We start from the raw sequence: 57,228 nt of genomic DNA, 5'->3' as shown, positions 1-57,228 counted from the left end.
GTCGGCGACCAGGTCATGTTCCCCAACGCGGCTTATCGCTGCCACCAAGCCGATTGGGATCATTTCACGAACGGTGGCGCGATGGGGGCGCCCGAGAAGCTCGCGGTAATGGCGCCGGTGATGGAGTGCTGGGACCGCTCAACGACCTTGGCGCCGGGCTTTGACGTGGTCGACGCGCCGGGGCATACGCCCGGGTCGTCGATCGTGGTCCTCTCCGACGGCGATGAACGCGGTGTGCTGCTCGGCGATGTTGTGCACTGTCCAGCCGAACTCATCGAAGACGAGTGGGAGACAATCGGCGATGTGGACCCGGTGCTCGCGCGCCGCACCGCGACGGCACTAGCGAAGGAGTACGAGGGCAGCGATATCCCGATCGGTGCTGCGCATTTCAGCGATCTGCGATTCGGACGACTACTTACGGGCGAGCGGCGAAGAAGGTGGGTCTACACATGACGGGAACAACCTCGCGGGCGGACCTCGAGCGCGTGGTCAGCGCGTACGGCGCTGAGGCGCAACGCTATCGAGCCGCCGGCGAGTGGGGGGACCAGACCATCGTCGGGGTGTTGCGTAGTCACGCGGCGCGCCGCCCGACGGCGCTCGCGGTCGCGACCATCGAGGGCGCGCTGACGTATGCCGAACTCGACCGGCGTTCGGACGCAGTCGCGCTGGGTCTGATCGACGCCGGACTACAGCCCGGTGACCCGGTCATCTTTCAAATGGGTAATGAGCTGGAAACCGTGATCGCGTTGTACGGTGCGCTCAAGGCGGGGCTCATTCCGGTCTGCAGCATTCCGAATCACCGGCTGCACGAGGTCACCCAGATCGCGATGGCGACCGGTGCACGCGCCCATATATTCCAGGCCGACTACCGCACTTACGATCTGGCGAGCTTGAGCTCGGAGCTGGTGGAGCGCTGCCCGGATATCACCGTCCGTGTGGTGACACGGGGCGAGTCGGCTCCGGGGATTTGGTCGCTTGATGAGCTCACTGGTGGCGTGGATCCTGACCGCGCTCGAGCGGTGGTGGATGAGATCCAGCGGCAGCTCTCGCCGGATGGTGTTGCGCTGTTCCAGCTTTCGGGTGGGACCACTGGCGTGCCGAAGGTGATCCCGCACACGCATGCCGGGTATTTGTCGATCGCTGCCCGATGGTCGCGCAACTTCGGGTGGGATGAGCAGACCGTGACTCTGCATTTTTTGCCGGTGATGCATCATGCGGGGCTCGGAACCGTGTTGGTACCAACGCATTTCGTGGGCGGCACTGTGGTGCTGGGTCGTTCGGTCGACGCCGAGTTGTTGGTGGGCCTGATTGAGCGCTACAAGGTGACATGGATGCACTTCAACATGGCGGCGTTTGAGCCCTTGATGGATTACAGCGCCCGGGTTGACTGCGACTTCAGCTCGATCGAACACTTCATGTGGGTGTTCGTGCGCCCGGAAATGTCAGCGCAGGCCGAAAAGATGTTGGGGGCGACCGCGATCGGCAGCTTCGGTGCGGGTGAGGGTGTGCACCTGTCTGCCCGGCCGGATGATCCCCCGGAGATCCGCCGCTATACCGCGGGTTCGACGATTGGTGCCCACGACGAGGTCGTGGTGCGGCAGCCGGATAGTGGAGAGCCCGTGCCCGACGGTGAGGTCGGGGAGCTGACCTTCCGCGGCCCCAGCGTGATCCGCTCGTATCTGTCCTCGGAGCACTCCGCGAAGGCCTTCACTTCAGACGGCTTCTATCGCAGCGGCGACCTCGGCCACGTGGAGATGATCGCCGGTCGGCGCTGCTATGTGGTGGACGGCCGGCTCAAGGACCAGATCAGCCGAGGTGGTGAGAAGGTGATGGCTGCGGAATTGGAGTTGCTGTTGCACGATCACCCCGAGGTACGGGAGGTGGCCGCGATCGGTGTGCCGGATCCGGCGTTGGGTGAGCGGATCTGCGTTGTTGTGGTGCCCGAGATCGCGGTCGCGGATCCCGAGGCACTGCGCAAGCGGCTGGTCGAGCATCTCGACAAACGCCACGTGGCCAAATTCAAGTGGCCCGAACTTGTGGTGCTGGTCGATGAGCTGCCCAAGACGGGAGTGAACAAAGTCCGTAAGGATGTCTTGCGCAGCTGGGTCGAATCCGGCGGCGCGCCAGAGAAAGTGAGGAACTGAGTATGACGGTGAAACTCGCGGGAGGGATGCGCGGCGTCGATCACGTCGCCTACCCGACCTGGAAACTGCCGGAGACCGTTCATTTCTATCGCGACGTGCTGGGGTTCCCGCTCAAGCACTGCATCCTCGCACCGGGCTGGGGCAATGACCCGCATCCTGACTTCGCGCATTTCTTCTTCGACATCGGTGCTAACGGAACCATTGCCTTCTTCTACTATTTCAACACTCCGGAGTATCGCGACCCGAACGTCCCGGACCGCATCAATCGGGCACGGCATCTGGCGCTGCAGGTCGACACCCTTGAGGAGCTAGACGGCTATCAGAAGCGCATCGAAGACGCCGGCTATGAGCTGCGGTTCCGCATCGCGCACGAGATCATCGAGTCGATCTATGTGTGGGATCCCAACGGGTATTCCATCGAGATCTCCCGGCATCTGCGACCCTTGCAGGAAGCCGACACCGTCGACACTGAGCTCTCCATTCAGGCTTTGGTCGATGTGACCCAAGGCCCAGAGCCGTCGCTGGCCAAGGTGTGGGAGCGCAAGGCCGAGCTCATCGCCGAGAAGCTGGGGGTTCCTAATGTCTAGTGTGTTTTTCGCCGACATCCCCGAGACCGAGCCGATCTGGAAGCGCGCCGTGGGAGACAGCGGGCAGGTCGAAACCCGCCACGTGGGTACCTATGTCGAGTTGCGATTTCCCGACGGAATCACGATCGACCGGCGCAGCACCGGTGCGCGGCATGCGGTGTGGTACAGCTGCATCGGCGCCCTCGACCACGCCCGCGTTGTGCAGTTCGACAAGGACGCGCTGCGCATCGTGACCGACAGCGCATCGTGACTGCGCCGACCAAGCGACTGGGCTACCGGCCGCGGATGGAGCCGGGCCCGATGCCCGACGGCGTGACGACGACCGTCACCGCGGTCAAGACCGCCGACGACGCCTCGGCCCCGGGCATCCTCTATACCGTGGCGGGCGCGACCACGGCGGTCACGTTGATGCACCCGCGTCAGGATCTGGCTCGGCACCACCTGATCCCGGCTTTGCTGGAGGCGGGCTTTGCGGTGTGGGCACAGGGTTCGCGAACCGTGAACAACGACCTGACCCTCATTCATGAGGAGGCCGTCCTGGATGCCGCCGCAGGCTTTGCGCAGCTGCGCGACCGCGGTTTCGAGCACATCGTGGCCTGCGGGCCGTCGGGCGGCGCGGCGCTGTACGCCTTTTACGTCCAGCAGGCCAGCCGGGCACCCGAAGGCCGCATCACGGTGACCCCCGGCGGCAAGCCGATCCCGCTCGACAAGGCGACCATCCCGGCCCCCGACGCCGTGGTTTTCCTTGCTGCGCACCCGGGGCAGGGCCAGTTGCTGCTCAGTTGCATCGACGGTGCGGTTGCCGATGAGGCCGATCCGCTGTCGACGGTGCCGGAGTTAGATATCTTCGACGAGGCCAACGGTTTTCGCGAGCCGCCGACCAGCTCGCAGTACGCGCAGGAGTTTCTGGACCGGTACCGCGAGGCGCAGCGGGCAAGGGTGGCACGCATCGATGCGCACGCACGCTATCTGATCGCCGAGCGCCTAGATGCCAAGGCGCGGTTCAAGACAAGTAATCGGACCGTCGACCGTCGCGCCAGCGTCATGTCGAAGGTCATCACGGTGTATCGCACCGATGCCGACCCGCGCACGCTGGACCTGTCCCTTGACCCGTCGGATCGGCCCTACGGGTCGATCCACGGCCGTCGCCCGGACCTGATCAACTTCGGGATCACCGGCTTCGGACGGCTGACCACCGCCGACGCCTGGCTGTCCACCTGGTCGGGACTGTCCTCGAACGCCGGATTCGTCACCTGTGCGCCCGAGGTGACCATCCCGAGCCTATTCATCGAGTACACGGGCGACCAGGCCACTTTCCCCTCGGTGGCCCGCGGGATGTTCGACGCGATCGGGGCCGCCGACAAGACCCACGAGCGGATCGTCGGCACCCACTTCGGCGGATCACCGACGGCCGACGGCCCGCCCGGCGGCGCGCTATCGGCCAAAACCATCATCGACTGGGTGCGCCAGCGCTTTCCAAGCGCCTGAGCCGCTGGAGCCTGATCTTGACCTCAATCGTTGATGCTCTCAACCGGATTCCGGCAGGGGGGCGCATCGTCGCCGGCGCCTACTGCGGCGGGCCGACATCGCTGCTACGGGGTGTCGCCGAGCGCAGCTCGGGCCGCGGGTGGCAGCTATGCGCCGGTCTGTTGCTCGACGACGGGGGCGTGTATGAGGCGGCGGGCTCCGGCAAGCTGCGACTCGCGACCTGGCATGTGGCCGGGGCGGGTCGCGACCTGGTCGAGCGCGGCCTCATCGACTACCTTCCCGTGAGAGCGTCCCAACTCGAAAAGCGTATTGCGACATGGGATCTGGATGCCGCCCTGGTCCGCGTCACACCACCGGACTCCGACGGCTGGTGCAGCCTTGGACCGTCGACCGGCTATGCGCTCACCGCGATCAAGACGGCCAAGCTGTGCATCGCCGAAGTCGACGACGCGCTGCCCCGCACCTTCGGTCAATCCCGCGTGCACGCCACGGAGCTGGACATTCTGGTGCCGTCGACGACCCAAACACCGACGTATCGCTCGCCGGAACCCGATGACGTCAGCCGGGCAATCGCACGGCATGTGCTCACCTTGTTGCCGGACCGCCCGGTGCTACAGGTCGGCATCGGCGCCGCAACCGAGGCGATCGTCACGGCGCTGGCCGAAGCGGGTGTCGGCCGGTTGCGGTTCGTGGGCATGGGTACCGACGCCATGGTCGACCTCTTCGAGCGCGGTCTCCTCGATGACGGGCGGCCGGCGATCCAGTCACCCGATCTCTTTGGGACACAACGGCTGATGCGATTCGCCCACGAGAACCCAGTGGTTGGCGTCTTCCCATCCAGCGTTGCGCACTCGCCACAGTGGCTCGCCGAGCACCAGCGGTTGGTGGCGGTGAACAGCGCGGTGGAGATCGATCTATCCGGGCAAGTCAACAGCGAGGTCGTCGCCGGAAGGCAGATTGCCGGGATCGGTGGGTCGATCGACTTCGTTGAGGCCGCGACACACTCGACTGGAGGACTGCGGGTCATTGCCCTTCCGTCGACCACCCGCGACGGGCGCCGCTCGCGGATCGCGCCGCGCCTCGACGCGACCGCTACCGTCACCATTCCGCGGGGAATGGTCGATTTCGTGGTCACCGAGCACGGCATCGCACGGCTCGAGGGCAAGACGCTGCGGCAGCGGGCCGAGGCGCTCATCGACATCGCGGCGCCGCAGCACAGACAAGCCCTCGCCGACGCCCTACGGCAGCCGGTGGCGATATGAGATTGCAAGGAGCAGAAGGCATGCACAAGGTCGATGAGTTGGCCTACATCGGGATCGCTGCGAATGATCTCGACGCGTGGTCGACGTACGCCCAACAGGTGCTCGGACACGAGGTCGCCGCCGACAGCGACAGCCACAACCTCTACCTGCGCATGGACGAGCGCCACCACAGGTTCATCGTCCATCCGGCCGACAACGAGCCCGAGGACGTCTCGTATGTCGGGTGGCAGGTACGCGATGCCGCAGAAATGGATGCCGTCGCTGCACAACTCGTGACCTCCGGGGTCAACGTCGTCGACGGCAAGCCTGAGGAAGCAGCGGCCAGGCGAGTCCTTGGCTTCGTGCATTTCACCGATCCGCACTCGGGCGTACGAATGGAGTTGGCGTACGGGCCGGAAGTGACCTTCCAGCCCGCGTATCGACCGTCGCGACCTATCTCGGGATACGTCACCGGCGCTCAGGGCCTCGGCCACTTCGTTACCTATGTTCCAGACGTCGAAGCCGCCGAGGCGTTCTACAGCCAGACCTTGGGCTTTGCCACCTCCGACTCGCCGAACTTCCCCGGCGTAGGCAAAATCGCATCGTTCATGTACTGCAATTCGAGGCATCATTCGCTGGCATTCTTTGGCAACCCTCAGCCACGCCGCCGCACCTATCACGTGATGCTCGAGCACTCCAGCATCGACGATGTCGGCTCGGCCTTCGATATCTGCCAAGCACAAGGCAATGTGAAAGTCCAACTCGGCCGGCACAACAACGACCGGATGTTTTCCTTCTATGCCCAGAATCCGTCGGGCTGGCTATTCGAATTCGGCTGGGGTGCAAGGACTATCGACCCGCAAACCTTCGCCGTCGAGCACTACAGCGTCGGCGGTGGCAGCGGCATGGGTGAGTGGGGTCACGCCGGCCTCGCGGAATCGGTCTTCTGAGGTGGTGGGGTCAGTGGTGGGTATTCAGGGTGTGGGTGCGGCGGCGCCGTCGCTGCGACTGCGTGCCGGCGACGTCGCCGCCGCGTGGGGCTCGCGGGGCGGCAAAGGCCAGGCCGCGGTGTGCGCGGCCGACGAGGATGCGCTGACGTTGTCATGGCTGGCGGTTGTGCGAGCGCTGGTCAACGCGGGCCGATCGCCCGAGGAGATCGACGGTCTGTGGTGGGGTACCAGCCGGCCTCCATTCGCAGAGGGGCCGAGCCTGGCGATGCTCGGGGCGGCGCTGCGGCTGCGCACCGACCTCGCGGGCGCGCTGATGAGTGGATCTGCGCACGCGGGCATGGAAGCCCTTGTCGCTGCGTGGGATTCCGTCGCGGCCGGGCACGTTCGCACCGCGGTAGTGGTCGCCGGTGATGCGGTGGTTCCGGGCCCCGGTACGCCGTGGGAGTCGCGTGTTGGGGCGGGCGCGGTGGCCCTGGTGCTCACCGCCGGCGCTGGTCCCGCCGCGCTGGCCGCGCGAACACAGCGCAGTTGGCCCGTGCTGGATCGCTACCGCGGCGATGGTGAAGCATCGACCCGAGATTTCTACGACCCGCGCCTGTTTCGGGAGGAGGTGTTTCTCCCCCTGCTCACCGAGGTCGCGGGCAAGACGGGCGGCGCCGACGCCTGGTCGCTGCCCGACCCGGACGGCAGGCTCGGCGCCGTGCTTGCCCGTCGGCTCGGAGCGGACGCCTCGGCGTCGGCGTCGATCTATGCGCAGCTTGGTGACACCGGCGCAGCCGCACCGCTGTTGGGCCTGCGCGGCGCGCTTGGTGCACCCGGGCGGGCCGCGGTGCTTGGTTACGGCGGTGGACGCGCTACCGCCGTGGTCATCGAGGTCAACGAGGCGCTTCCCGGTTCGGCTGACGACCTAGGCGCCGGGGTGTTCGTCAGCTACCCCGAGGCGCTACGCGCTCGAGGCCAGTTGCTGCCCACCGGTGAGCCGGTCCCGATGGGGGTGCCGCCGGGCAGTGCCGCATTCGTGCGCGGCGGCCTGGAAATGCTCGCGTTGCAAGGCGGTCGGTGTGTTGAATGCGGCACTCTCAACGTGCCGCCATCAGTGCACCCCGCCTGCATCGGGTGCGGCGGCGAGAAGTTTGAGGTGCGTGACCTCGAGCGTGCGGGCACGGTCCACACCTTCAGCGTGAACCACTCGATGCCGGCGCCATTTGTGGCGCCACTTCCGCTACTGATTGTGGATCTGGACGACGGAGCCCGGGTGCAGTTCCAAGGCTTGCCCGAAGACGCGCCGAACCTCGCGGTCGGCGACCGGGTCGAATTGGTGTTGCGTCGCTACGCCATCGAGCGCGGCGTCCCGGTGTATGGATACAAAGCACGGAGGGTCACGTCATGAGCTGGAATCGCGTCGCCGTGGTCGGCGCCGGCCTCATCAAGTTCGGCGAGTTGCACCAGCAGAGCTTCGAGCAGATGGGAGCGGGCGCACTGGAGGCGGCGCTGGCTTCGGTCGATAAGGGGATGGCACGTAACGTAATTGACTTCGCGGTGGTAGCAACCCAGCGGACGACGTTGTGGGGACACGAGAGCATCTCGGGCAACACCCTGCCTTCCGTACTGGGACTGAACGGCATCGCCTGCACCCGTGTCGAAAACGCGTGTCCCACAGGCAGTGACGCGTTTAGGATCGGCGCGATGGCGGTCGCCAGTGGTGTCTACGACTGCGTCCTCGTCATCGGCGTGGAGAAGATGCGCGACAAGTCTCCCGATGAGGGACTGCTGTCCCGAGCCGCGACCGGCCATCCGATCTACCAGCGGGGTGAGTCCGCTCCAGCGTTGTTCGCACCGTTTGCCACGCGGCACATGCACGAGTTCGGCACTACCCGCGAGATGCTGGCCAGTGTCGCGGTCAAAAACCACCACAACGGCGTGCTGGACCCGTATGCACACTTTCAGAACGAGGTGACCGTCGAGCAGGTGCTAAGCGGTCCGCCCGTGTGCCATCCGCTGCATCTGCTGGACTGTTGCCCGCAGACCGATGGCGCGGCGGCGATGATCCTGGTCCCGGCCGAGCGCGCCCGCGAATTCACCGACAAGCCGGTGTATATCGCCGGGTTCGCGATGGCCTCCGACCACCCGTGGATGCACGAGAAGTCCTCCTACCTCGGGTTCAAGGCCACCACCTTGGCCGCCGAGCGCGCCTACCGGATGGCCGGGCTGGGCCCGGCCGACATCGACATGGCCGAGGTACACGACTGTTTCACGATCACGGAGATCCTCGACATCGAGGATCTGGGCTTCGTCGAAAAGGGCAAGGGCGGCATCGCCTCGATCGAGCGCGAAACTGCCATTGGTGGCCGGATTCCGATCAACACCAGCGGCGGGCTGCTCGCCAAGGGACACCCCATCGGGGCCACCGGAGTCGCCCAGCTCACCGAGTGCTGGTGGCAGCTGCGCGGCGAGGCCGACCAGCGCCAAGTCGATATCCGCCACGGTAACGTCCTGCAGCACAACGTCGGCGGGCGCGGATCCGGTGTCGCTGTCGTCAACATCCTCACTACCAACACCGCATGATGCGTTTCTGCTGAAGCCGAACTGGAGGAGAAGTGAACCCCGAGGAAGTCGTACGCGCGGAACTGAACGCGTGGGGCCATCGTGACGTCGACGAGATCGTAAGCCATTTCAGTGACGACGCGGTGTGGGAAAACGTTCCACTTGGTGCTGCGAACGGGCACAGCGAGATCCGTTACCTGGCCAAGCAGTACGTCGATCGCATTTCCCATTTCGAGTGCGAGATCCTGAATCTGGCCACCGCGGGCAACGTTGTACTCACCGAACGCGTCGACCGGTTCGTCTTCGACGACACGCCGATGGATGCCCGGTGCATGGGAGCGTTCGAGGTTACCGGGGGCAAGATCAGCGCCTGGCGCGACTACTTCGACCATCCCTAGGCGTTCTTGCTATCCGCCACCAGACGACCAGGAGTTCATCCATGCCAGAAGCTGTCATCGTATCGGCGTTGCGCACGCCCGTCGGCACCGCGTTCAAGGGAACGTTGCGTGACACCACCGCCTACGAGTTGGCACATCATGTCGTCAGCAATGCCGCGGCGGAACTGGATTCGGTTCCTATCGACGATGTGATCCTCGCCGAGGGTATGCACGGTGGGGGCGTGATCGCCCGTCACGCCGCGCTCACAGCGGGGTTGACCGCGGTGCCGGGGCTGGCCGTCAACCGGCACTGCGCGGCCGGCCTGGCGGCGGTGCAGGGCGCGGCCGCCAGCGTGCGCGCGGGTATGGATCAGCTAATCCTCGCCGGGGGCGTCAATTCGACCTCAACGGCACCCAAGTCGCAGATGCGGAATGGACAGGAGTGGGTCGACTGGTTCCCGCCGACCCACCCTGACCGGCCTGACGCACCCAACATGGACATGTCGATCACGGTGGGGTGGAACGCGGCGGTCAAGGCCGGCGTAAGCCGCGAGGAAATGGATGCCTGGGCGTTGCGTTCGCACCGCAACGCCATAGCCGCCATCGACGAGGGAAGGTTCAAGGAGGAGATCGTCCCGATCGAGACCCCGCACGGGCTGTTCTCGGTCGACGAGCATCCGCGCCGCGACACCAGCATGGAGAAGCTGGCCGCGCTCAAACCGGTGCACCCCGAGGTCGAGGGTTTCTCGATCACCGCGGGCAACGCCAGCGGCGGCAACGACGCAGCGGCCGTGCTGGGGATCGCCAGTGATGGGCTTGGCCTGCCGGTTCTGGCCACCGTTCGCGCGTGGGCGTCGGTCGGGGTCGACCCTGCCGACACGGGTTTGGCGCCGGTCGAGGCGATCCCGAAGGCCCTTGCCCGAGCCGGCATTTCACTTGATGATGTCGATCTGTTCGAGATCAACGAGGCGTTTGCGTCCATGTGTGTGGCCACCATCAAGCTGCTCGACATCGACCCCGACTTGGTCAATGTCAACGGCAGCGGCTGCTCGCTGGGCCATCCGATCGCGGCCACCGGTGCGCGCATGCTGGTCACGCTGGTCCACGAACTGCGCCATCGAGGTGGCGGCATCGGGGTCGCGGCCATGTGCGTGGGAGGCGGCATGGGGTCGGCCACCGTCATCGAGGTCCCCGCACCCTGACTGGCAGTCGCTTGCCCGGCGTTACCGCATGGCGGCTCAATCTTTGGCGGTGGCGCGTTGGATCAGCTCGGTGCCCTCGCGGATCAGTTCGAGTCCACGTTCCACCGGGGTGCCCCGCCGTCGGCTCGGGTCCACGACGCCATGCAGGATCACGTCGACGGCCAGCCGTGTCGCCTCCTCGGGAGAGGTGTCTGCGGTCGCCGCATAGTGGCCCTGCAGCCCGCTGAGCGCGGAGACGATCGTCAACCCGGTGGCGCGCTCGTCGTGTGCGCGCAGGTAACCCTGTTCTGCCCCCTCCCTGAGGGTTCGGACCAGCAACTCCAAAAACGCCAGCCGAGATTCATGGTCCCGGACGCGGGCGTCCTCGGGTAGCGCGGCCTCGTCGCGTAGCAAGATCCGCACCCACACGGGGTGGGCGCTGATGAGAGTGGCGAGGCCGAGCATGAGCGCGGTGAGGCGCTGCACCGGATCGCCGTCCAGCTCACGCAGTTCCTCGATGATGACGTCACGCTGCTTGGTCAACATGTCGACGCCGGCCGCAAGGATCTGCTCCCGGTTGTTGAAGTAGTGGTACAGCGACGGCCGTGCCATCCCGATCGCGTCGGCGATGTCCTGCAGAGTGGTCTGGTTGAAGCCCTTGCGGTCGAACAAGTCGCCGGCCGCTTCCAGGATCGCCTGTTCCATTTTTCCAAAGCTCACACCGCGCGGCTTCGTCATCGCCCTATCCATGACACTCCTTGGAACGTTAGGAAATCCATGCAACCTGGATTCCGCGGTGGACACCCCATCTTGACACTCGACACTAGTGTAGTAATCTCGTCGCTAGCGTTGATACCGGCGAGTCGGCCGGTCTGGCGAAGGGGTGTGGGCGCGCAGTGTGACGGCCCAGGGAAGGACCGGCAGTGCACGACCACACATGTGATGTCGCCGTGATCGGCGGAGGTTTGGCCGGATCCGCGGCGGCCCTCGCGTTCGCCCGGCGGGGGTGCGCCGTGCGGCTGTTCGAACGCCGCGACCTCGCGCGGGACCCCAACCGGGGGGACATCCTGCACGCACCCACGGTCGAGGTGCTGCGGCAGTTGGACATTCTGGACTTCCTCGAGGCGCGCGGCGCGGCCAGGTGGCACGGTCTCGAGTTCGTGGACTCTTCCGGAGCCTTCTCGGTTGGCTCGGAAATCCGCGAGTCCTGGTTGCTCAATCATGCCGAGATGGAAGCGGTGTTCCTGGAGGCGGCGGAGTCGGCCGGCGCCGTCGTCCAACCGGACCGGGTGCGCACGCTCGAGAGTGATGGCGACGCAGGCGGCTGGTTGCTGGCCACCGACAACGGAACAACGAACGCCCGCTTGGTAGTTGGCGCCGACGGCGCCGAGTCCCTGACCCGCACCGCCCTGGGTATCCCGCTTGAGGATGTGCACGAGTACGAGAACTGGATCGTGGTGTTGCACAGCCCGACTCCGTCGTGGCTGAAGCCCGACTATGGTTGGACGCTGCTGCATCCCGAGGGGACGGTGTGGCTTCTTCCAACCACCCCGGTCGGCCGCCACCGTGTGGTCCTTGTGGTACGCCGCGGCGAAGCCAGAGAGTGGATGGCCTTGAGCGAAGCTGAAATTCGCGACCGGCTGGCGCAACGCCATCCGGGGCTCGGCGAACTCGAACTGAACAAGCGCGGCGGATCGCACATCTATCGCATCAAGCGCCAGCATGCGGCCAGCTACTCGGGGCCACGGGCGGCGCTCACCGGTGATGCCGCGCACACGATCCACCCGGTCGGCGGCCAGGGCCTGAACATCGCTATCCAAGACTCGGCCAAGCTCGCCGAGCTGCTGAGCACCGTGCTGCTCGACGACCAGGTATCTGAGCAGGCGTTCACCGATGCGCTGGCCGAATATGAGGCGATCCGCCGTCCGATCAACACCGCCACGATCCAGGTCGCCCACACGGGCTCGTTGATCGCCGGTCCGGGCCAGGAGCCTTATGAGAAGGCGGTCGAGTTCTACAGCAAGGCGGCCTCGGACCCGGGCTGGGTGCGGCAGTACCACGGCGGCTTCGGTGGTCGGGTGAGCTGAGATGCAACATAAGCGGATCGAGGAGCGCTGATGCTAAGCGCACAGGACTTCAAGGGTGTGTACGGGATCTTGCCGACACCGGCTAGGGAGGGGGCGGACCGCTGGGACGCCACCGACACGGTCGATCTCGACGAAACCGCCCGGTTGACCGAGAAACTCATCGCCGACGGCTGCAGCGGTCTGCTCGCCCTCGGGACAACGGGGGAGTGCGCCACGCTCACCGGGGATGAGTTCGAGGCGTTCGCTGACTGCTTGCTGTCCACCGTCGACAAGCGGGTACCCGTCTTGGTCGGCGCCACAGCTTTGGGCACTCATGAAACGGTGCGACGGATGAGGTTTCTGCGGGACCGCGGGGCCGACGGCACCATGCTGGGGCTTCCGATGTGGCAGCCGTGCAGTGAGGCGCAGGCGGTCAAGTTCTACGCCTCGATTTCGGAGGCCTTTCCCGACATGGCGATCATGGTGTACGCCAACCAGCACGCCTTCCGCTTTTCGTTCCCTGTCTCGTTCTGGGGTGCGGTTGCGGCGGCGGCGCCCACGGTCACCAGCGCGAAGTTCGCCAACCCCGCTACCTACCTGGAATGCCTGGCGGCGTCGAAGCGCAAGGTCAACTTCCTGCCGATCGACTCGATGGCGCTTATGTTCGCTCAGCAGGCATCGGACGCCATGACCGCGTTGTGGGCCACCGCCGCATCCATGGGGCCGCAGCCTTGCGTCGCGTTGATGGATGCGATCGACGCCAAGGACCTCGACCGGGCTGGCGAGATCACCAAGGACATCGCCTGGGCGAACGAAACCTTCATTCCGGGCGGCAATCTCGAGGAGTTCGGCAAGTTCAATCTGCAGCTCGAGAAGATCCGGTTCAACGAGGCCGGGTACTGCGATGCCGGTCCGATCCGGCCGCCCTACGATCTCGTCCCGGAGGACTACGTCGAGGGTGCGCGCGAATGCGGCCGTCGCTGGGCCAAGTTGGTGCAGAAATACACATCGACAGGAGTGAGGCAGTGACCACCACGCCCGAGGTTCCGAAGATTCCCGATGACGAGAAGCTCGTCACCGACTTGGTCGGCACGATTGACCCGAATAACCTGTCGAGCCTGGTGTTTCCGCTCTCCAAGCTCCAGCAGTTCGACGAGAAGCTGCCGACCGTGGTGCTCGGCTATACCACCGGCCAGATCGGTGTGTGCGTCTGGAACCTGGAACCGGGTCAGCAGAACGACTATCACGTGCACCCGACCACCGAGCACCTGCACATCTTTATCGAGGGCGAATGCGAGTACACGCTCGGGGATCTGCCTCCCGTTATCACCCGCGTCGGTGACGCCGTTATGGTCCCGGCCGGGATCGCGCACGGCATCCGCAACATCAGCGACAAACGGGCATCCTACGTCGCCGTAGCCAGCCCAGGCCCCTACGAAAAGCACCGCGTCGAACGACCGGCAGAGAGGACTCAGGCATGACACAAACTGTGGAGTCAGGGCAGCGGTTCCCGCTGATCACGCAGGAGGCGCTAGACGCGCTGCGGTCACGAATCGGCCAGCCGTTCGATAGACCGACCCCGCATGTCACCGAGGCGACGGCCGACTCGATCCGGCACTGGGTCCACGGAATCGGTGACACCAACCCGCTATGGCTCGACCCGGAATACGCGCGCAACACGCGGTGGGGTGGAATCACGGCCCCGGGAACGTTTCTCTACGCCTTCGATCGGGTGGTCAGCGGCTATGTCAGCGGCCTGCCCGGCATACATGCGATGTTCGCCGGCACGGACTGGCAGTGGCACGCGCCGATCCGCCTCGGTGACCGGATCGAGGCCAAGCCGGTCCTCAAAGACCTTCTCGAGCTGAAGAGCGCCTTCTCCGGCCGCTCGGTGAAGCAGACCTACCGGGTTAGCTTCGTCAACCAAAACGACGAGCTGGTCTGCGAGGCGGACTCCTGGTGCATCCGGACCCAACGTGACGTGGCGAGGGAGCGCGCCACCCGGGAGGCCGTCAAGCCCAAGGTCTGGTCCCGGGATGAAATCGCCGAAATCGACGGCCACTACGCGAACTACCAGCGGCGGGGTGCCACCACGCGGTACTGGGAGGACGTGCGTGAGGGCGAGAAATTGCCGACGATGCTCAAGGGGCCGAGCACGGTGACCAGCTTCGTGTGTTTCACGCAGGGGTGGGGGAGCCTGTATGTGAAGGCGCACGCGCCGGCATTCGAGATGTTCCGCGAACACCCGGCATTGGGCATACCCAACGATCTGGGGATTCCCGAGCCACCCGAGCGGGTGCACTGGGACTCCGAGCTTGCCCGCGCGGTCGGCGTGCCCGCGGCCTATGACTATGGGCCGGAACGCATTTCGTGGCTCGGTCACCTGATGACCGACTGGATCGGCGACGACGGATTCCTCAATCGGCTCAATGTTCAGGTCCGGAAGCACAACATCATCGGCGATCTGACCGTGTGCAACGGAACAGTCACCCGCAAGTGGGTCGACGAGGGCAAGCACTTAGTCGAGGTTCGGGTGATAGCCGAGAACCAGCGCGGCGAGCACACGGCGATCGGCACGGCGGTCGCCACCCTGCCGTCGAAAGGACAGTAGGTCGATAGGCCATGCCTTCTGGCCGATGGAGCGATCGCGTCGTGACGGGCGAGGTCAACGGGCACCCCTGCCTGCTGTATGCCGATCGGGTTCGGTCAGTGGGCGAGGTGCTGGCGGAGTCGCGGCGGTGGGTCGACCGGGAGTACCTGATCCAGGGCGATCGTCGGGTCACATTCGGTGAGCACGAGCGCGCCGTGCAACGGGCGGCGCGTGGGCTGTGGCGCGCCGGGCTCCGCCCGGGTGACCGAGTTGGGTTGTTCGCCGCCAACAGCCCCGACTGGGTGGCGGTGTTCCACGGCGCTCTGAAGATGGGCGTCATCGTCGCACCCTTCAACGGCTGGTGGTCATCCGACGACGTGGCGCAGGCCTGCGAGCTGGTGTCGCCCGCCGTCGTGGTGGCCGACGACCGTCGGGCGGCCAAGCTGCCACCGACCGCGCGGGTCGCCCACTTCGCTGACATCGTCTCGGGCCACGACGCGATGCCGTGCGACCCGCTGCCCGTTGTCACCAACGAGAACGCCCCGGCCATAATTCTTTTCACCGCGGGGACCACCGGCTACCCCAAGGGCGCGGTGCTTTCCCATCGATCCCTGATCGCGAATCTGCAGACGCTGCTGGTTGTGTCGCGCAAGCTGCCCGATCAGATCTCCGACGACATCGAGCCGAGCGTGACGCTGGTCGGGCTGCCGCTCTTTCACATCGGCGCGATCCAGCTCCTGCTGGTGCCGCTGATGACCGGGAGCAAGGTGGTCTTCCTGGACGGCAGGTTCGACCCCGGGGTCTTCATGAGTCTGGTCGAGTCCGAGGGCGTGACGATGTTCTCCGGTGTCCCGACAATGATGGAGCGCATCCTTCGGCACCCCGGACTGGAAAGCCATGACCTGTCGTCGCTGCGCACGATCGTGCTCGGCGGTTCACCCGTCAGTGGCGAGTTGCTCGAGCGCATTAGTTCGGCATTGCCCAACGCCCGGAGGCGGGTAGGGCAGACCTACGGGTTGACCGAGGCCGGCGGGGTCGTCAGCACCGGCGTCGGTGCCGACATCGAGTCGCACCCCGGATGCTCGGGCCGGCTCGCACCCGTTGTCGAGGCCCGGGTCGTCGATCCCAATGAGGATGGCACAGGTGAGCTTTTGGTGCGGTCCCCGGCGGGCATGGACGGCTACTGGGGCCTGCCCGGCGATCCGACGCTGAGCGCCGACGGCTGGATCCGCACCGGCGACATCGGCCGCGTCGACCAGGACCGCTATCTCTACATCACCGGGCGATCGAAGGAGATCATCATCCGGGGCGGCGAGAACGTCTCGGTGTCCGCCGTCGAGGCGGCGTTGGCCAGACATCCCGCGATTGCCGAAGCTGCCGTTGTCGGCTTGCCCGACCCCGATCTCGGTGAAGTCGTCGCCGCAGCGGTCATCATCGCGGACGACCAAGCACCGTCCATCGCCGAACTTGAACGGTGGGCGCGAAATAACTTGGCCCACTTCGCCGTTCCCGCCCGATGGTGGATCCGCTCATCCCTGCCGACCAACGACGCCGGCAAGGTCCTCAAGCGCGACTTGATCGCGTCCTGGCCTCAACACGCCGCGACCAATCGACTGGGCGCCTGATCATCACAAATCGAAGGGAGTGGACGGTGTCTTCAGATACAGATCTGTCATGGGTGTCGGCAATCGTCCGGTCCTTCGAGCCGTACTCGTTCGTGTGGTTCCATCGTGAGCAGCTTCCGGAGCTCGTCGAGCGGCGAGGACATCTGGTCGCCGCTGACCTCGCCGGCGTGCCCCCTCTTGCGTTCCGTTGCGACGGGATCGTGTTCACCTGGGTGGCCACAGAGCGCGGTGTCGACGTCCGGGAGGGCGACGCGGACGCCGCAACCGTGGTGGAGCTGTCCGAAGAGACGTTCTCGGAGTTCCTTCACGAGCTGCTGACCGTGAGGGGTGCGGCGAACACCGGGCGGGCGCGGGTGGTGCGCGGTGACTTGGCGGGTTGGCAGCGTTGGGAACCGGCGATCCAGTCGCTGTGCTCCGGTCGGGAAATCTATGGGCCGGCGGTACGGCAGACGCTCGTGGACCGCGCCGGCGAGCCATTGGACCTGTACCGTGCGTACTCGATTCATGACGACCTCGATAAGATGCGGTACTTTTTCGAACTCACGGGTTACCTGCATCTCAAAGGAGTATTCACACGAGACGAGGTCGAGCGTTATGGCGCCGAGATCGAGAGGGCGCGAGAACGGACGAAGCCAGATGACCCGACGTCGTGGTGGTCGGTGAATGCCGACGGTGAGGAGGTGGTGACCCGCATCAACTACCTTGGTCGTCATTCCTCGTTGCTCGCCGATCTGGCCCACGATCGGCGTCTGCGTCGCTGCGCGGAGATCGCCGGCCGGGATCTGCGGGTGTGTGTCGATCGGCTCGACGGGCCGATGGTGTTCATCAAAAACTCCAATGTCGTGAAGGGCAACGGCGACCTCGGCTGGCATATCGACCCCACACTCGGCGGAGGCCCGGTGATCTGTCCCTTCATCCAGGTTGGCATCCAGCTCGATCAAGCCAACCCGGCTAACGGACAGCTTCTCGTGCTTGCCGGCTCGCACCGCTACACCAAGCACGGTGTCAGCCAGGGAGACCAGCAGGGGCTGCCGGTGGTCGCCTTCGAGACCGAACCGGGTGACGTCACGATCCACGACGCTTACATGCTGCACACGACTCCGCCGCCTACGAGCGACAATGCAGGCCGCCGCGTCCTCTATTACAAGTTCGCCGAGCAGAAGACGTTCGATTGGATACCCGCCGGCCATCACTACAACGACGGACTCTTTCGAAGAGCGTCGGAATACCAGGCGTTCACTAACACGACGGCCACGTACTAAAGCTGCGTGCGGACGAAGAGGGTTTGTTTGACGAAACTGGTTTTCTACAAAACGTTTTTGCACTTTCACCCCGATGGGGCCAAAAATGCGCTACCCAGCTTCTGGAGGGCATCCGTACCCACCGGCTCGAGGGCGTCCTCACATCTGTTAAAGCAATTGCGGGAGATGGCTATTGGCTACCAAACTCGAGGTTGAGCAACGACCGCTGCGCGATACAACGCGGAAATTCCTCGACCACCATGCTTCTTCGGCGCAGGTACACGAAATCGCTTCGGGCACACGAACGCTGGACCGGTCCTACTGGACGGCGGCCACCGACCTGGGCTGGACCTCGCTGCTGGTGCCCGAAGCGTTAGGGGGCGGCAGCATCAGCGGCCGTCCGTTCGCCGACCTCTGCGTGTTGGCCGCCGAGTCCGGCCGACACGTGGCGCCTGGTCCGCTCGTCCCATGCAATGTCGTGGCGTGGGCGCTGACGCGGGCCGACACCGACCAGCACAAGGACACGCTGGCAGCGATCGTCGATGGGAGCGCGGTGGCCGCGTGGGCGCTCGCGGAAGGCAATCGCTGGGAACCGGATGCTGTCGCCACTCGGGCCGAACGCACCGCGGACGGATATGTCATCACCGGGATCAAGAACATAGTCGAGGCGGGTCCGGACGCGGACCTGTTTCTGGTCACCGCGCGCGTCGAGGATGGCGTCGGGCACTTCCTGGTTGAGCGCTCGCGGCCGGGCGTCATCGTGCGACCACAACGCGGCCTGGACCCGACGCGCGCATTCGGCACCGTCGAGTTCGCGGCGACCCATGTTCCGGAGACGGCTTGCTGCGCAGGGGATCTCACCGAACTGGCCTACTGCGCAGCGATTGCCATCCAAGCCGCCGAGACGGCCGCATCGATGCAGCACGTCTTCGACATGACGATCGACTGGGTTACTCACCGATACGCCTTCGGCCGGGTGATCGGCTCCTATCAGGCCATCAAGCACCGCCTGGCCGAACACTTGCTGGCGGTGGAAGCCGCGGCCGGGGTCACCGCCAGTCTCGCCGCGGCGCTGGACGCGGGATCGCCGGACGCATCCCAGCTCGCCAGCGCCGCAAAGGTTCACATCGGCGACGCCGCTGTTGCGCTCGTACAGGACGCGATACAGATTTACGGCGGGATCGGAATGACCTGGGAACACGATCTGCATCTTCACCTGCGCCGCGCGTCAACCAACCGGGTCGTGTACGGAGGCCCTGCCGAACACCGCGAGCGGCTGTGCCGGCTGGCCGGAGTGTGAGGGAGGCCGCATGAACACCGAGACAGATCTCGTCGACGATCGCCCGCCTGTACCAACCGATTTGGATGAGTTTCGTGCACATGTCCGACGGTGGCTGCCGGGCAACCTGCCTAAGATCGGCGAGCAGTCTCACTCGGGTGAACCGATCGAAGAGCTAGCTGCCCGGCACCGCGTTCTGCAGCGGCGGCTGTGGGACGCACATCTGGCCGGCATCTGCTATCCGCGCGAGTACGGCGGCCTTGGTCTGAGCCGCGAACACCAGGCCGCATTCCTTGACGAGACGGCCGGATTCGAGTTGCCGACCATCATGGCGGTGACTCATGCGGTGATCTTGCCGACGTTGCTCGACTTCGGTTCAGCCGAGCAGTGCGCAGCCCGCGTGCCCGCCGGGTTGCGCGGTGACGAAATCGCCGTGCAGTTGCTTTCCGAGCCCAGCGGCGGCTCGGACATGGCGGCCGCGCTCACCCGCGCCATAAAGGACGACGATATTTTCGTCGTCAACGGTGCGAAGATCTGGAGCACGGGAGCCCACGTCGCCGACTATGGACTCCTGCTCGCCCGTACCGATCCCGAGTTTCCGAAACACCGTGGGCTATCGATGTTTATCATGCCGCTCGACGCGGAAGGCGTGACGGTCAATCCGATCCGGCTGGCGTCCGGGGCGAGCGAGTTCTGTGAGGAGTTCTTCGACGACGTCAAGATTCCGGTGAGCAATCTGGTCGGCGAGTTCAACGATGGATGGACCGTGGCGTCGCGCGTCCTCTTCCACGAGCGCAACATGGTGGGCGACAGCGGCCTGAACGACTCGCGGTACACGCCCGCAGGCGAAGAACGTGACGATCCACTGGTGGCTCTCGTGCAGCGACTGGGCATCGCGTCGGATCCGGAGGTGCGCCAATTGCTGGGAGAAGCGCTGGCCCTGGCCCACTTGAAGCGTCCCACCGTCGAGCACATCAGCGAGGGGCTTCGGTCCGGCCGGTTCCCGGGGCCAGGCGCCAGCCTGCTCAAGCTGCTCAGCTCGCACATCGGTTACCGCCGCTTGGACATCGCCATGCAGATAGCCGGCAACAGCGGGGTGGTCTGGGACGGCGTCGATGAGGAGTCACCCGGCATTCAGTGGCTGGGTGCACGCGCCCACACCCTCGCCGGGGGCACGACGGAGATGCAGCTCAACCAAATCAGCGAGCGGGTGCTGGGTCTCCCGCGTGACCCGTCGACCGACCGAGAGCTGCCGTTCTCCCAGCTGCCGCACAACTAAGCAGAGGACAGCGGAGCAGTGCGAAATAATGGCTTAGGCAGGGAATTCCGCCTTGTCAGTCATACGGGCTCAGCCAGGCTTGCCGAAATTTCGGCTCGCGTTTCTCGGCGAAGGCGCGTGGCCCTTCATGCACGTCGCCGGACAACATCACCCGGTGAACAACCGCCTCGTAGTAGCGTTGTTGCTCGGCGATTAACGCATCGCGCCAGAACTTCAGTATCTGCTTGGTGCCCCACACGGCGGCCTGGGAGTTTTTTGCGATTGTCTCCGCTCTCTCGAGCGCCGTGTCTATCAGCCTCTCCCGCGCGACAACTCGTTGCACCAGTCCGAGCCGAAAGGCCTCATCGGCGGTAAGCCGGTCACCGGTGAGCATGAGTTCCATGACGGCGCCAATCGGCATGAGGCGGGGTAGCACGTTGACCGCCACCCCGGCGACGATGCCACGCTTTACCTCTGGCAGTCCGAACCAGGCATCCTCGACCGCGATTCGGATGTCACAGGAGATCGCGAGTTCCGTTCCGGTACCGGCGGCCAGGCCGTTGATCGCGGCGATGGTCACCTTCTCGCAGGCGGCGACACCTGCGATGTCAGGCGCGGGGGAGATCGGTAACCTGCCGCCACCGTCCACGTCGGTCGCCATTGCCTTGAGGTCGGCACCCGCGCAGAACGCCTTGTCGCCGGCCGCGGTGATGATGGCGACATATTGGTCGGGGTCGGATTGAAACTCGGAAAGCCCTGCCTCGAGTTCGGCCGCATCGGCGAGTCCGATGGCGTTCATGCGGTCGGGCTTGTTGATCGTAAAGATCGTCGTGTGTCCCCGCTTCTCCATCACGATGTTTGGCACGGCGTCCTCTCAACCGTCGATGAAATCGATATCGAAGTGTATGCCCAGTTCCTGATGTCGCGCGTTACACATGTTTCTTTCCTACCAAGGGTATTCGTGCCTTCCGCGGCGGTCTGAGCTGCGCTATTGACAGCATGCACATTGTTGGATAGACATCAAACAGAAAAATAACTGAGTGAGTCGTCTGATTATACCAGCGACTGCGGCGAGGAAGACTGGATGGTGCGTAAGCTTCGCGAGGCGGCTATCGCGGGGGTTTACCAGACGAAGCAGGGCGATCTGTCCGACCGGATTCAGGCCGATGTCTGGTTCGAGTGCGCCAAGGGCGCATGCGACGACGCGGGCATCGACCTGGGTGACATCGACGGGCTGATCATGGACGGTCCCGAAGGGGTGGGAATTCGATCCATGCTTCCCGCAGCAGCCCTTGGGCACGATCTGTTGGGCAAGCCGATGCGCTTTCATGCATCGAGCTCAGTCGGCGCGTCCGCCGCCGCTTCGGGGGTCAACCTGGCCGTCTACGCGGTATCAGTTGGGCTGGCCGAGGCCGTTGTCATCGTCAACGCTGTGGCCGGCCACCCCGAAGGATTTTCGAGCGCCAACCGTGACGAGGCCATCGCAGCGATGGCCAAGTTGAGCGGACCGTATGAATACATCTACGGAACCACCCGGGTTTCCGACCACGCGGTGCTGGCGCGCCGGCACATGTATGAGTACGGGACGACGTCCGAGCAGCTCGCCGAAGTCGCGGTGGCTCAGCGCTACGGGGCCACGCTGCATCCGCTGTCCTGCAACGGGCATCGCGGCGAGATCACCGCTGACGATGTCATCGGCTCACGCATGATCGCCGACCCGCTGCACCTACTGGACTGCTGTGCCATCAACCAGGGTGGCGGCGCGATCGTCGTCACCTCCGCCGCCGTCATGCGAGGCAACAAGAAGCACAAGCCCATTGGGCTGCTCGGTTACGGCGAAGGGCACAGCCACATCGATCCCAACTCCGCGCCGTCGCTGGCGTTTTTCGACGCGGCCCAACTCGCCGCCGACACCGCCTTCGCGCAGGCCGGCGTCTCACGTGACGATATCGACATCGCCGGACTCGGTGACCACTTCACGATCAACGTGCTGTTCGGCATCGAAGCGGCCGGATTCTGCAAGCCGGGCGAGGGCGGGCCTTTCGTCGAGAATGGAGCGCTGAAGGTCGGTGGTCGCCTCCCCACCAACACCGCCGGTGGTTTCCTCTCATTCAGCCATGCCGGCGCGTGCGGCATTTTCACGATGATCGAAGTCGTCGAGCAACTCCGCGGTACCGCGGGTGCACGCCAGGTCGCCAATGCCAAGTTGGGCTATCTCAGTGGCTCGGGCGGTGCGATGCAGAACAACTACTCTGCGGTACTCGGAGAGGTCTGACGTGATGAGCGGCGCAGAGAAGTTCCTCCCCGAACGGGTTCCGGGATGGCAACAGCCGTTCTGGGACTCGCTGCGGGAGCGCAAGATCAAGGTCCAGCGGTGCGCGTCATGCGGGGCATTCCGACATGTGCCGAAAGAGATCTGCGCGAAGTGCCATTCGACGTCGTTCTCCTGGGAGCCGGTATCGGGGTGCGGCGTCGTCTATACCTACACGATCGTGCACCGCGCGCCTACGCCCGCTTACCAGGCCGCCGCGCCGTACGCGATCGTGCACGCGGCGATGGATGAGGGTTTCCGGATGGTCGGAACGATGACCGGGGTCGATCCCGACGATATCGAGATCGGCACACCTGTGCGCGTCGTGTACACCGACCTCTCCCCGGACTGGACCATCGTGGAATTCGAACCGGCAACCGACACAGAAGAATTGGTGGACAATGCCTGCGACAACTGAGAACAAGCCGACGCCGGTGATCGACGCGCTCTTCATCGACGGCCAGTGGCGTCCCGCCGAGTCGAAATCAACCTTCCCCGTGACCAATCCGGCCACCGGGGAGCTGTTGGCGGAAGTCTCCGATGCATCGGTCGACGACGTTCGGGACGCCATCGCGGCGGCGAATGCCGCGTTGCCGGCCTGGTCGAAGCGCACGGCATATCAGCGGGCCGAGGTGCTGTTCGAGGCGCATCGACGGATGCTCGAGCGATCGGAACAGTTGGCCAAGCTGATGACCGAGGAGCAAGGCAAGCCTATTCGCGCCGCGGGGATCGAGGTCAAGTACGCCGCCGACTTTTTGATCTGGTTTGCCGAGGAGGCGAAACGGGTTTACGGACAGACGATCCCGTCGGCGCGAGCCGACCAGCGTTTCATGGTCTTGCACCAGCCGGTCGGCGTGGTCGGTGCCATCACCCCCTGGAACTATCCCGTATCGATGATCACGCGCAAGGTCGCGCCGGCACTGGCGGCCGGCTGCACGGTGGTGCTGAAGGCCGCCGAACAGACTCCGCTGTGTGCGATCGAAGTGTTCCGGATCCTCGAGGAGTCCGGCGTTCCGCCGGGCGTCGTCAACCTGGTGACGACATCCGACCCGGCCCCGGTCGGCGCGGAGTTCGTCAGCAACCCGGCGGTCGCGAAGCTGACCTTCACGGGTTCGACATCGGTCGGCAAGCTGCTTGCACGCGGCGCGGGCGGGAACATGAAGCGGTTCTCCATGGAGTTGGGCGGGCACGCGCCCTTCGTCGTCTTCGACGACGCCGATCCGGCGCACGCCGCCAAGGGCGCCGCGATGGTCAAGGTCCTCAACACCGGGCAGGCCTGCATCTCACCGAATCGCCTGTACGTGCACCGCTGCATCAAGGATGCCTTCCTCACGGTGCTCGTCGAGCGGGTGGCGAAGATGAAGGCCGGGAGCGGTTTGACCGAAGGCGTCAGCATCGGCCCGCTCATCGACGCCGACGCCCTGCAGCGGATGCAGCGCCAGGTCGATGACGCGGTGAGCAAGGGCGCCGTCGTCGAGACGGGTGGACGCCGGCTGGCCGAGAACGGGCTGGAGCGTGGCTTCTTCTTCGCACCAACGGTCCTCAGCGGTGTGACCGACGCCATGGACATCTACCGGGAAGAGACGTTCGGTCCGATCGCACCGGTGATCGTCTTCGATGACGAAGACGAGGTCATCGCCATGGCCAACGACACCGACTACGGGCTGGCGTCATACGTCTACACGCAAAACCTCGCCCGCGCGTGGCGGGTGATCGAGCAGCTGCGGTTCGGCATGGTCGGAGTCAACGACATCAACCCGACCTCGGCGGCTGCCCCGTTCGGCGGAGTCAAACAAAGCGGGCAGGGCCGGGAAGGGGCGCACGAGGGGATCCTGGAGTACCTCGACACGAAACTGATCGGATTCAGCATCGGATGAGCGCGCAACAGGCTCGGCCGGCGTTGGACCGGCTGATGAACCCGAGAACGGTTGCGTTCGTGGGGATCACCGAGGACTCGCGCTGGGCGCACTCGGTGCGATACTCACTGGACGGCGGCGCGGAGTGCTTCTTCGTCCATCACAAGGCGGAGCAGGCCTTCGGTCATCGGGCGTATCCGGATCTGAGGGCGATCGGCCGTCCGGTCGACGCGGTCTTCCTCGCGTTGGGGGCCGAGCGCACGGTCGACGCGGTGGAACAGGCCGCCGAAATCGGTGCCGGGGGTGTGATCACCTGCGCAGCCGGCTTTGCCGAGCTCGGTGACGAGGGTGTTGCCCTGCAGCAGCGGATGGTCAAGGGCGCGCGGGCGGGCCACATGCCGGTGGTCGGTCCCAACGGCGTGGGCCTGATGAACGTGCCACGCAAACTGCATCTGAGCATGCTGCCGCTCTTCGCCCGCCGTGTCGGCGGGCTGTCGGCCGCGACACACAGCGGCGCGATGATCGAGGCGATGGCCGCCGCGGCGTCGCGCGCGGGCGGCGTCGGGTTCAACCTGCTGGTGTCGGCGGGCAACGAGGCCGTCACCGACGTCGCCGACTACCTGGACTACTTCGCGTGCGACGAGGCGACCCGGATCGTGGCACTGGCGGTCGAGAAGATCCGGCGCCCGGAGGCGTTTTTCGACGCGGCCAGGCGCTGCCTGGAGGCCGGCAAACCGATCGTGGCGATCAAGCTCGGCCGCAGCGAGCGGACTCAGCGCATGGCCGCGTCACACACCGGAACGCTGACCGGCGACGCGTGGGTCTACGACGTCGCGTTCAAGCAGGCGGGCATCCTGCCCGCCACCGACATCGACGATCTCGTCGACCGGGTGCAGTTCCTCGAACAGCTTCCCCGCCAGCGCTGGACCGAAGTGCGGGGCCTGGCGATTCTCACCGTCACGGGCGGTTTCGCGCAGCTGGCCAGCGACCTGGCGGAAGTCGAGGGGGTGGACGTGCCGGAGGTGGAGCGGCTGGCCCCTTTCGTGGCGGAGACGATCCCCGGCGGCGCGGTGACGAATCCCTTGGACGTCACGGGTTTCGCCGGAGTCATCGACGGGCTGTGGCGGAAGGTGCTCACCGAATACGAGGCCGCCCCCGAGTTCGATGCCCTGTTGTACAGCAGCCAGCACGCCGACTGGAACGGCCCGCTCTTCGCCGACATCGAGTTCGCCGAATTCGGTGCGGCCAGCGATAAACCGTTCGTCATCGCGCCATTGGCCGGCCAGGGCGGGCGGTGGCTGGAGAAGTATCGCGCCGACGGCATCGCGGTGGGCAACGGGCTGCGCGGCTGTCTGCGGGGCCTGCATACCATGGGAGCCTTCATGCGGCTGCGTCCCGGGTCGCGTGTGCGACCTCCCGCCGAGATCCCGGTGCTGCCTCGTCCTCAGGCCGGCCCGATCGCCGTGCCGGAAGGCTCGATGCTCCCGTTCGCCGCGACGATGGACCTCCTCGCCCGCGCCGGGATTCCCACTGCGCCATACCATTTGATAGCGGACGATGCCGCCACGCCGCCGCCCTTCGCCGGCCCCTACGTGGTGAAGCTGGCCGACATCGCCCACCGCACCGAACACGGCGCCGTGCGCCTGGGCGTCGGGGTCGCCGCGCTGGGCGCGGCCGTCGACGAGTTGCGCGCGGTCGCCGATTCCCACGGGTTGCCGACGACGATCGCGGTCCAGCCCATGATCTCCGGCCACGGCGAGGCCTTCATCGGGATCAAGGGCGAAAGCGAACTGGGTCCGTTGGTGGCGTTCGGCCTGGGCGGAGTATTCGTCGAGGTGATGCGCAAGATCGGCGGCCGGATGGCGCCGATGAGCGACGAGGACGCCGCGGAACTGATCGACGAGTTCGGCGACACCGGTGTGCTCGACGGCTTCCGCGGCTCTGCGCCATGGGATCGGCGCGCGCTGACGTCGGTATTGACGGCGGCTTCGGTGCTTGCTGCGGGGGGCCGGGAGTGGATCGAGTCGATCGACATCAATCCGTTGATCGTCACCGCGGATGGGCCGGTCGCGGTCGACGGGTTATGCCTGTTGCGGCCGGGCGGTCAGTAGCCTTCCGCGGGCTCGCGAAGCCAAAGTCCGCTCAGCGGCCCAGAATCAGGTCGGCGGCGCGCTCCGCCACCATGATGACCGGCGCGTTGGTGTTACCGCTGGTGATGGTGGGGAACACCGACGCGTCGACGACGCGCAGGCCGTCGATGCCATGCAGTCGCAGCTGTGGATCCACCACCGCCTCGTCATCGGATCCCATTCGGCAGGTCCCGACCGGATGGAACGGGCGGAACGACTGCTGGCGCAGATACGTTGTCCACTGCTCGTCGGTCTGCACATCGTCGCCGGGCATCTCCTCGACGACCTGTTTGGCCTGCATCACCGAGGTGTGGAAGATCTCCCGCGCCTGGCGGCACGCGGCGATCAGCTCCGGCATGTCCTCGTCGCCGACGAGGGAATGCTCGATCACCGGTGCGGCGCACGGATCGCCGGAGCCCAGCCGCACGGTTCCGCGGCCCTTGGGGTGTACGCAGCTGGGATACACCATCATTCGCTTCGGAACGATCTTCACGTTATACAGCCCGTGGGCGCCATCCTCGGCGGCGTCGTCGTCCCGGGTGAATTCCATCCCGACGGGCATCAAGATGATCTCGGTTTCGGTGGGCCGCGAACCGGTCAGCGGCGCGAACACCACGGCCGCGCCGCCGCCCAGGGTGAGGGCGCCTTGGCCCCGAACCAGGAAGTCGATGCCGTGGCGGAGGGCACGATGTGGCCGCAATTCCTCGGCGAGGGTGTCGGCGGTAGTCCGGTAGCGCATCAGCCCGTAGGCATGCTCCTGCAGATTCGTGCCCACCGCGGGTCGATCCAGGCGCACCTCGATGCCGTGTGCACGCAGATGTTCGGCGGGCCCAATGCCGGAGAGCATCAGCAGTTTCGGTGACGACAGTGCCCCGGCGCTGACGATCACCTCCCCGGCGGCACGGGCGGTGAGTTGGCGGCCCTGGTGACGATACTGCACGCCGGTGGCGCGGTCACCCTCAATGAGTACCCGGGTCGCCCACGCCTGGGTGCGGATGGTGAGGTTGGGCCGCTTGCGGATCGGGGCCAGATAGGCGCGGGCGGTGCTGCTGCGAAATCCACGTCGCTGGGACAGCTGCGCACGCGAAACGCCTTGCTGGCGTTCGCCGTTGTAGTCGGGATTCAGCTCGTGGCCGGCCGCGACCGCCGCGCGCAGGAAGTCGTCGACGACTTCGAGCCGCATGGCGACCTTACTGACCCCGACCGGCCCGCTGGTTCCGCGGTGCGGGCCGGGCCCGTCGGCGTAGGTCTCTGAGCGCTCGAAGTACGGCAGGACGTCGTCATATCCCCAGCCGGGGCAGCCGTGTTCGTCGCGCCAGCCGTCGAAATCGGAGCGTTCCCCGCGGACCCAGAACATCATGTTCACGGAGCTCCCCCCGCCGAGCACCTTTCCGGCGGCCCAGTTGTCGAGCATTCCGTTGCGCGATGCGTCGGGCCTGCCGGCGTAGTGCCAGTCGAACTTCTCGGGTAGCCGCGCGACACCCGCCGGGATGCGGATGAGAAGGTGGCGATCCCAGCCCCCGGCCTCCAGCAGCAGCACGCTCGTGGAGGGGTCGGCCGACAACCGATTGGCCAGCACGCAGCCTGCCGACCCGCCGCCGACGATGATGTAATCCCATTCCGCGCCTTGCCCGTTTCGTGCGTGCCGACCTTTGATTTTCATACGCGGTTGTCTCCCTCGCACCGATGAAAGGCATGGACTCTACGGACACTATAGAAAATAGTTGACTCGGTCGCCGATCTACGGTTGGCTTGGCTCAGTAACGGACGCCGGCCCGCGTCCTATAGCGCTGAGGAATTGATTGACGATGGTGCCGACCCGGTTGGGTTTGATTGTGCCGAGCTCCAACACGACGATGGAAACCGAGCTGCCGGAGATGTTCGCGCGGCGGCAGACATTGTTTCCCGAGGAGCGGTTCACGTTTCATTCCAGCCGGATGCGGATGCTGGAGGTGACCGCCGAGGCGCTGTTGCAGATGGACCGGGACAGCAACCGGTGTGCGGTCGAGCTCGCCGATGCCCAGTGTGACGCGATGGCCTACGCCTGCTTGGTCGCGATCATGTCCCAAGGTCCCGGTGTGCACGTGGACGCCGAAGCGCGGCTGACCGAGGCCGCGCGCACGGCGGGCTGTGACGCGCCGGTGGTATCCAGCGCGGGCGCGTTGGTGCGGGGGTTGGCGGCTCTGGGTGCGGGGCGCATCGCGATGATCACGCCGTATGTCCCCGAGCTCACCCAAAAGGTGTGTGACTACCTGCGGGACGCCGGGATCGAGGTAGTGGACGTGATCAGCCGTGGTGTCGCGGATAACTGTGCGGTGGGGCGGTTGGAGCCGGAGGATCTGTTGCCCCTCGCAGGGCGGCTGAATAGCAGCGGTTGTGACGCCGTGGTGGTGTCGGCGTGCGTGCAGATGCCGTCACTGGCGGCGATCCCCGAGGTGGAGGCGCGGCTCGACCTGCCGGTGCTGTCCGCAGCGACCGCGACCACCTATGAACTGTTGACCGCGTTGGATCGTGCGACGGTGGTGCCCGACGCCGGCTATTTGCTGAGCGAGGAGTTCGCGCTGAGGGCTGCCCACCCGACGAGCGCTGACTCACTCGTCAAAAGACTTGGTGTACTGGCGTCCTCGCCACGATCAACTACAGGAGATCGCGAATGAGCATTGCCACACAGCGTGAGCACGACGCAATCGACTTGTCGGCGGAAAGCCTGTGGTCGGGTCCGCCGAACGAGCGGGATCGACTGTTCGCCGAACTGCGCCGCGATCGGCCCGTGACATGGCAGCGGCCCATCGTCACCCCGATGATGGCCCTGATGGGTCAGGAGCCCCCGCCGGGCTACTGGGCGGTGGTGCGGCTCGATGACATCGTCACCGTGAGCCGAAACGCCGACGTGTTTTCAAACGCGAGCGGCGTGATGTTCGAGGACCTGCCCGAGGAGGTTCGGAAAACATCTTTCCTCCTAGCGATGGACGAACCGCAGCATGGCAACTATCGCCGGATCGTCAGCTCGGTGTTCACCCCCAAACGATTGGCACTGATCCGCGAGCAGATCCAGAATCAGGCGCGCCAGATCGTCGACGGCATCGCGCGGTGCTCGGACGACGTGGAGTTTGTCAGTCACGTGTCCGCACGCCTGCCGTTGTGGACGATTTCGGAAATGGTTGGTGTACCCCAGGAGTGGCATGAGGAGATCCGGGAGGCGGCCGTCGGCCTGGTCGGGTGGAACGATGAGGAGATCCTCGGTGATCTGGATCCCCCGACGCTGATGGCCAACGCGGTGATGACGTTGCGCACCCGGTGTCAACAGATCGTCGACGCCCGGCGTAGCAAACCCGAGGACGATCTGATCAGCGCGTTGGTGGCGGCCGAGGTCGACGGAAAGCGGTTGACCGACGAGGACATCTCGTATTTCTTCACGCTGTTGTGCGTGGCGGGCAGCGATGCGCCGATGCACACCACCACCCATACGTTGCGGGCGTTGACCACCCACCCCGACCAGCGCGCCTACCTGCTCGAGGACCTCGACGGGCGCATCGATGTCGCGGTCGAGGAGTTCATCCGGTGGGCCACGCCGGCGATGACGTTTCGCCGCACCGCACTGGCGCGCTTCGAGTTGTCCGGTGTCACGATTGAGCCGGGGGACCGCGTGATCATTTTCTTGACATCCGGTAACCGTGATGAGAAGCACTTCGTAGATCCGTTCCGTTTTGACATCAGTCGTAAACCCAATCCGCACATCGGGTTCGGCGGGCGGGGTCCGCACTATTGTTTGGGCAGCCATGTCGCGAAGATGCAGATCAAAGCGATCATCACCGAACTATTTCGGCGGCTGCCCGACATCCACACCGTGGGCGAACCCCAGTATCTGGCGGGCACCTTCATCAACGGGATCAAGCGCCAATACGTCCGATTCACCCCGGAGTCACAGCAATGAAAGTTCACATCGATCTGACCAAGTGCAGTGGAATGGGCCTATGTGAACTAGCCGCACCGTCGATATTCGAAGTCGGCGAGGACGGGCAGACCCACCTCATCGCCGAGCCCGTTTCGGACGACGACGCCGCGGCCGTCGATGAGGCGGTACGCAACTGCCCCACCATGGCGCTGTCGTTTCAGCGCTGACATCACCGTACGGAATGGCCTTACCGGGCTGAGTCTTTTGCGGGCTCAATGCTGGAAATGATCATCTCGAGCCACGCGCGGTAAAGATCCTCACCGTCGAGCTGGCTGGCCAGCGTGATGCCCTCATTCGTTGCCAGCAATACTCGGGCCATCGTTGTTGCCGGTATGCGCAGCGCGCCGCCCAGACGTGCCACGCTCTCGGTCAGGTACTCACTGAGCCAACGGACCGTCTCAAGTCGTTGCGCGGCCAGGCGTTCACGGGCTTCGGGGCTCCGCAGCAAGAACAGGGTGAATTCGTGGCCGAGCGCTGCCTGGTCGGCCCCCGTCTTACTCATCAAGTCTCGCCAGCGATTCGCCAGCTCGTCGACGTTGAGCTCGTCGAGTCGGTTGGACGACAAGATGACGTCGGCGAATCCATCCAGGAACCGTTGCCGATGGCGTTCGATGACCGCGAGGAACAGCTCCTCCTTGCCGCCGAAGTGGGCGTAGATGGCACCCCGGGTGTATCCCGCCGCATCGGCGATCTCCTCCAGCGAGGCGCCACTGAAGCCCTTGCGCGCGAACAGTTCCTCGGCCGCGTCCAGCAGCAGCGTACGGGTGTGTTCGAGGCGTTTCTCCCTGGTCCAGCGTTGCGCCATCGGGCCATTCTCCCAGATCGACACGGTAAAAGGGCGTTGCCCGGCCGACGTGGCATACAGCTACGTATTGCTTATACGGTCATGTATATTTTGGCGGGCAGCGCCCATATACAGCATTGTATCTGACATACGGTCACGTACTATAGTGATGCGCACCACAAGCCACGGTGAACGAACCGGCTAGGAGGAATGAGCAATGTCAACGGACTTCGTCGAAACAGCACGGCCAGGCGAATGGGTGGACACCATTGGTGCGCTGCCCGACGACCGTGACCTTTACCCGTTGCGCATCCCCACCGATCGCTACACGTCGGTCGAATTCCAGCAGCGTGAGCGGGAAGCGATCTGGATGCGGGTCTGGCAGATCGTGGGTCGAGTCGACGAGTTGCCCAAGGTCGGGGACTGGAAGGTATATCAGATCTTCGACCAGTCCTTCATCATCGTGCGGGGCAAGGACGAGCGGTTGCGAGGCTTCGTCAACGCCTGTCGGCATCGCGGCAACATGTTGTGCCAGGGCACCGGGAATGCCAAACGGGGATTCCTGTGCCAATACCATCTGTGGTCCTACGACCTCGAGGGGAAAATGCGTGGCGCCCTGCGCGAGCGGGAAAACGTCATCACCCCCGAGGACAAGGGCGAGAACGGATTGCTGCAGGTGTCCGTCGACACCTTCGGCGGCTTCATCTTCTTGAACCCCGATCCCGCCGCGGCGCCGCTCGCCGAGTTCCTGGGGCCCGACGTGGCCGAGCTGTTGGCGCCCTACCACCTCGACCAGTTCACCACCGTCATGGACGTGCGCGAAGCCATCGATTGCAACTGGAAGGTCGTCATGGACGCCTTCAACGAGGGCTACCACATCTCGGGCATTCACCCGCAATTGCTGCGCGTCATCGAGATCGATCCGAGCAAGAGTCGCTACCGTTTCTTCGAGACCCATAGCGTGGCCGTTGCGCCGTTCGAGGTCCAAGGTGCCAGTGCGCAGGCGCAGGTGGACGGCATCATGGATCTGCCCGAGACGTTCCCGTCGACGGCCGCGGTGTTGCCGCGCTTCGAGGAACTCGTCAAGGAGTATCGCTCCGCGGATGGATCGGTGGAATTCCCCGACGGCGTCAACGCCCGCAAGCTGCTACAGCAGGCCACCAGGGACACTCTGACCGGCATGGGCCTGGACGTCAGCGGGTTGACCGACGCGCAGATGAGCGACAACCAGGGCTGGGTGCTGTTCCCGAACTTCTTCATGACGGTCCGTGCCGGTGAGTGTCACGTGATCATGGCGATGCCCCACCCGGACGGCGATCCCAACCGATGCATCTGGCACGTCAGCAGCTACATGTATCTTCCGGACGAACACCGGGATGCCTTCCGCGCCAGCCTGATCGATGTCGAAGAGCCGGGTAGCTACAAGTATTTCGAGGCGCTGCAACAGGATTACGAGCAGATGCCGCGCCAGCAGATCGGCCTGCGAAACAGCAGGTTGGGGCACATGTCCTTGGTGAGGGAGGAAGTCGTCATCGCTTACTACCACTCGGTCCTGGACCGCTACCTCACGAACGGTGTGAAATGACATTGACTCTCGAAGAGCGCATCGCCCTGCACCGTCGCATGGCGGAGGCGTACCGCAACGCCTACCTCCGCCAGGGTGTCCAGGATGGCGAGGCCTTCGTCGACGCTTGGAAATTCGCCACCGACGCGGTGTACGCGTCGCCGTACTTCACCGGTGACCAGGGCTTCCTGTTGAGTGAGTTCCCCGAAGAGTCGGCGCGGGCGTCCACCATGGAGGCCAAGGTGTATTCGCTGACGTTCCCCGACTGGAAGCCGGCCGATTTCAAGTACTGGCCGGCCGACAACGGCTTCGTCATGAAGACCCGCTGGGAGGGGCACACCAAAGAGGGAACGAAGATGGGTTTTTACTCCTACAGCTTCGTCGAGACGAACGAGGACGGCGAAGTCGTGCGCTGGGAAACCCATGTCAACGATGAGTACAGCGCGTTCCTAGACGTCGCGATCGGCTTGCACGGTCCGTTCCACGGGACGTCCGAATACGTCGAGGCGCTAGAACGTGTACTGACGTCGGCCGGCATTTCGGTCTGAGGGAGAAGCGGTCACAGTGCTAAGAGATATCCGCGACGTCATCGACGATTACGCCGGCCGTTCCCGTACGGTGCTGGAATACGGGCTGGTCACCAAACGCCTTGTGGACGAGGCGAAAAAGCCCGGATTCTCCGTCGACAGCTGGGCGCCGTTGGCTGAGCTGGTGGCGACGGACGAGTTCGAACGAGTCGGCGCATTCAAGGAAGTGATGGACTGGCCGGCTTATGTTGACTTCCTGACAAACTGGGCGACGTCTTCGGAGTGGGAATGCTCGTTGCGGCGTGTCACCGAGACGCCGGGCGCGGTTTTCCTCGAACTCGAGGAGCGTAGCCGCATCGGCGAATTCAGTAATGTGGTCAACTCGCTGTCGGTCTACGAGTTTACCGACGCGGGCAAGATTCGGCACATCGACCTGTATCTCCAGATGGAACTCCCGCCCGCCGAGATGCTGAAAAGTTTTGAAGGAGTCGAGATCTCGGAATGACCGCTATAGATTCCGTCGATTTCTTCACCGACAACGAGTTGCTGGCCGATCCGTACGACTACCTGGCCGCCCTGCGCGATGAATGCCCGCTGCGGCGCGAGAAGCATCACGACGTAGTGATGGTGACGGGCTACGACGAGGGCATGGCGATCTACAACGACACCGAGCGGTTCTCCTCGTGCATCTCGGTGACCGGGCCATTCCCCGGCTTCCCGGTGCCGTTGGAGGGTGACGATGTATCTGGGTTGATCGCGGCGCACCGCGACGAGATCCCGTTCTACGACCAACTGCCGACGTTTGATCCGCCGGTGCATACCGCGCACCGGGCGCTGCTGTCGCGGATGATCACACCCAAACGCCTCAAGGAGAACGAGGAGTTCATCTGGCGGCTCGCCGACCGCCAATATGATGCAGCGCTGGCCGGCGGCCGTTGCGAGTTCATCGGGGAGTTCGCGAATCCGTTCGCGATGTTGGTGATCGCCGACCTGCTCGGCGTGCCCGAGTCCGACCACGCCGAATTCCGCAACGCGCTGCTGACCGAGGCCGGCACGATCGGGAGCAGCGAGGGCGAGACGATGCAGCACTCGCCGCTGGAATACCTGTACGGCAAGTTCTCCGAATACATTTCCGATCGCCGCGCCAACCCGCGTGACGACGTGCTGACCGGCGTCGCCTCCGCCACGTTCCCCGACGGCAGCACGCCGGAGGTGATGGACGCGGTGCGCGTCGCGTCCAACCTGTTCGCCGCCGGCCAGGAGACCACTGTCCGGTTGCTGTCCACGGCGGTGATGATGATCGCCGAGGACGCCGGTTTGCAGGCCAAGCTGCGTGCGAACCCCGACATGATTCCGCGATTCGTGGAGGAGGCGTTGCGCTACGAAAGCCCGGTGCGTGGCGACTTCCGCCTCGCGAAGGTGCCGGTCACCGTCGGAGGCGTGGACCTGCCCGCGGGTACCACGGTGATGTTGGTCAACGCCGCGATGAACCGCGATCCGCGCAAGTTTCCCGATCCGGACGCCTTCGACGTCGAGCGGTCGAACGCGCGCCAGCACGTCGCGTTCGGGCGTGGGCCGCACAGCTGCCCCGGAGCCCCCCTCGCCCGCACCGAGGCGAAGATCAGCCTGCAACGGCTGCTGGAACGGACGACGAACATCTGGATCGACGAGGACAAGCACGGCCCCGAGGGGAATCGTCGGTACAACTACCTGCCGACGTTCATTCTGCGTGGGCTAACCCGATTGCACATCCGGGTCGAATAGGCTTCCGATTCATGCCTTTTGAGGGAACTACCGCGATCGTCACCGGCGGCGCGTCGGGCCTCGGCCTGGCGGTCGTCGAGGCGCTCGGCGCGCGCGGCAGCAACGTCGCCATTTTCGATGTTCAGCGCGATCAGTTACACGCCGAGGTGGCCCGGTTGCGAGTTGACGGCGCCAAAGTCAGCGGTCATGTCGTTGATGTCTCCGACCGGACCCAGGTCCGGACCGCCGTCGAGCAGGTGCGGGCCCAGTTCGGTCCCGTACTGATCCTCGTCAACAGCGCCGGTGTCGAGCAGTTCGGCAAATTCGCCGAGATCACCGACGAGGAGTGGGACCGCATAATGGCGGTCAACCTGCGCGGACCGTTTATCTGCACACAGGAGGTGCTGCCCGACATGATGGCCGCGAAATGGGGCCGCATCGTGAACATTTCGTCGTCGAGCGCTCAGGGCGGGCAGGCGCGCATGGCGGCCTACGTCAGCTCGAAGGCCGGGCTGATCGGGCTCACCAAGAGCCTCGCGCTCGAACTGGGCCCGAAGGGCATCACCGTCAACACCGTGCCGCCCGGCATGGTGGTCACCCCGATGCTGGAAAAGGCGATCGCCGAGGGCCGCTTCACCGAGAGCCTCGAGCATTTCGCCGCGATCACGCCGGTGCGCCGGGCCGGCCGGCCCGAGGATATCGCCAACGCGGTGATCTTCCTGTGCTCGGATGAATCGTCGTACATCACCGGCCAAGTAATTCCCGTCAACGGAGGTCGCAGGACATGAGCACACCCGACCAGCGAATGCCGCCGCTCCCAGCCGAGGCGTGGGGTGAGGATGAGTACGCCGCGTTCGGCGCGTTGCTCGGCGTGCCGGGCGAGAAGGCGCCTCGGGCCGGCTCGGGAGACCCTCTGGACCCGCTCCGATTCGACATCATCGGCCTGTTGGTACACCACCCCAAGATGGCTCGTGCCTTCCTGACTTTCAACGGCTTCCTGTTGCACCGTGGCGAACTGCCGGCGCGCCTGCGCGAGCTGACCATCCTGCGGGTCGCCCATCGCCATCGGTCGGCCTTCGAATGGGGCCAGCACGTGAAAATGGCACCGCGCAACGACATTTCCGAGGAGGACATCGCCCGCCTCGTTCGCGGGAACGACGAATTCGAGGGTGCCGATAGGCTGGTGCTGGACGCCACCGACGAATTGCTCGCCGAGGGCCGCGCGCGCTGGGAGACCTGGCAGGCACTAGCCGACGCGCTGGGCGAGCACGCCGCGATGGAGCTTGTTTTCGTCGTCGGTGTCTACGTGCTGACGGCGATGGCGTTTGGAACGTGGGGTCTGCGGCCGGCGCCGGGTAGCGCGCCCCTGCCTAGCCCTTGATATCCGGCAATACCTTGTCGGCGAACAGCTTCAGCTGCTCGTAGACGAGTTCATACGGCAGGCCACCGAAGCTGAAGTTCGCCAGCATCTCGTAGTCGCCCACCATTTCCTCGCGGATTTTGTGGTGCTCGACCAAGGCTTCGGGTGTGCCGATCATGTTGCCCGCGATGTAATCCCGGTAGGCCTTGTCGGGGCCGCCGGCGGCGGCGGCGGCCATACCCATGTTCGCGTAGGTGGAGTAGGACGGCAGCTCCTTGAAATGGTCGCTCATGAACTCGTAGTGGTTTGCGACCGTGGCGAACATCTTGGAGAAGTAGGTGTCGCAGTATTCCGTGACGCGTTGCTTGTCATCGAAGCACAGCACGAAGTCCGAAATTATGAATGGGGGTGCGGTCTTGCCGTGCAGCTTCTCGAAGGTTTCGCGGTAGTGGTTGATCTCGGGGATGGCGTTGCGCCAGTCGCCCTGTGAGAAGCGCAGCGTCTTGAGACCGTAGTTGGCCGCGACCTCCACCGAGGACGGCGACATGCTCACCATGACGGTGCGGTCCTTGAATGACTTGAACGGCCGCGGGCGGACCTCGGTGCGGGGAATCTTGTACCACTTGGTGTCGGCCTGGACGATGCCCGTTTCGATGCCGGACATCACGATCAGGGCGGCCTCATCGAACATCTCGCGCGAGTCGGCCAGTTCCACCCCGAATGAACGAAACTCCCGGCGGGCCGCGCCCCGGCCCATCCCGAGGATCAATCGGCCTTCCGAGAGGACGTCGAGCTCGAGGGCCTGTTCCACCACGCGCAGCGGATTGTTCCAGGGCAGGATGACGGCGGCGGTGATGAGATCGATCGTGCTGGTCTTGGCCGCGATGTACGCCAGCACCTGAAAGGGGTCCGGACACGCCGCGTAGTCGGTGAAGTGGTGTTCGACGGGACCGACGTAATCGAAGCCCATGGCCTCGGCTTCGACGGCGAGATTGGTTTCCTGCATGAAGGTCTGAACGTCGGGCAATCCGTGCAGGTTCTGGTAACCCAGATGCAGTCCCACTCGCATGTACGCCTCCAAGTCCGCTTCAGGGCCCGCCCGCCGAAGCATGCGACTGCCCTGGTCATTAGTCGACCGACTAAAATGACCTTACGACGGCGTCTGCGCCCGGGGCAAGTATATAGTTGACCAACTCGGCTAGTTCGAAAGATGCGGCACACTTACGCATAGGGTGTCCGCCGGGGCATCCGGGAAGGCCGGAATTCCAAATGGCAGGGCTAACCGGCAAAGTCGCGGTCGTGACCGGGGCGAGCCGGGGGATCGGCAAAGGCGTCGCCCTTGCGCTGGGGGCGCAGGGCGCGACCGTCTACGTCACCGGGCGCACACTATCGGCAGGCGGCCACCCGCTGCCCGGCACAGTCGGCGACACGGCGGCAGAGGTCGATCGGCGCGGCGGGACGGGGGTCGCCGTGCGAGTGGACCATTCCGACGACGAGCAGGTCGCGGAGCTCTTCGAGCGCGTCCGGCGCGAGCGGGGGAGGCTCGACGTCCTGGTCAACAATGCGTTCGCGATCCCCGAGGACCTAACGGACCCGAAGCCTTTCTGGGAGAAGCCACTTAGCAATTGGGAGATGGTCGACGTCGGCGTCCGCTCGAACTTCGTCGCCGCCTGGCATGCCGCGCCGATCATGGCCGCACAGCGGTCCGGGTTGATCGTCGCCATCTCGGGGTACGTCGGCGTCACGTACACCTACGGTGTCGTCTTCGGGATGTGCAAGGCGGCGGTCGATCGGATGGCGCATGACATGGCGATCGAATTGCAACCGCACAACGTCGCTTCAATCTCGCTCTGGCAGGGCCTCACGCTGACCGAAAGGGCGCAAGCCAACCTCGCGCGCAATCCCGAAATGTCGAAGGCGACGGTGACGAACCCCGCCATCGGGTGCTCGCCCGAGTTCCCCGGTCGGGTGATCTCCGCGCTGGCCACCGACCCGCAGCTGATGCGGCGCTCCGGGGGCACCTTCATCACCGCCGAACTCGCCGCCGAGTACGGCATCACCGACGTCGACGGCAGGGTCATTCCCTCGCTGCGCGCGCAACGCGGCTCCCCGATCTGGCAACCGATCCCCGACCCCGGGATATCGGCTTAGCCGGCCGCATAATTCGGGGCTTGTCTGCGAAATACCGCCACCGTATGGTGCGTGTTAGGCGTCCGACTAAACAGCTCGTACACAGCGGCCCGGAGGAGATCGAGCGTGGCGGTGAAGAGTCGAAGCGACGTGTACTACGACCCGTACGATCCCGCGATCGACGCCGACCCCTACCCGGTGTACCGGCGGATGCGCGAGGAGTGCCCGCTCTACTACAACGACAGACACGACTTCTATGCCGTCAGCCGGGCCGACGACGTGGAACGCGTCCTTCTCGACAATGAAACCTTCATCTCGGGCCGCGGGGGGATCCTGGATTTCATTCGCGCCGACATCACGATGCCGCCCGGGATGTTCATCTACGAAGACCCGCCCATCCACACCAGGCACCGGCGGGTGCTCGCCGGCGTGTTCACTCCGCGCCGGATCGCGGAGCTGGAACCCAAGGTACGTGCTTTTTGCGCCCGGAGCCTGGACCCGCTCGTCGGCGCCGGCCGGTTCGACTTCATCGCCGACCTCGGCGCTCAGGTGCCGATGCGGACGATGGGGATGCTGCTGGGTATACCGGAGGCGGACCAGGAGTCCCATCGCCGGCAGACGGACAAGAGCCTGCGCACTGAGGAGGGGAAGCCGATGGACTTCGAGGAGGGATTCGCCACCGGCGAGTCGTTCGCGGAGTACATCGACTGGCGTGCGGCGCACCCGTCCGACGACCTCATGACCGACCTGATCAATTCCGAAGTCACCGACGAAGACGGGACCACCCGGCCCTTGACGCGAGCGGAAGTGCTCACCTACACCACACTTCTCGCCAGTGCCGGCGCCGAGACCACCGGTCACCTGATCGCCTGGACCGGCAAGGTGCTGGCCGATCATCCCGACCAGCGGCGTCAACTCGTCGACGACCCCTCCCTGATCCCGCAGGCCATCGAGGAGGTGTTGCGCTTCGAACCGCCGGGGCATCAGTTCGCCCGGTACGTTGCCGCGGACGCCGAGTTCTACGGCCAAACCGTGCCCGAGGGCAGCGCCATGTTGTTTCTCATGGCTTCCGCTAACCGCGACCACCGCCGATTCGCCGAGGGCGACCGCTTCGACATCCACCGCGAGCCCGTCAAGCACCTGAGCTTCGGCATCGGCGCGCACTATTGCCTCGGCGCCGCCCTGGCCCGGCTCGAGGGCCGGATTGCCTTGGAGGAGTTGCTGAAACGCTTCCCCCAGTGGCACATCGACATCGACAACGCCCGCATGGCGTCGTCGCCCGCATTGCGGGGATGGGACGCGCTGCCCGCCATCGTCGGCTGACAACGAACTCGACCACCGTCAGCGGAAGTGCGGGATAACCTCTCGCGCAAACAATTCCATCCCGGAGCGGATCTGCCCCGGCGGCATGCCCGGAAGCGCCATGCCGCACACCAGATCGGTTAGCCGAGAGTTTTCTCGGTATTCCTCGATCTGGGCGATGACGTCGTCCGGCGTTCCGACCAGTACGCCTTCGCCGAAGAAGTCAAAAGACTGTTCGCGGATGATCTCCTCGACCGATGGCAACGTTACGGTGCTTTCGGGCGGATCGAGCCCACCTGTGGCCTCGGCGGTCCACCGCATGTACCCGGCCGCCATGTAGCGCAACGGTTTTGCTGCGATCTCCCAGGCCCGTTCGCGGGTGGACGCGACTAAGGTGGGCCGCATCGCGGCGACGTGGAAATCGTACGGATCCTTACCGTTGGCGCGCAGGGCGTCGTCGTAGATGTCGACCGATCCAGGGCCGCCAGCGAGGAAGTGCAGGCCCATCCGCGCGGCCCGCTCCACGGCTATCGGCGCCGTGCCGCCGACCCAGATCGGTGGGTGCGGCCGCTGCAGGGCGGGCGGGGAGATGCGAATGTCGTGCAACCTGGTGTAGCGCCCGTCGATCGTGACGGACTCGCCCGACAGCAGCCGGCGCACGATCGTCAGGTTTTCCTGCATGCGCCCGGCGCGCTCGCGAGCCGGGATGCCCTGATCGTCGAACTCGCGTTTCCGGTATCCCAACCCGACGCCGAGGTCGAACCGTCCGCCGGAGATGAGGTCCAGTGTGGCGACATCCTCCGCGACGCGCACCGGGTTGTGCAGCGGCAGCAGCATCAGGAACGTTCCGATGCGAATCCGTTGTGTCCGTGCCGCGATGGCGGCGCCGATCGGTAACAGCGACGGGGAGTATCCGTCGTCGATGAAGTGATGTTCGGTCAGCCACGCCTCGTCGAAGCCCATTCGTTCGGACGCGACGATGAGGTCGAGGTGTGAGCGGTACAACACGTCCCACTCGACGCGGGCCCACTCGGGATTGCGGAAGGGCCAGAGCAGCCCGAACCGCAATGTCATCGACCTTTGCGGCGCCTGCGCCGCTTGCCTTCCAGCTGGCCTATCAGCCGCTCGACGACGGTGACCGCTTGGGAGTGACCGAGGTTGAGGCCGTAGGAGCGCTCTTCGCCCATGAACCGGGCCGCCGCGTCCATCAACAACATCACCGCCTCCGCCGGCCATTGGGTGGTATCGACCCCGTATCTCGTCAGAATCGTCGACAAGCCTTCAAATTGCAGCCGGCGGAACCGCACGGAGAATTCCTTCATCTCGGCCATGACCGCCTTGCGGTGATTGCCCAGCGCGAGGAACTCGAGATTGAGGGCGGTGTTGGTCTGGTCACGGATCATGTCCCACAGGGCCCACAGAGGTTGCTCCGAGGCCAGCGCCTCGGCTTGGCGGTCCAGGCTGCGAGCCGCGCTGCGACGGAACACTTCCAGGAAGAGCTCGTCCATCGGGCCGAAGTAGTAGTAGACGAGCCCCGGGTTCACACCCGCCTCGGCGGCCACCCGGCGCGACGTCACCGCCGCATATCCCTCGCCGAGCATGAGCCGTTCGGTGGCGTCGAGCAACGCCGTCCGGGCATCGGGTTCCGGCGCGCCGTCCGGGGTGATCGGCGCCATGACTGCAACCTCCGGGTAGCCCACCTGTACCACCCGCAGACTACGTCATCCGGGCGCCGGGATCGCCTGGCGCGAGGCCCATCCCGAGCAGCCAGCGGGCGTGCCGGTCCATCATGACGTCGTACTCTCCGTGCACCGCATGTGTCGAGAGCATCGCGATGTCCGATGACATGCGGCGCAGCTGGTTGTCCGACCGGTAGCCGCTGGATCCGTTGCCGTCGACCAGATCCCGTAACGTGTCGCGCACCGTGTGGAGGATGGTCGCTCCCTGCAGTCCGGCGCGTGCCTCCTCCTCGAGCGTCTGCGGCGTGCCACGACGGGCGATCTGGAGGACTTCCTCGGTGGCCGCGTCGCGCACCAGGCGCATGATGCGTGCTGTCTGGTAGGCGTTGAGCCAACGCAGCCGCGCGGCCGGGCGCTCGATGCGGGGCGGGCTGTTCACCCCCGATGCGCTGCCCAGTCGCTCCCGGGCGATCTCCACCGCGGCGTCGAGCGCCCCGACGCACAACGACGACAACCCATACCGCAACGCGGAGAACGGGAGATGCACCACCTCGTCCTCGTGAAACGTGCCCGGGTGATCATTGGCCGACATCGCGGCACCGAACGGGATAGCCCAGCTGTCCGGGACGGTGGCGTTGATTGCGGTGATGGTGACGCTGCCGGTGGCAGCCATCGATGCGACGTCCCAGTCGTCAGCGATGTCGAGTTGTTCCCGCGGCAGGATCACCCATCGCAGCTCTTTGTCTCCGTCGATGATCACGGGCACCAGCGCGTACGAGGCATGCAACATCCCCGTCGCGTAGCCCCAGCTGCCGTTGACGCGCAGCTGTCCGCCCGACCGCTCCCCGGTGCCGGGCTGCGACAGGATGGCCGCAGTGCGTACCGACGGCCCGTTGGCGAACAACTCCTGTTGAACCTCTAGTGGATAGCGGCACAAGAACCAGCTGTGCAGGTTGTAGAACACGGTGACCCATGCGGTCGAGACATCCCCCGCGGCGATGATCTCGGCCACCTGGTTGAGTTCGTGCGGACCGAGGCCGGCTCCGCCCCATCGCTTCGGCACGATCACGGAGAACAAGCCCGCGGTGTCCATGTCTTCGACGAGTTCGTCATCCAGCCGACGGGCCAACTCCATCTGCCTTGCCAGTGCGCGGATCCTGGGCACGAAGCCACGGGCGGCATTGGCAAGAGAAGCCCCGGGCGCGTTGGCACTCGAGACTTGATCGACGAGCGTCACCATCTTCTCCCGGATTTAGTCGGCTGCCTAAGATCGAACATACCGACGTTGGCACTCGGGAGGCAAGGGATCTGGCAAGAGGGCCCCGCTTTCCGGCCCCAGTTTCTAAAACAGTTGACTAGGTCTAATGCTATGGTGAGCCGGACGCGCGGGGATCGTGCGGTATGCCAGTGGCCGAGCTTCGAAGTGGAGAACGTGTGATCGCAATGGACGCCACCACAACGACGGTTGCCCCGGGCGAGCGATGAAGGCTCCGGCTGAGCTGCTGGACTTGTCCGGCAAGGTGGCCGTGGTCACCGGGGGGAGTCGGGGCATCGGCCGCGCCGTTGCTGAGGGGTTCGCGGTGGCGGGAGCCGATGTCGTCGTCGCGAGCCGCAAGCTGGACAACTGCAAGGTGGCCGCCGCCGAAATCGAGGCGGCGACCGGGCGTCGCGCATTACCCGTCGGCTGCCACGTCGGCCGGTGGGAGGATGCCGATTTGTTGCTCGACGCCGTTTACGGCGCGTTCGGGCGCTGCGACGTGCTGGTGAACAACGCGGGCATGTCACCGGTCTACGACGACCTGCCCTCGGTCACTCAAGAGCTCTACGACAAGGTCCACGCCGTCAACGCGCGGGGCCCATTTCGGCTCAGCGCATTGTTCGGGACACGGATGGCCGAGGGCGACGGCGGCTCCATCATCAACGTCACCACGGCGGGCACGCTGCGCCCCGACGCCACCGACCTGCCGTACGCAATGGCCAAGGCGGGGCTGAACGCGCTCACGCTGGCGCTGGCCGGGGCGTGGGCACCCAAGGTCCGGGCCAACTTGGTGATGCCCGGCGCCTTCGACACCGACATCTCCAAGGCCTGGGGGCCGGAGAACCAGGCCATCGCGGCAGCGGCGAACCCGATGAAGCGCATCGGCGTACCCGAGGACATGGCCGGGCTGTGCGTGTTTCTGGCCAGCGAGGCGGCCAGCTACATCAACGGAGCGCAGATTCTGGTCGACGGCGGGCTCTTCCGCACGCTCTGAAGTACACGAAACATCAACCACCAGTAGGGAACTCAAGGAGGAGTGATGGCAGGAAGGATGGCGGGCAAGGTCTCGTTCATCACCGGCGCGGGGCGTGGCCAGGGCCGGGCGCACGCGGTGCTGCAGGCGCGCGAGGGCGCGGACATCATCGGCATAGACATCTGCGAGGACATCAAGTCCAACCCGTACCCGCTGGCCAGCTGGGACGACCTCATGGAGACCAAGAAGCTCGTCGAGAAGGAGGGCCGGCGTTGCGTGGCGGTCAAGGCCGACGTCCGCAACCGCGAGCAGCTCGCCGACGCTTTGAACGAGGGGGTGGCCGAACTGGGACAACTGACCACGGTCATGGCCAACGCCGGCATCATGCCGCTTGCCATGGGTGACCCGGAGCCGATGGATTTTCAGGACGCCGTCGACGTCGACCTCATCGGCGTGATGAACACGGTGGCGGTGGCCGTCCCGCACCTGATCGGAGCCGGCAACGGGGCGTCCATCATCATCACCGGGTCCACGGCGGCGTTGATCCCCAACACGATGTCGGCCAACGTCGACCCCCGGACGATCATGGGTCCAGGCGGTGACGGTTACCACTGGTCGAAAGAGGCGCTGGTGGGGTACACGCAGCAGATGGCTCTGCACCTGGCGCCCACGGGAATTCGGGTCAACGTCGTGCACCCGACCAACTGCAACACCCATCTGATGAATTGCGACGGGATCTATCAGATCTTCCGGCCCGACATCGAAGGTCCGGTTACCAAAGAGGACTTTCGGCCCGCGTCGGAGTTCTACCACGCCCTGCCGACGCCGTGGTTGGAACCCGAAGACGTCGCCGAGCTGGTCCTCTTCCTGGCCTCGGACGCCTCAAAATACATGACCGGTACCAGCATCCCGATCGACGCCGGGTGCATGGTCAAGTGGCCCAACGGTCCCGGTCAGTGAACCGGGCCATGACCTGAACCGGAGTCATTGAGGCAAGCCCCGGCACGCCATCGTGACGGCGACGCCGGGGTAGCCCCTGACGGTGAGATGCGAGTCGCCAACTGTCACTTAGCGACTCGGCACTAATCGCTGCCCTCTACCTGTTTGGCGAAGGCGGTGAAGCTTGCGATGGCTTCCTTCTTGTGATGGGACAACGCGCGGATCGACACGTCGTGGCCCTCGGCGGCCTTGCGGAGCGCCCCAACTGTGGCCTGCTCACGGGTGATGTGCGTGAACGGATCCCACGAGTACCACTCCATCGCGTTCTGGTAGGTCATCTTATCGATTTCGTCTTTGGGCACGGCGTGCTCGGTCAGGAAGTCGTGTAGCTGCTCGGGGGCCCCCGGCCACATCGAATCGGAATGCGGGTAGTCGGCCTCCCAGCAGATGTTGTTGATGCCGATCTCGTTGCGCAACCGCACTCCGACGTGGTCGGAGATGAAACAGGTCAAGAAGTGCTCGCGGAATACCTCGCTGGGCCACTTACCGCCGAAGTCTTGCTTCGTCCAGGTCGAATGCATCTCGTAGGTGCGATCCGCGCGCTCGAGAAAATACGGAATCCATCCGGTGCCACCCTCACTCAGTGCGACCTTGAGGTCCGGATACTTCTTGATCGGGGCCGACCACAGCAGATCCGCTGCGGCCTGCACGATATTCATCGGCTGCAGCGTGATCATGACGTCCGGCGGAGCGTCGGGTGACGTGATCGCCAGCTTCCCCGAGGAGCCGATGTGCACGTTCATCACCGTATCGGTGTCTACCAACGCCTTCCACAACGGTGTCCAGTAGTCGTCGTGGAAGCTCGGGAATCCCATCACGGCCGGGTTCTCGGTGAAGGTCAGTGCGTGCACGCCCTTCTTCGAAACGCGCCGAACCTCCGCCGCGCAGGCCTCAGCGTCCCAGATCACCGGCAGCGCCATCGGAATGAACCGCGCCGGATATGCCCCGCACCACTCGTCGATGTGCCAATCGTTGTAGGCCTGCACCAAAGCCAGTGAGAACTCGTGATCTTCGGTGGCGAACAGGCGCCCGGCGAAGCCGGGGAACGACGGGAAGCAGATCGATCCCAGGATGCCGCCGGCGTTCATGTCTTTGACCCGATCGTCGACGTTGTAGCACCCCGGCCGGATCTCGTCGAGGCCCTGAGGCTCCAGCCCGTACTCTTCCTTCGGCCGTCCGGCCACCGCGTTCAAGGCCACATTGGGGATCACGATGTCGCGGAACTGCCAGGTGTCCGACCCATCCGGGTTGTGCACCAGCCGCGGCGCCTCTTCGACGTACTTCTTGGCCAGATGGTTTTTGAACATGTCCGGCGGCTCGACGATGTGGTCGTCGACGCTGATCAGGATCATCTCGTCTTGGTCCATGGCAGTTCCTCTCGTTGCTGGCTCCTACTTGATTGTGGCCTTCATGTCGTCCAGGCTCACCAAGACGGGATAACCGCTGACGCTCAGCGCGTTTCCGTGGCCGGTCTGGTGGATGTCGAACACCGACTGGATCGCTGCGTAGAATCCCTGAACGTCCAGGGTCTGGTTGACCGCCCGCTTGGCCTGGCGCAGCGCGAACGGCGGCATCTTGGCGATCTGCTCGGCCAGCGCCCTGGTTTCGGTGTCCAGTTCATCGCGCGGCACCACGCGGTTTACCATGCCGGTGCGCTCCGCTTCCTGCGCGGTCAGGGGGCGCCCCGTGAACAGGATCTCTTTGGCCTTGCGGGCACCGAGTTCCCATGTGTGCCCGTGGTATTCGACGCCACCGATGCCCATCAGCACCACCGGATCGGAGAACAGCGCGTTGTCGGCCGCCACAATCAGATCACAGGGCCAGCACAGCAGCAGCCCACCGGCGATGCAGCGGCCCTGGACAGCGGCGATCGACGGCTTGGGCACGTTCCGCCACCGCAGGCTGTATTCCAAGTACCGGCGACTTTCATGCTGATACATCAACTCCAGCGTGATCTTGTCCGGGACGGGATCGTCGACATTGAGGTCATGCCCGGCGGAGAAGTGTTTTCCATTGGCGCGCAATAAGATCACCGTGACCTCGGGATCGTCCGCGGCCCGCGTCCAGGCGGCGTCCAGTTCATCGAGCAGCGCAGTGTTCTGCGCATTGGCTGCGTCGGGCCGGTTCAGCGTGATCGTCGCGATGGCCTCGGCCACCTCGTACTCGATGTACATGCGTTGGGCTTCTTTCGAATTCGGGACTGCGAAGCCACTCACTTGAGCATGCTGCCGCCGTCGACTGGCAACGTCACACCGGTGATGTAACGGGACTCATCGGATGCGAGGAACAGCACCGCGTTGCTGATGTCTTCCGGCTCCATCCAGGGGATCGGCAGCGTGTGGAACATCTGGCAGATGCCGGCGATGTCATCCTGTGCGGGATGGTCGAGATCGGGTCGGAATTGGCGATAGGTGATGTCGTTCATCAGCATCGGAGTGTTCGTGTGGGACGGGTGGATCGAGTTGACGCGGATCATGTGCTGGCCGAGCTCGACGGCGAAGGCGCGCATCAGGCCCACTATCCCGTGCTTGGTCGCGCCGTAGTGACCCATGTTGGGGTAGGCCTTGAGCCCGGCCACCGAGCTGGTCAGGATGACCGACCCACCGCGGCCGCCCGCCACCAGGTGCGGGACGCAGGCTTTCACCGTCTTCCAGGTCCCGCCCAGGTTGACGTCAACGGTGGCCTGCCACAGCTCCTCGGTGGCTCCGTCGAGCGAGCCGCCGCTGCCGTCGGCGACGCCTGCGTTGGCCACCACGATGTCCAGCCTGCCCAGCTGCCCGACACCGCGGTCCACCGCCGGCTTCAGGCCGGGGTAGTCCCGTACGTCGACCTCGGCGGTGATGATCCGGCGGCCAAGTCCCTTGACCAGATCGGCGGTCTCGGCCAGATCTTCGGGTGTGGCCGGCGCGGCGGACGACCCGAAGATCGGTTTGCAGATATCGACGGCGATGATGTCGGCACCTTCCTGCGCCAATCGCACCGCATGACTGCGGCCCTGGCCTCGCGCCGCACCGGTGATGAGGGCGACCTTGCCATCGACGCGGCCCGGCATCAGAGGTTGCCCACTTCGAGCTCGAGGTACTCGGCGTATTTGGCGCGGGCGGCTTCCCGTTTCTTGGGGATCCATTGGCTGGGCCACAGGTCGTCACTGGGCGAGTAGTCCCGCAGCACCTGGCGGGCCACCGTGGTCTTGTGCACCTCGGTTGGGCCGTCAACCAGTCCCATCGCGGCGGCGCCGTGGATCATCTTGAACAACGGCATCTCGTTGCTGACGCCGAGCGCGCCATGCACTTGCATGGCGCGCCAGGCAATGTCGTGCAGCACCGTCGGCATCGTCGCCTTGACCGCGGCGATGTCCTTGCGCACCTTCTTGTAGTCGTTGTACTTGTCGATCTCCCAGGCGGTGTAGAGCACGAAGAGCCGGAACTGCTGCAGCTGGGCATACGAATCGGCGATGAAGCCCTGCACGAACTGCTTGTCCGACAACCGGCTTCCCGCTGTTTCGCGACTCAACGCGCGTTCGCACATCATGTCCAGCGCCTGCTTGGCGAAGCCGATGGTACGCATGGCGTGGTGGATGCGCCCACCCCCCAGCCGCGTCTGGGCGATGACGAATGCCTGACCCTCGCCGCCGAGTAGGGCATCGGCCGGCACCCGCACGTTGTCATAGTGAATCAGCGCATGGAACCCTTCATTGTCGGGCTCGCCGTACAGACCGACATTGCGCACGATGTTCACGCCCGGGGTGTCGGTGGGCACCAGGAACATCGACATGCCCTGGTAAGGGCTCACTTCGGTGTTCGTCACGACCATCACGATCAGGAACGAGGCGGTCTTGGCGTTGGAGGAGAAGAACTTCCACCCGTTGATGATCCAGTCGTCACCGTCGCGTACCGCTCGGGTCTCGAATCGCGTGGGGTCGGCACCGGCCTGCGGCTCGGTCATTGAATAGCTGGAGAACAGCTCACCGTCGAGCAGCGGTTGCAGATAGCGTTCTTTTTGTTCGGGCGTGCCGTAGTGCGCGATGATCTCAGCGTTACCGGTGTCGGGGGCCTGGCAGCCGAACACGATGGGTGCCCACATCGACCTGCCCAAAATCTCGTTCAGCAGTGCGAGCTTGAGCTGTCCGTGTCCCTGGCCGCCGAGCTCGGGGCCGAGGTGGGTGGCCCACAGCCCCTTGCTGCGTACCTGATCCTTGAGCGGATCGATCGCCTTGCGCCGAATGTCGTTGAGCGGGACGAACTCCTGGCCGGGCCACACCAGATCCAGCGGCTCGACTTCATCGCGGACGAAGGCGTCCGCCCAGTCCAGCAACGCCTGATACTCGGCGTCGGTCTCGAAGTCCCAGGCCATGTGACCTCCTCTGTCGTGTGGACAAGCCCTGGATCGCTCAGCGCGCCTTGGACAGCGAGCGTGCGAGTTCGGCGGCCCTGGCAATCGACTGCAAGACCATCGGGCCGAAGGCCGCGACGACGCGGGGGTCTCCCTTGCCGCTCTTCACCGCGGTGGCGTACGTCCTCTCCAGGACGATGCCGATCTTGAAATTGGCCAGCACCAGGTAGTAGTCGATGTTGTCCGTCGGCAGGCCGCTGATCTTTTCGTAGTGCGCGAGAAGCTCGCTGCGCTTGGGCATCCCGGTCACGTCGAGATAGAAGTCGGTCTGTGGCTCCTCGCCGTCGTAGCCCAGCAGTGCCCACGCCAGGTCCAGCAGGGGGTCGCCTATGGTGGTCATCTCCCAGTCGACCAGCGCGGCCAATCGTGCGGGCGCGCCGTGGGCGTACATGACGTTCGCATACTGATAGTCGCCGTGCATGATGCCCGGTGTGAAGTGGCTGGGCGCGTTGGCACGCAGCCAGTCGGCGGCGACGTCCACGCCGGGCAGCTCCCGGACCTGGAATGACTGCAGGAAAGACAGCCAGCGATCGGGCTGACGCTGATGGAAGCCGTCGGGGCGCCCGAACCCCTCGAGCCCCTGGGCGCGCCAGTCGACCCGGCCCAGTTTCGCCGCGCCCTCGATCAATTGGAACGCCAGGCCGCGCCGCGCGTCCAGATCCGTGTCGAACGGTGGTTGCCACCCGTTGTCATCCATCGGGCTCCACCCGTCGATCTCGGCCATGATGTAGAACGGCTTGCCCAGCAGGTCGCCGGACTCGTCGGCCGCGATCAGTTCGGCGTGCGGCACGTCGGTCCCCTTGAGCGCGCGGACCAAGCGGATCTCACGCAGCAGTTCGCCCTTTCGCTTGTCGTCGGCGCGCTCCCCGGGCATCCGCAGGACCATGCGGTGATCGCCGCGCGTGATGCGCAGCAACGTGTTCTGCGACCCACCGGAAATCGCGTCTATCTCGAGCAGCTCGCCCTGCCCGGGGGCATCCTGCTGGTCGAGCCATCTACCTAGCTGCTGGGCCTCGAGGGCGGCGGTCACTGCGCCTCGGCCTTCGGGCCGCGCGGCGTCCAGAACGCCAGCCGCCAGCTGTTCATGTCGAGGCTGTCGTGCATCTGGATCTGGCCGGCGGCGACGCCCTCCTGGATCTTCTGCATGATCGCGTCGACGTCACCCTCCATTTCGTAGATGATGGCGTAGCGGTGCTCGGGAACGAATCCACCTGGGACGCGGTACATCTCCGAGTCTCTCAGGGTGTAGCGCTGCGCGGACAGCATGCCGGGGACCGCGAGAAGTTGGGGGATGTGGACGTTGTCGTACCACTGGTTGAACTCGTCGTCTTTGCCATCGATCGGGTTGGAGTAGACGATCTGAATGAATTTTTCGGCCATGTGGTCGGTCCTATTTCTGGGTGAAGGGGTATTACACGGATTCGCCGAGGACCATCGGGAAAGAGTCCACGGAGCGGACTCCGATGGTGTAAGTGAGTTCGGTGCCCGGCTTTACGTGGTAGTGCGGGATGCGGCTGTGCCAGACGCGAAGCGCGGTACGCAGTTCGAGCCGTGCCAGGTTCGACCCCAGGCAGCGATGGACACCGGCACCGAACGCGATGTGGCGGTTGGCCTTTCGGCCCCATTGGATGACGTCAGCCTCGGGGAACTCGGATTCGTCAGTGTTGGCCGATCCGATGAACGGATGGACCTTGTCGCCGGCGTGAATTGGGCAGCCGCCGAGCTCGGTATCTTGAGTGGCGATGCGCGACACCAGCATCACGGGCGATTCCCAGCGCAGCAGCTCCTCCACGACCGCGGGGCTGATCGTTGGGTCGGCGACGAGCGCTGCCCGCTTGTCTGGGTGCTCGGCGAGGTAGCGGAAGAAGCAGTCCAGCGATGCCGATACCGTGTCCAGGCCGGCGATCAACAGCAGAAAGCAGATATCGAGGATCTCCTCGCGGGTCAGCCGTTCGCCCTCGATCTCGGCCCCGAGAAAGTGGCTGATCAGGTCGTCCCTGGGTTCGGCGGTCCGCCGGTCGAGCACCTCGTTGAAGTAGTCGTAGATCGAGGCCGCGCTCGTTGCTCTGAGTTCCTGCGTGCGGGGATCGTTGAGCGCAGCACCTAACACGTGGAACGGGCGGATGATGCCATCCTTCATCGCGAGGAATTCCGGCAGGTCCGCCATGGGTAGCCCGAACATGGTGAGGAACACCTGCGACGGGAATGGCACCGAAAAGCGCTGGGCGAAATCGATTTCCGGCTCGTCGATGAAGGTGTCGATCAGATCGTTCACCAGTGTCTCGATGGGCTCCGCGAGATGCTCGAGACGCTTGGGGGTGAACAGCGGGTCCAGGATCTTGCGGAACTTGCGCTGGTCGGGTGGGTCGACCTCGATGGGGATCAGCGGCCGCGCATTGCCGAAGTGCCCGGCCGGCATCTGAGACGAGTAGATCTCCGGGTGGCGCAACACCTCCGTCATGGCCGCACGGGTGGTCACCACGACGCCCGACCCCTCGACCCGCATCGCCGGAGCGGCGGCCCGCATTTGCGCGAAGGCTTCCTGCGGACACCGCGTCAGCACATCGCCCGCTCCGCTGAAGATCGTGCCACCGTAGGCGTCGACGTTCGCTTCTGTCATCGCCTCTCCCTCTAGTCGGGCATAGATCCCCGAGCCCCAGTGAATATATCAGACAGAGTCAGCTATTTATGAGGCTGGTCATATCGTTGACCCACCGTTCGTAGTCGGCGGCCTTGCCGGTGAGGGAATCGAGCCCCATCGAGGAGTCCACGATGAGGAACCGCTCGGTCTCGATCGCGCCTACCAGGCGTTCGGCGACCTCCTCCGGGGTGGCGACGTTCCGCAGGGCCGGGTGATCGGCGGGTATGCCGTCGGACATCAGCATGGGGGTGAGCATCGGGCCCGGACAGAAGCACGAAACCTTGATTCCTTTGGGCCGGTAGGTCATCGCCAACCACTCCGAGAAAGCCAGGGCGGCATGCTTGGTCACGGCGTACGCGGCCTTATCGGGATGGGTGGTCAGCGCGACGACCGATGCCGTTTGCAGCAGGTAGCCATCGCCGCGTTCGAGCATCGACGGCAGCACCTGCCGCACCGCGTACACGTGGGACATCACGTGGAGCCGCCAGCTGAGGTCCCACAAGGGGTCGTCGGCGATACTGCCGGCGAGACGCGGTCCGGCATAGCCGGCGTTGCTGAACCAGATGTCGATTTCGCCGTAGGTCGTTCGGGCCAGCTCGGCGACGGCACGCACCGTATCTTCGGCGGTGATGTCGCCGGCCAGGCCAACCGTGCCGATCGAATCGGATACGCGCTTGACCCCGTCGGAATTAATGTCGGTGACAACGACTTTCGCGCCCTCTGCCGCGAAGCGCCGCGCACATGCTTCGCCGATTCCGCCGCCCGATCCGGTGATGACCACGACCTTGCCGCGCAGCTTCATCAGAAGGCCCTTGCCGTGCTCGCGGTTTCCGGCCGGAGGTGCTTTACCGACTTCACGCTGATGTCCCAGCCGACGGCCTGCTCGCGCAGCGCCGCCACGGTCGCGCGCTCCCGCGGGATGTGGGCGAACGGGTCGTACGAGAAGTGCCGTATCGCATTGAGGTGGGTGATCTTGTTTATTTCGTCGTCCGGCACGCCGCTCAGCGACATCATCAGTGTCTCCGGCGCGACGGGCCAGGTGGAGTCCGAGTGTGGGTAGTCGCACTCCCAGGTGATGTTGTCGATGTTGAGACGGTGGCGGTTCTCGATGCCCACCGCGTCGTCGATGAAACACAGGATCACGTGTTCGGAGAAGATCTCCGAGGGCAGGCGGTCACCCAGATCCATACCGCTCCAGTGCTTGGTGTGGCGGTAGATGTAGTCGACACGCTCGAAGAAGTAGGGCAACCAGCCGATACCGCCCTCGGAAAGCGCCACGTGCAGCGTGGGGAACTTCCGGAAGATCGGGCTCCACAACAGATCTCCCGCCGTAGCCATCAGGCTTATCGGCGACAACGTGTAGACCAGCTCGATGGGCGCGTCTGGAGACGTCGTCGGTGGACGCGAATTCGACCCGAGATGCATGCACACCACGGTGCCTTCGTCGGCGCAGGCCGCCCAGAACGGGTCCCAATGCTCGGAATAGAAGGTGGGCAGGCCGAGATCGTAAGGGCTGGAAGAGAATGTCACCGCATGGCAGCCCTGCTTCGCCAACCGGCGCACCTCCGCCGCTGTGGCCACCGGATCCCACATCATCGGCAGCGCAAGCGGGATGATCCGGCCCGGGTAGGTGCCCGCCCATTCGTCGATGTGCCAGTCGTTGTAGGCGCGGACCATCGCGGCGGCCTGACCCTTGTCGGCGGTGTCGGCAAACAACTGGCCGCAGAACCGGGGAAAAGAAGGGAAGCACATCGAGCCCAGCACGCCGTTGGCATTCATGTCCTTGATGCGGCCGTGAATGTCGTAGCAGCCGGTCCGGATCTCTTCGATGCAGGTGGGTTCCATCCCGAACTCCGAGGGCGGGCGTCCCGCGACCGCGTTGAGCGCCGTGTTGAGGATCTCCTGTCCCTCGTAGCGCCAGGCCATCGTCCCGTCGTCGCGACGAACGAAACGCGGCGCCGTGTCCTCGTACCTCTGCGGGACGCGGCCCTCGAACATGTGTGCCGGTTCGATGACGTGGTCATCGACGCTCACCAGGACCATGTCGTCAACGTTCATCGGTTCTCCTCATTCGGGTGTCAGGCTCAATCGTCAAGGCGCCCAGGTCAATCCATCAGCTCCAGCACTAGCCGACCACCCAGCTCCGACTCTTCGATCCACGGCGTGAAGGAGGTCAAGCATTCGGTCCAGATCCGGGTAGCACGAGCCGAGTCGTGCTCGGCGGCGGCCGAGACGAACTTCGCGAAGAGGGCTTGGGCATTGCGGTTGCTCGCGTGCACCCCGGGCCAGCCCTTCGCGTCGGCGGTGAGCGTGGGCTCCACGCCGGCACGAACCCATTGCAGGATTTCGGCGGCGACGGTCAGCGCGGGGTTCTTGACCGCAGAGAACGCGTTCATCTCGGCGTCAAACCATGTCGTGACATAGTGCGCGGCGTCATCGATGCTGGCGGCCAATTCGGCCTCGAAGTTGGCGAGAACCTTAAGCTGCTTGGAACTGATTCGCGACGCGACGAGGCCCATGATCGCGGGTACGACCGCCCGCACTGCCCGGACGAAATCCGCAAAAGTGGTTTGGCGCGCCTCCAGCACGATGCCGGCCAGCTGTGCCGCCACCCGGGTGGAGGGGGTGCGGATGGTGGCTCCGCCGCGGTCCCCGGTGCGGAGGTCGAGCAGGAACTCCATCTCCAGGATCCGCAGCGCTTCGCGCAGTGTCGGCCGGGAGATGCCGAACTCGTCGGCCAGCTCGGCCAGCGGTGGCAGTCGGTCGCCCTCGCGAAGGCCACCTTCGGCTATGCGTGAGCGGATCTCGGATGCCACCACGACGGCCCGCCGCGGTGTCGGCTCGCCATCGGCCCGACCGGCCTGTGCTCGCCACAGCGGTGCCATGTCGATGGGTTGGCGTCTGACGTTGCGGCTCACCAGCATTCGGCTGGTGGTGAATAGGTAATCGCTCCAAGTCTTGTGGGCCAGCGACGCGTCGTGGCGGCGGGCGGCATCGAGGAACGCGCTGTGGCTGACCACCACCCGCCGGGCAATGCGCTCGGCCGCCACCGAATTGTCGTTACCAATCGCCGAGTAGACCTGCCCGGCGTAGATGTCGCGGAACACACCGGCGACGACGCCGAGGGTGCGGTTACCCGACAACTCGGTGACCGCCTGGTCGAAGGCCGACATTGCGCTGACGAACGACAGCGGGTCACCCTCTGCTGCCCGCTCGGCATCATGCAGGGTGACGAGGTGATCGAGGTCGTCGTATCCGGCCCGAATGGCCACCTGTTCTGCGGCTGGGGGCTCGATCACCGATCGGGCCTCTTCCAGGTGGGCCAGCGTCGTCTTGCGAAGCTGCAGCAGCAGCGCCACGTAGCGGCCCACCGACTCCAGGCCCGGGCGCCGCACGACCGCGCCGCCGCCACGACCGCGCCTGACCTCCACCAGTTGCTGTGACTCGAGGATTCTCAGCGCCTCGCGCAGCGTCTCCCGGGAGATCCGCAGCCGGGCGGTGAGGTCGGCCTCGGACGGCAGCTGCTGGTCGGTGGCGAGTTGCCCATTGAGGATCTGACGCCGCAGGTCGGCGGCCAGCAAGTGGGAGACCTTTTGAGTGTTGCGCCGGGGCATGGCACGCCAGACGGCGTCGTCGGCGCGGCGCTTGTGGTTGGTATGAGGTGACTCGGTCATGCCCCAGTCAATACCATTGCACCGCATTGCGGGTACACCCCGCTTGTCACGACCGCCACTCGCGCGTCCGGAACCTGCCGATCCCCGCACTGCCCTCTGAGCTGCAGCACCGCCTCGTTGAGGAAGCCGATGCCGTGCAGCCGGCCCTCGGCGAGCTGTCCGCCCGCGGTGTTGAGCGGGAAGTCGCCGCCGGGACCGAGGCGGCTGCCGTCACCCACCCAGTCGCCGAATTCGCCTCGCCCACAGGCGCCGAGCGCCTCGATCCAGGCGACGGTCACGGGTGTGAAACCGTCGTAGACCTGGGCGATATCAACGTCGCCCACCGTGACGGAAGATCGTTGCCACAGCCGGCTCGCGCAGTCGATCGCTCCTCCGTACAGGAAGTCGCAGTCGAAGATCCAATCCGCGCCCCTACCGGTGCCGTAGGCCATGGCGTCGACGAGTACCGGGCGCTGACGCAGATCGGCTGCGCGTTCGGCGGTGGTGATGACGGTGGCAACCGCCCCGTTGACGGGATAGTCGCAATCGAGGACCCGCAGCGGGTCGGCGACCATCCGCGACGATAGGTAGTCGTCCATCGTCAACTCGTCGCGCATCACGGCGCGGGGGTTGAGTGCCGACCATCGCCGCGCATTGACGGCGATGCGGCCGAAATCCTCCTCGGGGCGCCCGTATTCGGCCATCCACCGCTGTTTCTTCAAGCCCAGCAATACCAGGATGCCGCCGAGATACCCGTAGGGGGTGAGAAACTGATCGCGTCCGCCTACCGCGGCCGGGCCACTGGCCACGCCGCCCTGGTGGCCCGCGGCGCGGGTAAGGCACCTGAAGACCAGCACGGTTTCGCAGGCGCCCGACGCCACGGCCATCACCCCGGCCAGCGCGCCGGCCACGCCCGACGGGCCGCTGGGGAAGATATCGGCGAAGGCAGCCAGGTCGGGAACCCCGAGCAGGCGCGCCATGTCCTGCGCACCGGGCGACTCCGGCCCGAACTTGTACTCGAAAATTCCGTCGATGTCCGTTTTCGTCACCCCGGCGTCCGACAGCGCGCTCTTCGCCGCGGCCAGGGCCAGTGCGTTGGGATGGGGCTCGCCCGTCCGGCTCAGCTCGGAATAGCCCACTCCCACAATGGCGACGTCGCGCGCCAGCGTGCTCACGAGGTGGTCCTGAGCAACCGAAACTGCGGCAACGTGACCGAGTCGCGCTCTTCGAAAACGACCTCGACGGGCAGCCCGCAGGCCAACTCAGTGCCCGCCGGCACATCGACGAGGTTGGTAAGGATCCGAAGCGCGGGTTGGTCGTCCAGCTCGACAAGAGCCACCACGTAGGGCAGGGCATCGACGAATCCGGCGTGCAACGGCCGATCCACCACCGAATAGGAGT

The 57,228-nt window shown here is 65.1% G+C and carries 56 protein-coding genes (2 of these 56 only partly in view); 36 read left to right on the top strand and 20 right to left on the bottom strand.

Going from position 1 to position 57,228, the window contains the following annotated elements; translation table 11 throughout:
- The 11 genes in view from KXD96_RS25520 to KXD96_RS25470 are tightly spaced (at most 41 nt apart) and all read left to right on the top strand, a layout consistent with a single transcriptional unit that may run on beyond the window.
- Positions 1-453, top strand: partial view of an MBL fold metallo-hydrolase gene (locus KXD96_RS25520; RefSeq protein WP_260741467.1) — the 3' portion only. 354 nt of this gene lie to the left of the window's left edge; the window shows 453 of its 807 coding nt (coding positions 355-807); the start codon falls outside the window, past its left edge; its stop codon occupies positions 451-453.
- Positions 450-2,144, top strand: coding sequence for an AMP-binding protein (locus tag KXD96_RS25515; RefSeq protein ID WP_260741464.1), 1,695 nt, complete (start codon positions 450-452; stop codon positions 2,142-2,144). Before KXD96_RS25520 ends, KXD96_RS25515 begins: the two co-directional genes overlap by 4 nt.
- A gap of 2 nt (positions 2,145-2,146) precedes the next feature.
- On the top strand, positions 2,147-2,731 hold the full coding sequence (locus tag KXD96_RS25510) for a VOC family protein (protein ID WP_260741463.1): 585 nt from the start codon (positions 2,147-2,149) through the stop codon (positions 2,729-2,731).
- The gene (locus tag KXD96_RS25505; protein WP_260739510.1) at positions 2,724-2,981 is read left to right on the top strand and encodes a hypothetical protein; all 258 of its coding nucleotides are present in this window, start codon (positions 2,724-2,726) and stop codon (positions 2,979-2,981) included. The genes KXD96_RS25510 and KXD96_RS25505 overlap by 8 nt, the downstream gene beginning before the upstream one ends.
- Positions 2,978-4,219: an alpha/beta hydrolase gene (locus tag KXD96_RS25500; protein ID WP_260741461.1), complete on the top strand. Its 1,242-nt coding sequence runs from the start codon at positions 2,978-2,980 to the stop codon at positions 4,217-4,219. Before KXD96_RS25505 ends, KXD96_RS25500 begins: the two co-directional genes overlap by 4 nt.
- 17 nt (positions 4,220-4,236) lie before the next feature.
- Positions 4,237-5,481 (top strand): acetyl-CoA hydrolase/transferase family protein, encoded by a 1,245-nt coding sequence (locus tag KXD96_RS25495; RefSeq protein WP_260741459.1) that lies wholly within the window; start codon positions 4,237-4,239, stop codon positions 5,479-5,481.
- Positions 5,482-5,519: 38 nt separating this feature from the next.
- Positions 5,520-6,410, top strand: a complete 891-nt coding sequence (locus KXD96_RS25490) for a VOC family protein (RefSeq protein ID WP_260741457.1) — start codon at positions 5,520-5,522, stop codon at positions 6,408-6,410.
- A gap of 16 nt (positions 6,411-6,426) precedes the next feature.
- Positions 6,427-7,800 (top strand): OB-fold domain-containing protein, encoded by a 1,374-nt coding sequence (locus tag KXD96_RS25485; protein ID WP_260741454.1) that lies wholly within the window; start codon positions 6,427-6,429, stop codon positions 7,798-7,800.
- A complete protein-coding gene (locus KXD96_RS25480) occupies positions 7,797-8,975 on the top strand; it encodes a thiolase domain-containing protein (RefSeq protein ID WP_260741451.1) in 1,179 nt (392 codons plus the stop codon). The genes KXD96_RS25485 and KXD96_RS25480 overlap by 4 nt, the downstream gene beginning before the upstream one ends.
- A gap of 32 nt (positions 8,976-9,007) precedes the next feature.
- Positions 9,008-9,352, top strand: coding sequence for a limonene-1,2-epoxide hydrolase family protein (locus KXD96_RS25475; RefSeq protein WP_260741448.1), 345 nt, complete (start codon positions 9,008-9,010; stop codon positions 9,350-9,352).
- Between the two features lie 41 nt (positions 9,353-9,393).
- Positions 9,394-10,533 (top strand): thiolase family protein, encoded by a 1,140-nt coding sequence (locus tag KXD96_RS25470; protein WP_260741445.1) that lies wholly within the window; start codon positions 9,394-9,396, stop codon positions 10,531-10,533.
- A 36-nt stretch (positions 10,534-10,569) separates the two neighbouring features.
- On the opposite strand, the gene KXD96_RS25465 is transcribed toward KXD96_RS25470, so the two are convergent.
- Complete coding sequence (locus tag KXD96_RS25465) at positions 10,570-11,250, bottom strand: TetR/AcrR family transcriptional regulator (protein WP_260741442.1); 681 nt, start codon at positions 11,248-11,250, stop codon at positions 10,570-10,572.
- A 227-nt stretch (positions 11,251-11,477) separates the two neighbouring features.
- Here KXD96_RS25465 and KXD96_RS25460 point away from each other — a divergent pair, with 227 nt between their 5' ends.
- From KXD96_RS25460 to KXD96_RS25425, 8 genes are all read left to right on the top strand, one after another.
- On the top strand, positions 11,478-12,599 hold the full coding sequence (locus KXD96_RS25460) for an NAD(P)/FAD-dependent oxidoreductase (protein ID WP_260741440.1): 1,122 nt from the start codon (positions 11,478-11,480) through the stop codon (positions 12,597-12,599).
- Between the two features lie 30 nt (positions 12,600-12,629).
- Positions 12,630-13,607 carry a dihydrodipicolinate synthase family protein gene (locus tag KXD96_RS25455; RefSeq protein ID WP_260741437.1) on the top strand — a complete coding sequence of 326 codons (978 nt, stop codon included), beginning with the start codon at positions 12,630-12,632 and terminating at the stop codon, positions 13,605-13,607.
- Positions 13,604-14,059, top strand: coding sequence for a cupin domain-containing protein (locus KXD96_RS25450; RefSeq protein ID WP_260741434.1), 456 nt, complete (start codon positions 13,604-13,606; stop codon positions 14,057-14,059). The genes KXD96_RS25455 and KXD96_RS25450 overlap by 4 nt, the downstream gene beginning before the upstream one ends.
- Positions 14,056-15,189, top strand: a complete 1,134-nt coding sequence (locus KXD96_RS25445; RefSeq protein WP_260741432.1) for a MaoC family dehydratase N-terminal domain-containing protein — start codon at positions 14,056-14,058, stop codon at positions 15,187-15,189. Before KXD96_RS25450 ends, KXD96_RS25445 begins: the two co-directional genes overlap by 4 nt.
- A gap of 41 nt (positions 15,190-15,230) precedes the next feature.
- Positions 15,231-16,793, top strand: a complete 1,563-nt coding sequence (locus KXD96_RS25440; RefSeq protein WP_260741431.1) for a class I adenylate-forming enzyme family protein — start codon at positions 15,231-15,233, stop codon at positions 16,791-16,793.
- A 200-nt stretch (positions 16,794-16,993) separates the two neighbouring features.
- Positions 16,994-18,055 (top strand): phytanoyl-CoA dioxygenase family protein, encoded by a 1,062-nt coding sequence (locus tag KXD96_RS25435; RefSeq protein WP_260741429.1) that lies wholly within the window; start codon positions 16,994-16,996, stop codon positions 18,053-18,055.
- 172 nt (positions 18,056-18,227) lie between these two features.
- Positions 18,228-19,334 carry an acyl-CoA dehydrogenase family protein gene (locus tag KXD96_RS25430; protein ID WP_260741426.1) on the top strand — a complete coding sequence of 369 codons (1,107 nt, stop codon included), beginning with the start codon at positions 18,228-18,230 and terminating at the stop codon, positions 19,332-19,334.
- A gap of 10 nt (positions 19,335-19,344) precedes the next feature.
- Complete coding sequence (locus tag KXD96_RS25425; RefSeq protein WP_260741420.1) at positions 19,345-20,592, top strand: acyl-CoA dehydrogenase family protein; 1,248 nt, start codon at positions 19,345-19,347, stop codon at positions 20,590-20,592.
- Positions 20,593-20,647: 55 nt separating this feature from the next.
- Here KXD96_RS25425 and KXD96_RS25420 read toward each other — a convergent pair whose 3' ends face one another.
- Positions 20,648-21,436 (bottom strand): enoyl-CoA hydratase/isomerase family protein, encoded by a 789-nt coding sequence (locus KXD96_RS25420; protein WP_260741416.1) that lies wholly within the window; start codon positions 21,434-21,436, stop codon positions 20,648-20,650.
- A 219-nt stretch (positions 21,437-21,655) separates the two neighbouring features.
- Between KXD96_RS25420 and KXD96_RS25415 the strand changes: the two genes are divergently transcribed.
- The 4 genes from KXD96_RS25415 to KXD96_RS25400 are packed head-to-tail and all read left to right on the top strand — an operon-like array spanning position 21,656 to position 26,849.
- Positions 21,656-22,846 carry a thiolase family protein gene (locus KXD96_RS25415; protein WP_260741414.1) on the top strand — a complete coding sequence of 397 codons (1,191 nt, stop codon included), beginning with the start codon at positions 21,656-21,658 and terminating at the stop codon, positions 22,844-22,846.
- A gap of 4 nt (positions 22,847-22,850) precedes the next feature.
- Positions 22,851-23,300, top strand: coding sequence for a Zn-ribbon domain-containing OB-fold protein (locus KXD96_RS25410; RefSeq protein WP_260741410.1), 450 nt, complete (start codon positions 22,851-22,853; stop codon positions 23,298-23,300).
- On the top strand, positions 23,284-24,759 hold the full coding sequence (locus KXD96_RS25405; RefSeq protein ID WP_260741408.1) for an NAD-dependent succinate-semialdehyde dehydrogenase: 1,476 nt from the start codon (positions 23,284-23,286) through the stop codon (positions 24,757-24,759). The genes KXD96_RS25410 and KXD96_RS25405 overlap by 17 nt, the downstream gene beginning before the upstream one ends.
- Positions 24,756-26,849: an acetate--CoA ligase family protein gene (locus KXD96_RS25400; protein WP_260741406.1), complete on the top strand. Its 2,094-nt coding sequence runs from the start codon at positions 24,756-24,758 to the stop codon at positions 26,847-26,849. The genes KXD96_RS25405 and KXD96_RS25400 overlap by 4 nt, the downstream gene beginning before the upstream one ends.
- Positions 26,850-26,880: 31 nt before the next feature.
- Here the strand turns inward: KXD96_RS25400 and KXD96_RS25395 are convergent, their stop codons facing one another.
- Positions 26,881-28,530: a GMC family oxidoreductase gene (locus KXD96_RS25395; RefSeq protein ID WP_260741403.1), complete on the bottom strand. Its 1,650-nt coding sequence runs from the start codon at positions 28,528-28,530 to the stop codon at positions 26,881-26,883.
- A 145-nt stretch (positions 28,531-28,675) separates the two neighbouring features.
- On the opposite strand from KXD96_RS25395, the gene KXD96_RS25390 reads away from it, so the two are divergent.
- The 3 genes from KXD96_RS25390 to KXD96_RS25380 are packed head-to-tail and all read left to right on the top strand — an operon-like array spanning position 28,676 to position 30,989.
- The gene (locus KXD96_RS25390; RefSeq protein ID WP_313901598.1) at positions 28,676-29,524 is read left to right on the top strand and encodes an Asp/Glu racemase; all 849 of its coding nucleotides are present in this window, start codon (positions 28,676-28,678) and stop codon (positions 29,522-29,524) included.
- Positions 29,521-30,801: a cytochrome P450 gene (locus KXD96_RS25385; protein WP_260741400.1), complete on the top strand. Its 1,281-nt coding sequence runs from the start codon at positions 29,521-29,523 to the stop codon at positions 30,799-30,801. The genes KXD96_RS25390 and KXD96_RS25385 overlap by 4 nt, the downstream gene beginning before the upstream one ends.
- On the top strand, positions 30,798-30,989 hold the full coding sequence (locus tag KXD96_RS25380) for a ferredoxin (RefSeq protein ID WP_260741397.1): 192 nt from the start codon (positions 30,798-30,800) through the stop codon (positions 30,987-30,989). Before KXD96_RS25385 ends, KXD96_RS25380 begins: the two co-directional genes overlap by 4 nt.
- A gap of 20 nt (positions 30,990-31,009) precedes the next feature.
- Here KXD96_RS25380 and KXD96_RS25375 read toward each other — a convergent pair whose 3' ends face one another.
- A complete protein-coding gene (locus KXD96_RS25375; protein WP_260741394.1) occupies positions 31,010-31,627 on the bottom strand; it encodes a TetR/AcrR family transcriptional regulator in 618 nt (205 codons plus the stop codon).
- A gap of 196 nt (positions 31,628-31,823) precedes the next feature.
- Between KXD96_RS25375 and KXD96_RS25370 the strand changes: the two genes are divergently transcribed.
- Genes KXD96_RS25370 through KXD96_RS25345 form a run of 6 tightly spaced genes read left to right on the top strand, consistent with a single transcriptional unit; the run spans position 31,824 to position 36,821 of the window.
- The gene (locus tag KXD96_RS25370) at positions 31,824-33,191 is read left to right on the top strand and encodes an aromatic ring-hydroxylating dioxygenase subunit alpha (protein WP_260741391.1); all 1,368 of its coding nucleotides are present in this window, start codon (positions 31,824-31,826) and stop codon (positions 33,189-33,191) included.
- A gap of 2 nt (positions 33,192-33,193) precedes the next feature.
- Positions 33,194-33,718 carry a hypothetical protein gene (locus KXD96_RS25365; protein WP_260745548.1) on the top strand — a complete coding sequence of 175 codons (525 nt, stop codon included), beginning with the start codon at positions 33,194-33,196 and terminating at the stop codon, positions 33,716-33,718.
- Between the two features lie 16 nt (positions 33,719-33,734).
- Positions 33,735-34,202 carry a hypothetical protein gene (locus KXD96_RS25360; protein WP_260741390.1) on the top strand — a complete coding sequence of 156 codons (468 nt, stop codon included), beginning with the start codon at positions 33,735-33,737 and terminating at the stop codon, positions 34,200-34,202.
- Positions 34,199-35,461: a cytochrome P450 gene (locus KXD96_RS25355; RefSeq protein ID WP_260741386.1), complete on the top strand. Its 1,263-nt coding sequence runs from the start codon at positions 34,199-34,201 to the stop codon at positions 35,459-35,461. Before KXD96_RS25360 ends, KXD96_RS25355 begins: the two co-directional genes overlap by 4 nt.
- A gap of 11 nt (positions 35,462-35,472) precedes the next feature.
- A complete protein-coding gene (locus KXD96_RS25350; RefSeq protein WP_260741383.1) occupies positions 35,473-36,228 on the top strand; it encodes an SDR family NAD(P)-dependent oxidoreductase in 756 nt (251 codons plus the stop codon).
- Complete coding sequence (locus tag KXD96_RS25345; RefSeq protein ID WP_260741380.1) at positions 36,225-36,821, top strand: carboxymuconolactone decarboxylase family protein; 597 nt, start codon at positions 36,225-36,227, stop codon at positions 36,819-36,821. Before KXD96_RS25350 ends, KXD96_RS25345 begins: the two co-directional genes overlap by 4 nt.
- On the opposite strand, the gene KXD96_RS25340 is transcribed toward KXD96_RS25345, so the two are convergent.
- A complete protein-coding gene (locus KXD96_RS25340; protein WP_260741377.1) occupies positions 36,811-37,869 on the bottom strand; it encodes an LLM class flavin-dependent oxidoreductase in 1,059 nt (352 codons plus the stop codon). The genes KXD96_RS25345 and KXD96_RS25340 overlap by 11 nt on opposite strands.
- Before the next feature lie 200 nt (positions 37,870-38,069).
- On the opposite strand from KXD96_RS25340, the gene KXD96_RS25335 reads away from it, so the two are divergent.
- Positions 38,070-38,951 carry an SDR family NAD(P)-dependent oxidoreductase gene (locus KXD96_RS25335; protein WP_260741375.1) on the top strand — a complete coding sequence of 294 codons (882 nt, stop codon included), beginning with the start codon at positions 38,070-38,072 and terminating at the stop codon, positions 38,949-38,951.
- Between the two features lie 105 nt (positions 38,952-39,056).
- On the top strand, positions 39,057-40,253 hold the full coding sequence (locus KXD96_RS25330; protein ID WP_260741373.1) for a cytochrome P450: 1,197 nt from the start codon (positions 39,057-39,059) through the stop codon (positions 40,251-40,253).
- A gap of 18 nt (positions 40,254-40,271) precedes the next feature.
- On the opposite strand, the gene KXD96_RS25325 is transcribed toward KXD96_RS25330, so the two are convergent.
- The 3 genes from KXD96_RS25325 to KXD96_RS25315 are packed head-to-tail and all read right to left on the bottom strand — an operon-like array spanning position 40,272 to position 43,148.
- Positions 40,272-41,306 (bottom strand): LLM class flavin-dependent oxidoreductase, encoded by a 1,035-nt coding sequence (locus KXD96_RS25325; RefSeq protein WP_260741370.1) that lies wholly within the window; start codon positions 41,304-41,306, stop codon positions 40,272-40,274.
- A complete protein-coding gene (locus tag KXD96_RS25320; RefSeq protein ID WP_260741368.1) occupies positions 41,303-41,908 on the bottom strand; it encodes a TetR/AcrR family transcriptional regulator in 606 nt (201 codons plus the stop codon). Before KXD96_RS25320 ends, KXD96_RS25325 begins: the two co-directional genes overlap by 4 nt.
- Before the next feature lie 40 nt (positions 41,909-41,948).
- A complete protein-coding gene (locus KXD96_RS25315) occupies positions 41,949-43,148 on the bottom strand; it encodes an acyl-CoA dehydrogenase family protein (protein ID WP_260741365.1) in 1,200 nt (399 codons plus the stop codon).
- A 244-nt stretch (positions 43,149-43,392) separates the two neighbouring features.
- Here KXD96_RS25315 and KXD96_RS25310 point away from each other — a divergent pair, with 244 nt between their 5' ends.
- Both KXD96_RS25310 and KXD96_RS25305 read left to right on the top strand, forming a co-directional pair.
- Positions 43,393-44,163, top strand: a complete 771-nt coding sequence (locus tag KXD96_RS25310) for an SDR family NAD(P)-dependent oxidoreductase (RefSeq protein WP_260741363.1) — start codon at positions 43,393-43,395, stop codon at positions 44,161-44,163.
- Between the two features lie 45 nt (positions 44,164-44,208).
- On the top strand, positions 44,209-45,102 hold the full coding sequence (locus tag KXD96_RS25305; protein WP_260741360.1) for a mycofactocin-coupled SDR family oxidoreductase: 894 nt from the start codon (positions 44,209-44,211) through the stop codon (positions 45,100-45,102).
- A 122-nt stretch (positions 45,103-45,224) separates the two neighbouring features.
- Here the strand turns inward: KXD96_RS25305 and KXD96_RS25300 are convergent, their stop codons facing one another.
- The 12 genes in view from KXD96_RS25300 to KXD96_RS25245 are tightly spaced (at most 58 nt apart) and all read right to left on the bottom strand, a layout consistent with a single transcriptional unit that may run on beyond the window.
- Entirely contained in the window at positions 45,225-46,508 is a 1,284-nt protein-coding gene (locus KXD96_RS25300; RefSeq protein WP_260741357.1) for an amidohydrolase family protein, read from the bottom strand.
- Between the two features lie 24 nt (positions 46,509-46,532).
- Positions 46,533-47,315, bottom strand: coding sequence for an enoyl-CoA hydratase (locus KXD96_RS25295; protein ID WP_260745547.1), 783 nt, complete (start codon positions 47,313-47,315; stop codon positions 46,533-46,535).
- Between the two features lie 38 nt (positions 47,316-47,353).
- On the bottom strand, positions 47,354-48,193 hold the full coding sequence (locus KXD96_RS25290) for a mycofactocin-coupled SDR family oxidoreductase (protein ID WP_260741354.1): 840 nt from the start codon (positions 48,191-48,193) through the stop codon (positions 47,354-47,356).
- Complete coding sequence (locus tag KXD96_RS25285; RefSeq protein ID WP_260741351.1) at positions 48,193-49,494, bottom strand: acyl-CoA dehydrogenase family protein; 1,302 nt, start codon at positions 49,492-49,494, stop codon at positions 48,193-48,195. The genes KXD96_RS25290 and KXD96_RS25285 overlap by 1 nt, the downstream gene beginning before the upstream one ends.
- A gap of 37 nt (positions 49,495-49,531) precedes the next feature.
- Positions 49,532-50,563: a phosphotransferase family protein gene (locus KXD96_RS25280; protein ID WP_260741348.1), complete on the bottom strand. Its 1,032-nt coding sequence runs from the start codon at positions 50,561-50,563 to the stop codon at positions 49,532-49,534.
- Positions 50,560-50,913, bottom strand: coding sequence for a DUF4286 family protein (locus tag KXD96_RS25275; protein WP_260741345.1), 354 nt, complete (start codon positions 50,911-50,913; stop codon positions 50,560-50,562). Before KXD96_RS25275 ends, KXD96_RS25280 begins: the two co-directional genes overlap by 4 nt.
- A 31-nt stretch (positions 50,914-50,944) precedes the next feature.
- A complete protein-coding gene (locus KXD96_RS25270) occupies positions 50,945-52,153 on the bottom strand; it encodes a cytochrome P450 (RefSeq protein ID WP_260741341.1) in 1,209 nt (402 codons plus the stop codon).
- A 58-nt stretch (positions 52,154-52,211) separates the two neighbouring features.
- Positions 52,212-52,976, bottom strand: a complete 765-nt coding sequence (locus KXD96_RS25265) for an SDR family oxidoreductase (protein WP_260741338.1) — start codon at positions 52,974-52,976, stop codon at positions 52,212-52,214.
- Positions 52,976-54,232 carry an amidohydrolase family protein gene (locus tag KXD96_RS25260; protein ID WP_260741336.1) on the bottom strand — a complete coding sequence of 419 codons (1,257 nt, stop codon included), beginning with the start codon at positions 54,230-54,232 and terminating at the stop codon, positions 52,976-52,978. The genes KXD96_RS25265 and KXD96_RS25260 overlap by 1 nt, the downstream gene beginning before the upstream one ends.
- A gap of 47 nt (positions 54,233-54,279) precedes the next feature.
- Positions 54,280-55,848, bottom strand: a complete 1,569-nt coding sequence (locus KXD96_RS25255; protein ID WP_260741334.1) for a FadR/GntR family transcriptional regulator — start codon at positions 55,846-55,848, stop codon at positions 54,280-54,282.
- Positions 55,845-57,002, bottom strand: a complete 1,158-nt coding sequence (locus KXD96_RS25250; protein ID WP_260741332.1) for a thiolase C-terminal domain-containing protein — start codon at positions 57,000-57,002, stop codon at positions 55,845-55,847. The genes KXD96_RS25255 and KXD96_RS25250 overlap by 4 nt, the downstream gene beginning before the upstream one ends.
- Positions 56,999-57,228, bottom strand: partial view of a Zn-ribbon domain-containing OB-fold protein gene (locus tag KXD96_RS25245; protein WP_260741329.1) — the 3' portion only. 217 nt of this gene lie beyond the right edge of the window; 230 of the gene's 447 nt are visible here — the last part of the coding sequence; its start codon lies beyond the right edge, outside the window; its stop codon occupies positions 56,999-57,001. Before KXD96_RS25245 ends, KXD96_RS25250 begins: the two co-directional genes overlap by 4 nt.

The organism is Mycobacterium sp. SMC-2 (assembly GCF_025263485.1).
Classification (GTDB): Bacteria; Actinomycetota; Actinomycetes; order Mycobacteriales; family Mycobacteriaceae; genus Mycobacterium.
Note: the sequence above shows the minus strand (reverse complement) of the source record. Positions and strands in the feature narration are given on the sequence as shown.

Bases quoted from the DNA above. Each gene is read 5' to 3' on its own strand.
- KXD96_RS25260 (WP_260741336.1), bottom strand. From the start codon at position 54,232: ATGAACGTTGACGACATGGTCCTGGTGAGCGTCGATGACCACGTCATC.
- KXD96_RS25355 (WP_260741386.1), top strand. From the start codon at position 34,199: ATGACCGCTATAGATTCCGTCGATTTCTTCACCGACAACGAGTTGCTG.
- KXD96_RS25405 (WP_260741408.1), top strand. From the start codon at position 23,284: ATGCCTGCGACAACTGAGAACAAGCCGACGCCGGTGATCGACGCGCTC.
- KXD96_RS25305 (WP_260741360.1), top strand. From the start codon at position 44,209: ATGGCAGGAAGGATGGCGGGCAAGGTCTCGTTCATCACCGGCGCGGGG.
- KXD96_RS25255 (WP_260741334.1), bottom strand. From the start codon at position 55,848: ATGACCGAGTCACCTCATACCAACCACAAGCGCCGCGCCGACGACGCC.
- KXD96_RS25295 (WP_260745547.1), bottom strand. From the start codon at position 47,315: ATGTACATCGAGTACGAGGTGGCCGAGGCCATCGCGACGATCACGCTG.
- KXD96_RS25275 (WP_260741345.1), bottom strand. From the start codon at position 50,913: ATGGCCGAAAAATTCATTCAGATCGTCTACTCCAACCCGATCGATGGC.
- KXD96_RS25335 (WP_260741375.1), top strand. From the start codon at position 38,070: ATGGCAGGGCTAACCGGCAAAGTCGCGGTCGTGACCGGGGCGAGCCGG.
- KXD96_RS25425 (WP_260741420.1), top strand. From the start codon at position 19,345: ATGAACACCGAGACAGATCTCGTCGACGATCGCCCGCCTGTACCAACC.
- KXD96_RS25465 (WP_260741442.1), bottom strand. From the start codon at position 11,250: ATGACGAAGCCGCGCGGTGTGAGCTTTGGAAAAATGGAACAGGCGATC.
- KXD96_RS25345 (WP_260741380.1), top strand. From the start codon at position 36,225: ATGAGCACACCCGACCAGCGAATGCCGCCGCTCCCAGCCGAGGCGTGG.
- KXD96_RS25400 (WP_260741406.1), top strand. From the start codon at position 24,756: ATGAGCGCGCAACAGGCTCGGCCGGCGTTGGACCGGCTGATGAACCCG.
- KXD96_RS25300 (WP_260741357.1), bottom strand. From the start codon at position 46,508: ATGGACCAAGACGAGATGATCCTGATCAGCGTCGACGACCACATCGTC.
- KXD96_RS25340 (WP_260741377.1), bottom strand. From the start codon at position 37,869: ATGCGAGTGGGACTGCATCTGGGTTACCAGAACCTGCACGGATTGCCC.
- KXD96_RS25265 (WP_260741338.1), bottom strand. From the start codon at position 52,976: ATGAAGCTGCGCGGCAAGGTCGTGGTCATCACCGGATCGGGCGGCGGA.
- KXD96_RS25515 (WP_260741464.1), top strand. From the start codon at position 450: ATGACGGGAACAACCTCGCGGGCGGACCTCGAGCGCGTGGTCAGCGCG.
- KXD96_RS25505 (WP_260739510.1), top strand. From the start codon at position 2,724: ATGTCTAGTGTGTTTTTCGCCGACATCCCCGAGACCGAGCCGATCTGG.
- KXD96_RS25270 (WP_260741341.1), bottom strand. From the start codon at position 52,153: ATGACAGAAGCGAACGTCGACGCCTACGGTGGCACGATCTTCAGCGGA.
- KXD96_RS25470 (WP_260741445.1), top strand. From the start codon at position 9,394: ATGCCAGAAGCTGTCATCGTATCGGCGTTGCGCACGCCCGTCGGCACC.
- KXD96_RS25410 (WP_260741410.1), top strand. From the start codon at position 22,851: ATGAGCGGCGCAGAGAAGTTCCTCCCCGAACGGGTTCCGGGATGGCAA.
- KXD96_RS25350 (WP_260741383.1), top strand. From the start codon at position 35,473: ATGCCTTTTGAGGGAACTACCGCGATCGTCACCGGCGGCGCGTCGGGC.
- KXD96_RS25380 (WP_260741397.1), top strand. From the start codon at position 30,798: ATGAAAGTTCACATCGATCTGACCAAGTGCAGTGGAATGGGCCTATGT.
- KXD96_RS25385 (WP_260741400.1), top strand. From the start codon at position 29,521: ATGAGCATTGCCACACAGCGTGAGCACGACGCAATCGACTTGTCGGCG.
- KXD96_RS25455 (WP_260741437.1), top strand. From the start codon at position 12,630: ATGCTAAGCGCACAGGACTTCAAGGGTGTGTACGGGATCTTGCCGACA.
- KXD96_RS25285 (WP_260741351.1), bottom strand. From the start codon at position 49,494: ATGGCCTGGGACTTCGAGACCGACGCCGAGTATCAGGCGTTGCTGGAC.
- KXD96_RS25310 (WP_260741363.1), top strand. From the start codon at position 43,393: ATGAAGGCTCCGGCTGAGCTGCTGGACTTGTCCGGCAAGGTGGCCGTG.
- KXD96_RS25370 (WP_260741391.1), top strand. From the start codon at position 31,824: ATGTCAACGGACTTCGTCGAAACAGCACGGCCAGGCGAATGGGTGGAC.
- KXD96_RS25415 (WP_260741414.1), top strand. From the start codon at position 21,656: ATGGTGCGTAAGCTTCGCGAGGCGGCTATCGCGGGGGTTTACCAGACG.
- KXD96_RS25290 (WP_260741354.1), bottom strand. From the start codon at position 48,193: ATGCCGGGCCGCGTCGATGGCAAGGTCGCCCTCATCACCGGTGCGGCG.
- KXD96_RS25445 (WP_260741432.1), top strand. From the start codon at position 14,056: ATGACACAAACTGTGGAGTCAGGGCAGCGGTTCCCGCTGATCACGCAG.
- KXD96_RS25375 (WP_260741394.1), bottom strand. From the start codon at position 31,627: ATGGCGCAACGCTGGACCAGGGAGAAACGCCTCGAACACACCCGTACG.
- KXD96_RS25390 (WP_313901598.1), top strand. From the start codon at position 28,676: ATGGTGCCGACCCGGTTGGGTTTGATTGTGCCGAGCTCCAACACGACG.
- KXD96_RS25395 (WP_260741403.1), bottom strand. From the start codon at position 28,530: ATGAAAATCAAAGGTCGGCACGCACGAAACGGGCAAGGCGCGGAATGG.
- KXD96_RS25320 (WP_260741368.1), bottom strand. From the start codon at position 41,908: ATGGCGCCGATCACCCCGGACGGCGCGCCGGAACCCGATGCCCGGACG.
- KXD96_RS25480 (WP_260741451.1), top strand. From the start codon at position 7,797: ATGAGCTGGAATCGCGTCGCCGTGGTCGGCGCCGGCCTCATCAAGTTC.
- KXD96_RS25510 (WP_260741463.1), top strand. From the start codon at position 2,147: ATGACGGTGAAACTCGCGGGAGGGATGCGCGGCGTCGATCACGTCGCC.
- KXD96_RS25325 (WP_260741370.1), bottom strand. From the start codon at position 41,306: ATGACATTGCGGTTCGGGCTGCTCTGGCCCTTCCGCAATCCCGAGTGG.